The sequence below is a fragment of the Rhizobium cauense genome (assembly GCF_019511525.1).
Classification (GTDB): Bacteria; Pseudomonadota; Alphaproteobacteria; order Rhizobiales; family Rhizobiaceae; genus Rhizobium; species Rhizobium cauense.
In genome coordinates this window covers 56,334-114,004 of the sequence record NZ_JAEUAT010000018.1, presented here as the reverse complement: position 1 = coordinate 114,004, position 57,671 = coordinate 56,334, and the positions used below count along the sequence as shown (strand labels likewise).

General features: G+C 60.2%; 50 protein-coding genes (1 of these 50 only partly in view). 30 read left to right on the top strand and 20 right to left on the bottom strand.

Annotation, left to right across the window (positions count from 1 at the left end):
* Together JNB88_RS26360 and JNB88_RS26355 are read right to left on the bottom strand one after the other, a co-directional pair.
* On the bottom strand, positions 1–994 hold the 5' portion of the coding sequence (locus tag JNB88_RS26360; RefSeq protein ID WP_220358029.1) for an LLM class flavin-dependent oxidoreductase. 365 nt of this gene lie to the left of the window's left edge; only the first 994 of its 1,359 coding nucleotides appear in the window; it begins with the start codon at positions 992–994; its stop codon lies off the left edge, out of view.
* 11 nt (positions 995–1,005) lie between these two features.
* Positions 1,006–2,184 carry an acyl-CoA dehydrogenase family protein gene (locus JNB88_RS26355; RefSeq protein WP_220358028.1) on the bottom strand — a complete coding sequence of 393 codons (1,179 nt, stop codon included), beginning with the start codon at positions 2,182–2,184 and terminating at the stop codon, positions 1,006–1,008.
* Positions 2,185–2,536: 352 nt separating this feature from the next.
* On the opposite strand from JNB88_RS26355, the gene JNB88_RS26350 reads away from it, so the two are divergent.
* A complete protein-coding gene (locus JNB88_RS26350; RefSeq protein ID WP_220358027.1) occupies positions 2,537–4,135 on the top strand; it encodes an ABC transporter substrate-binding protein in 1,599 nt (532 codons plus the stop codon).
* 285 nt (positions 4,136–4,420) lie between these two features.
* Here the strand turns inward: JNB88_RS26350 and JNB88_RS26345 are convergent, their stop codons facing one another.
* The gene (locus JNB88_RS26345; protein WP_220358026.1) at positions 4,421–5,071 is read right to left on the bottom strand and encodes a TetR/AcrR family transcriptional regulator; all 651 of its coding nucleotides are present in this window, start codon (positions 5,069–5,071) and stop codon (positions 4,421–4,423) included.
* Positions 5,072–5,270: 199 nt separating this feature from the next.
* On the opposite strand from JNB88_RS26345, the gene JNB88_RS26340 reads away from it, so the two are divergent.
* The 9 genes from JNB88_RS26340 to JNB88_RS26300 all read left to right on the top strand — a co-directional run bounded on the left by JNB88_RS26340 (position 5,271) and on the right by JNB88_RS26300 (position 14,825).
* Complete coding sequence (locus tag JNB88_RS26340) at positions 5,271–6,461, top strand: HlyD family secretion protein (protein ID WP_220358025.1); 1,191 nt, start codon at positions 5,271–5,273, stop codon at positions 6,459–6,461.
* A gap of 23 nt (positions 6,462–6,484) precedes the next feature.
* A complete protein-coding gene (locus tag JNB88_RS26335) occupies positions 6,485–8,068 on the top strand; it encodes a DHA2 family efflux MFS transporter permease subunit (RefSeq protein WP_220358024.1) in 1,584 nt (527 codons plus the stop codon).
* Positions 8,069–8,365: 297 nt separating this feature from the next.
* Positions 8,366–9,625, top strand: coding sequence for an ABC transporter substrate-binding protein (locus JNB88_RS26330; RefSeq protein ID WP_220358023.1), 1,260 nt, complete (start codon positions 8,366–8,368; stop codon positions 9,623–9,625).
* A gap of 62 nt (positions 9,626–9,687) precedes the next feature.
* On the top strand, positions 9,688–10,557 hold the full coding sequence (locus JNB88_RS26325; protein WP_037133803.1) for a carbohydrate ABC transporter permease: 870 nt from the start codon (positions 9,688–9,690) through the stop codon (positions 10,555–10,557).
* A complete protein-coding gene (locus JNB88_RS26320; protein WP_220358022.1) occupies positions 10,547–11,356 on the top strand; it encodes a carbohydrate ABC transporter permease in 810 nt (269 codons plus the stop codon). The genes JNB88_RS26325 and JNB88_RS26320 overlap by 11 nt, the downstream gene beginning before the upstream one ends.
* Positions 11,357–11,375: 19 nt before the next feature.
* Positions 11,376–12,125, top strand: coding sequence for a glycerophosphodiester phosphodiesterase family protein (locus JNB88_RS26315; protein ID WP_220358021.1), 750 nt, complete (start codon positions 11,376–11,378; stop codon positions 12,123–12,125).
* Entirely contained in the window at positions 12,122–13,177 is a 1,056-nt protein-coding gene (locus JNB88_RS26310; protein WP_220358020.1) for an ABC transporter ATP-binding protein, read from the top strand. Before JNB88_RS26315 ends, JNB88_RS26310 begins: the two co-directional genes overlap by 4 nt.
* Positions 13,152–14,069 (top strand): MurR/RpiR family transcriptional regulator, encoded by a 918-nt coding sequence (locus JNB88_RS26305; RefSeq protein ID WP_338111042.1) that lies wholly within the window; start codon positions 13,152–13,154, stop codon positions 14,067–14,069. Before JNB88_RS26310 ends, JNB88_RS26305 begins: the two co-directional genes overlap by 26 nt.
* Positions 14,070–14,075: 6 nt before the next feature.
* On the top strand, positions 14,076–14,825 hold the full coding sequence (locus JNB88_RS26300) for a glycerophosphodiester phosphodiesterase (RefSeq protein WP_220358019.1): 750 nt from the start codon (positions 14,076–14,078) through the stop codon (positions 14,823–14,825).
* Positions 14,826–15,017: 192 nt separating this feature from the next.
* Here JNB88_RS26300 and JNB88_RS26295 read toward each other — a convergent pair whose 3' ends face one another.
* A complete protein-coding gene (locus JNB88_RS26295) occupies positions 15,018–16,058 on the bottom strand; it encodes a LacI family DNA-binding transcriptional regulator (RefSeq protein WP_220358018.1) in 1,041 nt (346 codons plus the stop codon).
* 182 nt (positions 16,059–16,240) lie between these two features.
* Between JNB88_RS26295 and JNB88_RS26290 the strand changes: the two genes are divergently transcribed.
* From JNB88_RS26290 to JNB88_RS26270, 5 genes are all read left to right on the top strand, one after another.
* Positions 16,241–19,009, top strand: coding sequence for a glycoside hydrolase family 2 protein (locus JNB88_RS26290; RefSeq protein WP_220358017.1), 2,769 nt, complete (start codon positions 16,241–16,243; stop codon positions 19,007–19,009).
* Between the two features lie 77 nt (positions 19,010–19,086).
* Complete coding sequence (locus JNB88_RS26285; protein WP_220358016.1) at positions 19,087–20,169, top strand: ABC transporter ATP-binding protein; 1,083 nt, start codon at positions 19,087–19,089, stop codon at positions 20,167–20,169.
* Positions 20,169–21,053 (top strand): carbohydrate ABC transporter permease, encoded by an 885-nt coding sequence (locus JNB88_RS26280; protein WP_220358056.1) that lies wholly within the window; start codon positions 20,169–20,171, stop codon positions 21,051–21,053. Before JNB88_RS26285 ends, JNB88_RS26280 begins: the two co-directional genes overlap by 1 nt.
* The gene (locus JNB88_RS26275) at positions 21,050–21,898 is read left to right on the top strand and encodes a carbohydrate ABC transporter permease (protein WP_037133266.1); all 849 of its coding nucleotides are present in this window, start codon (positions 21,050–21,052) and stop codon (positions 21,896–21,898) included. The genes JNB88_RS26280 and JNB88_RS26275 overlap by 4 nt, the downstream gene beginning before the upstream one ends.
* Before the next feature lie 63 nt (positions 21,899–21,961).
* Positions 21,962–23,278 carry an extracellular solute-binding protein gene (locus tag JNB88_RS26270; protein WP_220358015.1) on the top strand — a complete coding sequence of 439 codons (1,317 nt, stop codon included), beginning with the start codon at positions 21,962–21,964 and terminating at the stop codon, positions 23,276–23,278.
* 41 nt (positions 23,279–23,319) lie between these two features.
* Here the strand turns inward: JNB88_RS26270 and JNB88_RS26265 are convergent, their stop codons facing one another.
* Positions 23,320–25,287, bottom strand: coding sequence for an adenylate/guanylate cyclase domain-containing protein (locus JNB88_RS26265; protein WP_220358014.1), 1,968 nt, complete (start codon positions 25,285–25,287; stop codon positions 23,320–23,322).
* 2 nt (positions 25,288–25,289) lie between these two features.
* A complete protein-coding gene (locus JNB88_RS26260) occupies positions 25,290–25,961 on the bottom strand; it encodes a VIT1/CCC1 transporter family protein (protein WP_220358013.1) in 672 nt (223 codons plus the stop codon).
* A 105-nt stretch (positions 25,962–26,066) separates the two neighbouring features.
* Between JNB88_RS26260 and JNB88_RS26255 the strand changes: the two genes are divergently transcribed.
* Positions 26,067–26,324 (top strand): hypothetical protein, encoded by a 258-nt coding sequence (locus JNB88_RS26255; protein WP_220358012.1) that lies wholly within the window; start codon positions 26,067–26,069, stop codon positions 26,322–26,324.
* A 30-nt stretch (positions 26,325–26,354) separates the two neighbouring features.
* Here the strand turns inward: JNB88_RS26255 and JNB88_RS26250 are convergent, their stop codons facing one another.
* The 5 genes from JNB88_RS26250 to JNB88_RS26230 form a co-directional block, all read right to left on the bottom strand.
* Positions 26,355–27,509 (bottom strand): AI-2E family transporter, encoded by a 1,155-nt coding sequence (locus JNB88_RS26250; RefSeq protein ID WP_220358011.1) that lies wholly within the window; start codon positions 27,507–27,509, stop codon positions 26,355–26,357.
* 51 nt (positions 27,510–27,560) lie between these two features.
* Positions 27,561–28,397: a polyphosphate kinase 2 gene (gene ppk2, locus JNB88_RS26245; RefSeq protein ID WP_220358010.1), complete on the bottom strand. Its 837-nt coding sequence runs from the start codon at positions 28,395–28,397 to the stop codon at positions 27,561–27,563.
* A gap of 39 nt (positions 28,398–28,436) precedes the next feature.
* Positions 28,437–30,125, bottom strand: a complete 1,689-nt coding sequence (locus tag JNB88_RS26240; protein WP_220358009.1) for a SulP family inorganic anion transporter — start codon at positions 30,123–30,125, stop codon at positions 28,437–28,439.
* A 75-nt stretch (positions 30,126–30,200) separates the two neighbouring features.
* Positions 30,201–31,358, bottom strand: coding sequence for an HlyD family secretion protein (locus tag JNB88_RS26235; RefSeq protein ID WP_220358008.1), 1,158 nt, complete (start codon positions 31,356–31,358; stop codon positions 30,201–30,203).
* A complete protein-coding gene (locus JNB88_RS26230) occupies positions 31,358–31,699 on the bottom strand; it encodes a DUF3302 domain-containing protein (RefSeq protein ID WP_037133283.1) in 342 nt (113 codons plus the stop codon). Before JNB88_RS26230 ends, JNB88_RS26235 begins: the two co-directional genes overlap by 1 nt.
* Before the next feature lie 426 nt (positions 31,700–32,125).
* Here JNB88_RS26230 and JNB88_RS26225 point away from each other — a divergent pair, with 426 nt between their 5' ends.
* From JNB88_RS26225 to JNB88_RS26215, 3 genes are read left to right on the top strand one after another with little or no spacing between them, the layout of a single operon-like run.
* Positions 32,126–32,437 carry a hypothetical protein gene (locus JNB88_RS26225; RefSeq protein ID WP_220358007.1) on the top strand — a complete coding sequence of 104 codons (312 nt, stop codon included), beginning with the start codon at positions 32,126–32,128 and terminating at the stop codon, positions 32,435–32,437.
* A gap of 39 nt (positions 32,438–32,476) precedes the next feature.
* The gene (locus tag JNB88_RS26220) at positions 32,477–33,907 is read left to right on the top strand and encodes a DUF3300 domain-containing protein (RefSeq protein WP_220358006.1); all 1,431 of its coding nucleotides are present in this window, start codon (positions 32,477–32,479) and stop codon (positions 33,905–33,907) included.
* A 34-nt stretch (positions 33,908–33,941) separates the two neighbouring features.
* The gene (locus JNB88_RS26215) at positions 33,942–34,877 is read left to right on the top strand and encodes a DUF2950 domain-containing protein (RefSeq protein WP_220358005.1); all 936 of its coding nucleotides are present in this window, start codon (positions 33,942–33,944) and stop codon (positions 34,875–34,877) included.
* Between the two features lie 83 nt (positions 34,878–34,960).
* On the opposite strand, the gene JNB88_RS26210 is transcribed toward JNB88_RS26215, so the two are convergent.
* Positions 34,961–35,425, bottom strand: coding sequence for a hypothetical protein (locus JNB88_RS26210; RefSeq protein WP_037133819.1), 465 nt, complete (start codon positions 35,423–35,425; stop codon positions 34,961–34,963).
* Positions 35,426–35,526: 101 nt separating this feature from the next.
* Positions 35,527–37,326, bottom strand: a complete 1,800-nt coding sequence (locus JNB88_RS26205; RefSeq protein WP_220358004.1) for a hypothetical protein — start codon at positions 37,324–37,326, stop codon at positions 35,527–35,529.
* A gap of 331 nt (positions 37,327–37,657) precedes the next feature.
* Between JNB88_RS26205 and JNB88_RS26200 the strand changes: the two genes are divergently transcribed.
* From JNB88_RS26200 to JNB88_RS26180, 5 genes are all read left to right on the top strand, one after another.
* Positions 37,658–37,855 (top strand): hypothetical protein, encoded by a 198-nt coding sequence (locus JNB88_RS26200; protein WP_037133288.1) that lies wholly within the window; start codon positions 37,658–37,660, stop codon positions 37,853–37,855.
* A gap of 47 nt (positions 37,856–37,902) precedes the next feature.
* On the top strand, positions 37,903–38,547 hold the full coding sequence (locus JNB88_RS26195) for an alpha/beta hydrolase family protein (RefSeq protein ID WP_220358003.1): 645 nt from the start codon (positions 37,903–37,905) through the stop codon (positions 38,545–38,547).
* A 109-nt stretch (positions 38,548–38,656) separates the two neighbouring features.
* Positions 38,657–39,619 carry an ABC transporter substrate-binding protein gene (locus JNB88_RS26190; protein ID WP_220358002.1) on the top strand — a complete coding sequence of 321 codons (963 nt, stop codon included), beginning with the start codon at positions 38,657–38,659 and terminating at the stop codon, positions 39,617–39,619.
* Positions 39,616–40,311 (top strand): L,D-transpeptidase, encoded by a 696-nt coding sequence (locus tag JNB88_RS26185; protein ID WP_220358001.1) that lies wholly within the window; start codon positions 39,616–39,618, stop codon positions 40,309–40,311. The genes JNB88_RS26190 and JNB88_RS26185 overlap by 4 nt, the downstream gene beginning before the upstream one ends.
* A 108-nt stretch (positions 40,312–40,419) precedes the next feature.
* Positions 40,420–40,692, top strand: coding sequence for a hypothetical protein (locus JNB88_RS26180; protein WP_220358055.1), 273 nt, complete (start codon positions 40,420–40,422; stop codon positions 40,690–40,692).
* Positions 40,693–40,742: 50 nt separating this feature from the next.
* Here JNB88_RS26180 and JNB88_RS26175 read toward each other — a convergent pair whose 3' ends face one another.
* The 4 genes from JNB88_RS26175 to JNB88_RS26160 all read right to left on the bottom strand — a co-directional run bounded on the left by JNB88_RS26175 (position 40,743) and on the right by JNB88_RS26160 (position 46,228).
* Positions 40,743–42,986 carry a glycoside hydrolase family 2 protein gene (locus tag JNB88_RS26175; RefSeq protein WP_220358000.1) on the bottom strand — a complete coding sequence of 748 codons (2,244 nt, stop codon included), beginning with the start codon at positions 42,984–42,986 and terminating at the stop codon, positions 40,743–40,745.
* A gap of 136 nt (positions 42,987–43,122) precedes the next feature.
* Positions 43,123–44,034 carry an SMP-30/gluconolactonase/LRE family protein gene (locus tag JNB88_RS26170; protein WP_220357999.1) on the bottom strand — a complete coding sequence of 304 codons (912 nt, stop codon included), beginning with the start codon at positions 44,032–44,034 and terminating at the stop codon, positions 43,123–43,125.
* Between the two features lie 99 nt (positions 44,035–44,133).
* Positions 44,134–44,955 carry an SDR family oxidoreductase gene (locus JNB88_RS26165; RefSeq protein WP_220357998.1) on the bottom strand — a complete coding sequence of 274 codons (822 nt, stop codon included), beginning with the start codon at positions 44,953–44,955 and terminating at the stop codon, positions 44,134–44,136.
* Positions 44,956–45,040: 85 nt separating this feature from the next.
* Complete coding sequence (locus JNB88_RS26160) at positions 45,041–46,228, bottom strand: phytanoyl-CoA dioxygenase family protein (RefSeq protein ID WP_220357997.1); 1,188 nt, start codon at positions 46,226–46,228, stop codon at positions 45,041–45,043.
* Between the two features lie 92 nt (positions 46,229–46,320).
* Here JNB88_RS26160 and JNB88_RS26155 point away from each other — a divergent pair, with 92 nt between their 5' ends.
* The 6 genes from JNB88_RS26155 to JNB88_RS26130 all read left to right on the top strand — a co-directional run bounded on the left by JNB88_RS26155 (position 46,321) and on the right by JNB88_RS26130 (position 54,439).
* Complete coding sequence (locus tag JNB88_RS26155) at positions 46,321–47,343, top strand: LacI family DNA-binding transcriptional regulator (protein ID WP_220357996.1); 1,023 nt, start codon at positions 46,321–46,323, stop codon at positions 47,341–47,343.
* Between the two features lie 62 nt (positions 47,344–47,405).
* A complete protein-coding gene (locus JNB88_RS26150) occupies positions 47,406–48,623 on the top strand; it encodes an adenylate/guanylate cyclase domain-containing protein (protein WP_220357995.1) in 1,218 nt (405 codons plus the stop codon).
* 128 nt (positions 48,624–48,751) lie between these two features.
* Positions 48,752–49,183, top strand: coding sequence for an OsmC family protein (locus tag JNB88_RS26145; RefSeq protein ID WP_220357994.1), 432 nt, complete (start codon positions 48,752–48,754; stop codon positions 49,181–49,183).
* A gap of 282 nt (positions 49,184–49,465) precedes the next feature.
* Positions 49,466–50,074 carry a TetR/AcrR family transcriptional regulator gene (locus JNB88_RS26140; RefSeq protein ID WP_220358054.1) on the top strand — a complete coding sequence of 203 codons (609 nt, stop codon included), beginning with the start codon at positions 49,466–49,468 and terminating at the stop codon, positions 50,072–50,074.
* A gap of 53 nt (positions 50,075–50,127) precedes the next feature.
* Positions 50,128–51,264, top strand: coding sequence for an efflux RND transporter periplasmic adaptor subunit (locus tag JNB88_RS26135; protein ID WP_220357993.1), 1,137 nt, complete (start codon positions 50,128–50,130; stop codon positions 51,262–51,264).
* Positions 51,265–51,292: 28 nt separating this feature from the next.
* Positions 51,293–54,439, top strand: a complete 3,147-nt coding sequence (locus tag JNB88_RS26130; RefSeq protein WP_220357992.1) for an efflux RND transporter permease subunit — start codon at positions 51,293–51,295, stop codon at positions 54,437–54,439.
* A 49-nt stretch (positions 54,440–54,488) separates the two neighbouring features.
* Here the strand turns inward: JNB88_RS26130 and JNB88_RS26125 are convergent, their stop codons facing one another.
* From JNB88_RS26125 to JNB88_RS26115, 3 genes are all read right to left on the bottom strand, one after another.
* The gene (locus tag JNB88_RS26125) at positions 54,489–55,406 is read right to left on the bottom strand and encodes an ROK family protein (protein ID WP_220357991.1); all 918 of its coding nucleotides are present in this window, start codon (positions 55,404–55,406) and stop codon (positions 54,489–54,491) included.
* A 74-nt stretch (positions 55,407–55,480) separates the two neighbouring features.
* Positions 55,481–56,815, bottom strand: a complete 1,335-nt coding sequence (locus tag JNB88_RS26120) for a sensor histidine kinase (RefSeq protein WP_220358053.1) — start codon at positions 56,813–56,815, stop codon at positions 55,481–55,483.
* Between the two features lie 2 nt (positions 56,816–56,817).
* The gene (locus tag JNB88_RS26115) at positions 56,818–57,471 is read right to left on the bottom strand and encodes a response regulator (RefSeq protein WP_037133318.1); all 654 of its coding nucleotides are present in this window, start codon (positions 57,469–57,471) and stop codon (positions 56,818–56,820) included.
* Between the last annotated feature and the right edge of the window lie 200 nt (positions 57,472–57,671).

Sequence of the window (57,671 nt, the reverse complement as noted above, 5' to 3'; positions counted from 1 at the left end):
TCGCAGGCGGATTTTCGGGCACCGGTCCATCGAGCGGATAATCCCTGAGGTCGACGCCGGATAGCTGGGAGATCAGGTTCAAGCCGACCTCCGGCTGAATGAGTTTCTGAAGGGATTCGAACTTCTCCTGCGCCTCCGATTGCGTGCGACCGACGACCGGGAAAACGCCGGGCAGGATCTTCAGGTCGTCGTGCGAGCGGCCGTATTTGGCAAGCCGTCCCTTGACGTCCGCGTAGAATCTCGTTGCTTCCTCGAGCGTTATCTGCGCGGCAAAGATGGCCTCCGCCGTGCGAGCTGCGAGCTCCTTGCCGGGCTCGGAGGCGCCGGCCTGGACGACAACCGGTCGCCCTTGTGGCGAGCGCGGAATGTTGAGCGGGCCGCGGACCTTGAAATGCTTTCCGCTGTGATCGAGGCGATGCAGCTTGGCCGGGTCGAAATAGCGACCACTTTCGCGATCCCGCAGAAAGGCATCGTCCTCCCAGCTGTCCCATAGGCCGAGCACGACGTCAGCGAATTCCTCCGCCCGTTCATAGCGGTCGGAATGCAGGATCTGAGCCTCGTGGCCGAAGTTGAAGGCGGCGTCGGGATCGGCGGAGGTCACGAGGTTCCAGCCCGCCCGGCCGCCGCTCAGCCGGTCGAGCGAGGCGAATTGCCGGGCGAGATTGTAGGGATCGGAGTAGCTGGTGGAAGCGGTGGCGATCAGGCCGATATTGCGGGTGACGGACGACAGCGCCGAGAGCAGGGTGATCGGTTCGAAGGGATAGATGCCGCTGTGGGCCTTGCGGCTGGCCGCCTCGACATCCTTGATGCGGGCGGCAACGCCATCCGCGAAGAAGATGGTGTCGAACTTCGCCGCCTCGGCGAGCTTGGCCAGTTCCAGATAGTTCTCGAATTCGGTGCCGACAGAGGCTTTCGGATGACGCCATGCGGCAACGTGATGCCCGGTGAAGAGCAGAAATGCGCCGAGCTTGATCTTGTCCTTGCGTCTCGCCATTGCGGTTCCTTTCAGCGATAGATGGCCGGCACGGGAAATTCGCCGGTCAGCAGCCATGTGCCGATGGTGCGCTTCTTGTACTCGGCGGGATTGTGGAGCGTGTGGGTCCTGACATTGCGCCAGAAGCGGTCGAAACCGTTGGCCGTGGTCGCCGAGCGGGCGCCCATGACCTCGAAGACCTCGCTGGAGACGGCAAGTCCGACCTCGCCGGCATAGATGTTGGCCGTCGCGACATCGATCGCGGCTGCGCCACGGCCGGCGGCGGTCAGCGAAGACCCTTCCGCGTAGGCAGCATCGAGGCTGCGCGCCGCCTTGTCGGCCAATTCAGTTGCCGCCAGCGTTCGGATATAGAGGTCACCGTAGTGGCGCTTGATCCAGGGGTCGTCGGTGTGCCGCTCGACGCCAGAATAGACCCATGGCCGCGAACTCGTCGTCGTATAGCCGCGGCCTTCCTCCAATACGCCTTGCGCGCTGCCGACGAAGACGTTGAGGAGCACACTCTGCTGAAAGAGCGATGTGAGCGAGGAATAGGGCGTCAGCGGCACGTCGGGCGAACTGATCAGTTCATCGTCCCGGACTTCAAGGTTGACGAAGCGCACCGTGCCGCTGCCGGTCTGCCTCTGGCCGATGCCGTCCCAGTCGTTCACAATGACGATGCCGTCCCGGTCGGCGGGAACGGCGGCGGTCAGTCGGGCGCCATCGCCATTCTCCCAGGAGATCTGGATGTAGTCGGCGACATGCGTGCCCGAGGAGAATGGGCGGCTGCCATTGATGATCCAGCCCGTCGCCGTCTTTTCACCACTCGATGTTTTCGACAGGGCATTTCCGGAGTTGCTCCAGATCCAGTTGCCCGCTGCCGAGCCGGTCAGCCATTTTTCCTTCTGCGCGGCCGAGCCGCGAAACAGAATAAGGTTGAGCGGCAGGTGATGGTAGCCGAACAAATGAGCGAGTGAACCATCGGTCTTGGCAAATTCGCGGACAATACGCAGGATCGTCAGCCATGAGGCACCCTGGCCACCATATTCCCTGGCGATCTGTGCGGAGGGTAAGCCGCTGGCCTTCAGAAGCCTGATCTGCTCGATGGGGCTGCCGCCCTGCTTGTCTCTGTCGACGGCATCGAGATGGAACGCCCGGCGCAGCTCGGCCGCCTTTGCGAGCAGCGTGTCGTCAGCATCTGTTTCGAACGGCATTTTTGCCTCCCGGGAATGACGGTAAAAGGGGCGTTCACCCCGGTAATTCCCGTCAACGGTTGGCTGGCCGGCCGTTCAAGTCCAGAAATATCTGTTTGATTTCACGGAAAGAAATTCTTTCGGCGGAGCGCTCGATTCCTGCGTTTCGTCGGGGCGCTGATCGACGAAAACATCATCCTGTCAAAGCGCGGAAATTGAGCAGTCGTTCCTCTGTGCCGCGCCGACTTCGAAAAGTCGTCCAGACGCAATTATTCTTTGCCAGACGAGAAGAAACTTTCACTTCGGCTTTCGAGACACAACACTGAAGCTTCCCCTCAGCGGACCACAATCCAACCCGAGAGGAGCTCTTCGCGTGTCCATCAACCGTCGCAGTTTCAACCAGCTGATTTTGCTTGTAAGCGCCAGCACGCTGCTCCCATCGATCTCCTTTGGACAAGGTGCGGCGCCCGCCACAGGCGGCACCTTGAACTGGCTTTACCGGGTGGATCCGGGCAATGCTCTTTTTGCTATCAACACGTCGTCGGGGACCGGCCAGGCGATCGGCCCGAAGATCGTCGAGGGGTTGCTGACCTTCGACCTCGATGTGAGGCCGCAGCCGTTGCTGGCAACGGAATGGTCGGTCTCCGACGACAATCTTCGTTACACGTTCAAGCTTCGCAAGGGCGTGAAGTGGCACGACGGCAAGGACTTCACCTCTGACGACGTCGCCTTCTCGATCTTCAGGCTGAAGGAAGCGCATCCGCGCGGCCGCATCACCTATCAGAACGTGGTGGCGGTCGAGACGCCGGATCCGCTCACGGCGGTCATTGTGTTGTCGAAGCCGGCTCCCTTCCTGCTTGCGGCGCAGTCGAGTTCGGAATCGCCGATCGTGCCGAAGCACATTTTCGAGAAACTGGCGCCGGGCGACGGGCAGACGCTGCAGACCGCAATCGGGACAGGTCCTTTCAAACTGACGGAATGGGTTGCCGGCAGCCATCTGATCTTTGAGCGCAATCCGGACTATTGGGACGCGGGCAAGCCCTATCTCGACCGCATCATCCTGCGCGTCGTCACCGACCCGGCCGCCCGGTCCGCGGCCCTGGAGACAGGGGAGGCCGACATCGGCGACAATCCGGTGCCGCTTGCCGATCTCGACCGGCTGAAGCAGGTGCCCAATCTCATCGTCGACACGACCACCTACGCCTATTCTGGCCCGCAGCAGCAGCTGTTCTTCAACTACGACAATCCGCTGTTTGCCAAGCGCGAGGTCAGGCTCGCCATCGCCCAGGCGATCAACCTACAGGAAATTGTCGATGTCGCGCTCTATGGTTATGCGCAGGTGTCTCCCAGCCCTGTGAGCACGGCCCTGCCGCAGTGGTACGATAAGAGCGTCGTGGCCCATCCCTATGATACGGCCGCAGCCGAAAAGCTGCTTGATGAGGCGGGCTATCCGCGCAAGGCGGATGGCAAGCGCTTCGATCTCCGGCTGACCTACAACTCGTATCTGCCGCAAGGCTATGCCGATGTGCTGAAAAGCCAGCTGGAAAAGATCGGCGTCGGCATTGAGATCAAGAAATACGACCTCCCGACCTTCCTGAAGACCGTCTACACCGACCGCGCCTTCGATCTCGTCGTGGAGTCGCTCTCCAACACCTTCGATCCGTCGCTCGGCATCCAGCGCGCCTATTGGAGCAAGAACTTCAAGATCGGGCTGCCGTTCTCGAATGCCAGCCATTATTCAAACGCCCAGGCGGACGCGCTGCTGGAGGCAGCCGCGACCGAGCCTGACGAAAAGAAGCGCTGGGAGGTCTGGAGCAAGTTCCAGCATCTCATCCACGACGAGGTCGCCTCCGTCGACCTCGTCGCCGCCGGCGCCCAGATCGTCACCAACAGGCGGGTCAAGAACTACGTCACGGGATCGCAGGGACTCAACTGGAGCTTTGGCGATCTGTGGCTCGATCCGAACGCTTGAAAGCAGGGAGCAGGAAGCATGACCGTGTCTTCGATAGAAAAGGCTGCATTGTTCGACTGCGCAGCCGAGAAGAGAGCCGCTGCATAAGCGCGCCTTTCTCCGGCTTGCAAATGAGATCCGAAGTCCCGAGCGCCGCCGATATCGTTCGGCGGCCTTGTCGCTCAAACAGGAGGGCCTCGCACCCATTTTCTTCAGGTCGTGCTGCCTTGCATTAGTCAGCGGCAGGGATGTTGTCTCGTTACTTTGTATTGACGTACGTAACAGGCGTAGGGACTTCTCCGGCTGTCAGTGTTTCTGTGAGCCTTGCAAGAAAAGCCGCGTACAGACCCGCGCGCGTGCAACGATGTCTTCGTCCGACATGCATTCCGATAGACCGAGCATGACGGCTCGTTGCGGTTCCATCGCCATCATTCCTCGAAGCATCCCGACGGCGACTGAGGGATCGTCGAGCTCGATCTCGTCGAGGGCAATCCGCTTCCGGAGCCAGTTTTCAATCGCCTTGCCGGTGGTCTTGATGGCTCTCTCATAGAAGACGGCGGCAATTTCAGGAAACCGGTCCGACTCGCTGAGGACCAGCCGGGTCATGGCAATGGTTTCTGCGGAAAGCGTGAGCCTGCCGTAGGAAATCAGAAGCTTTTCGAGGCTCTCGCGCAATGGCGTAGTTGCCAATCCCTCGGTATCCAACGCAAGGATGTAGCCACTGATCTTCTTCGAGATGACATCCGAGAAAAGGTCGGCCTTCGCCGGAAACAAGCGATACAGCGTCTTTGTAGAAACGCCAGCCATCTGAGCGATCGTGCTGATGCTTGCCGACGCATAACCCGCTTTTACGAATTGATCGTTTGCGGCTTCGAGGATCATGTCCCTGGTTTCTTCGTCCGACCTGATCTGGGGCCTGCCGCGGCACCGCTTCTCGCGTTGAGCTTTCTTTTCCATCACCGCTTCTCCCGCATTTCGAGCCGAGAATTCAAGCGAGCCTTTCGAAGGTGCCCGCCGAACTCACGCCGAAGTGAATTTAGGAAAGTATGTATTTTCCAAATTCTGTTGACAAGGTCCCAAATCGGCGTAGTTTTTGGAAAACAGATCGTTTCCTAATTGTTCGGCCGCAGCCGCGAGCCTGACCGGAGTAACCGAGATGGACGAGAACATAGTCGATATCAACCGCAAGATTGATCGCGCGTCGGCCGCTCCCGACAAACTGATTGAGGTCATGGAAGCCAAGCAACAGCCCACTGGAGATCCGGCCGTTTCGGATCCTTCGGTACGACCTCACGGCAGACGCTCTGGAATGAAGCGAACTCTTCTAGCTGCAGCCGCTCTCGGTGTCATCGCTGGAGCTGCCTACTATGGCCATGGCTACTGGACGGTCGGCCGCTTTCAGGTCTCCACCGACGACGCCTACGTAAAGGCAGACAGCACCACGGTTGCGCCGAAGATATCGGGTTATCTTGCCGACGTACTCGTCAGTGACAACGAGACGGTGAAGGCCGGCCAGCCGCTTGCCCGCATCGATGACCGCGATTTCAAGACCGCGCTTGATCAGGCAAAAGCCGACGTTGCCGCCGCTGAGGCGACCGTTAATGCCAAGCAGGCGTCACTCGATATCCAGCAGTCGACTATCGCGGCCGCCCGCGCAACACTTGACGTCGACAAAGCCAACGAAACGTTCGCTGAACAGAACAGCAAGCGCTACGCCAACCTCGCCAGCAACGGATACGCGCCGGTACAGACGGCTCAGCAAGCCGCTTCAGCCATCGCCGCCGCGCAGGCAACGATCGTGCGCGACACGGCCACGCTGGAGGCTGCAACCAAGCAGGTTGATCTCTTGACGGCCGAACTGGCCCAGGCCAAGGCGTCGCTTACCCGCGATCAGGCTATCCAGCGTCAGGCCGAACTCAATCTGTCCTATACAACGATCTCCGCGCCCGTAAGCGGCACGATCGGCAATCGGACGCTGCGCGTGGGCCAGTACGTCCAGGCCGGAACTCAATTGATGGCAGTGGTACCAACAACAGACGCCTACATCGTCGCGAACTACAAGGAAACGCAACTGACCGACGTCCACGCCGGGCAGCCGGTCGACATCGAGGTCGACATGTTCCCGGGTCGCACCTATCACGGTCACGTCGACAGCCTGTCTCCGGCAAGCGGCCAGGAATTCGCCTTGTTGCCGCCCGATAACGCCACCGGCAATTTCACCAAGGTCGTCCAGCGCATTCCGGTCAAGATCATCCTCGATGGCGACGCTGCCGAAAAGGGTGACCTGCGTCCCGGCATGTCTGTCACGCCAAGCATCGACACCAAGGCCGATGCAGGCAGCCATTGAGCGAAGGGGCAGGAGATCGTGCCATGACCACTATCGCAGCATCACCTATCGCCCTCCCGCAGCCGCGTGCGAGCACCAAGGAATGGATCGCCGTTCTCGCCGGCATGATCGGCGCCTTCATGGCGATCCTCAATATCCAGATCACCAATGCCTCCCTTCTCGACATCGAGGGTGGTATCGGTACAGGTATCGACAACGGCGCCTGGATCTCCACGTCCTATCTCATCGGTGAGATCGTCGTCATTCCGCTGACCGCCTATTTCAGCAACGTCTTTTCATTCCGGCGCTACATCCTTGTCAATTCCATCCTGTTCCCCGCCTTTTCGATGGCTTGTGCCTTTGCGCATGATCTAGGCACGATGATCTTGTTGCGTGGCCTTCAGGGCTTTGCCGGCGGCGTGCTAATCCCCATGGCGTTTACCATGGTGTTGACCAAGCTGCCGAAGAACCAGCAGCCGCTCGGCCTGGCAATCTTCGCGCTTTCCGTTACCTTCGCCCCCGCGATCGGCCCGACGATCGGCGGTTATCTGACCGAGAACTACGGCTGGCAGACGATATTCTTCATCAATACCCTGCCGAGTGCCGCGATGGCGGTTGCGCTGGCGCTGACCCTCGAGAAGCAGCCGATGCAGCTTCACCTTTTGAGGGAAGGTGACTGGGCGGGCATCGCCACCATGGCAATCGGTCTTTCGGCGCTGCAGACGGTTTTGGAGGAAGGCAACAAGGAGGACTGGTTCTCCTCACCCTTCATAATAAAACTCAGCATCGTCGCCTTTGTCTTCCTTGCAGCCTTCATCTGGATCGAACTGACAGTCAAGAAGCCGCTGGTAAAGCTCAGCTTGCTGACGGAGCGAAACTTTGGCATCGGGGTGTTGGTCAATGTTCTGGTCGGCGTGGCTCTCTTCGGCACCGTATACATCCTGCCGCAGTACCTCGGCCAGGTGCAACGCTACAATGCCGAGCAGATTGGTAATGTGCTTGCCTGGACCGGCCTGCCCCAACTCCTGCTCATCCCGTTGGTGCCCGTACTGATGAAGCGCTTCGATGCCCGCTATATCGGCTTCCTTGGTATCTCGATTTTCGCGATCAGCTGTTTCATGAACATCATGCTGTCTGCCGACAATGCCGGTGACCAGTTCTGGATTCCGAATATCGTTCGCGCCATTGGTCAGGCACTGGTGCTGACGCCCATCACCGCGATAACCACCGCCGGCATCGCGCCCGCTGACGCCGCCGCCGCTTCAGGTCTGACCAACATGCTGCGTAACCTTGGTGGCGCTGTCGGAACAGCCTCTCTGGGCACCATCCTGACCAAGCGGGAACAGTTCCATTCGAACATCATCGGCCAGTCTGTAACCCTGACCCGCGACGAGGTTCGCGATCGATTGACACAGCTGTCCGGCTATTTCATGCAGCACGGCGTCACCGACCCCGCCGTCGCCTACCACAAGGCTGTCGTCGCGATTGGCCAGGTGGTTAAGCGGCAAGCGCTGATCCTGGGGTTCAGCGATACCTTCGCGGTGATCGGCATCGTCCTCTCCTTGGCCGCAATAGCGCTCCTCTTTACCCGCGCCCCGAAGGCCGGCGGCGGAGCCGGCGCCCATTGATTGCCCCGAAGGCCGGAGTGGCGGTGCCAAGCGACGCTTGAGGCCCGAGGCGGGTAGTCAGGTCATTGCCGCGTCCAAAGCTTTTCGAGATGTGAACGGCATTTTCGCGTGGCCGGTTTGCGACCGACCCACCGACGGCGTGGGTTAAGGGCTCATGCCGCTTGTGGGCAACGTTGACCATTGCCTGAGTGCCTCGTCTCCATTTCCGTCATCAAACATTCACACAGGCTTCAAGAAACTGTCGCTTGCGATTGCTAATTCGCGCTCATTGCAATTTCGTTTGCACAGGAGATGCAGATGTCGCGGAAATTTCAGATCACCATCGCAGCAAGCCTTCTTACCCTCCTCGCCGGCGTCGGGTCGGCGAATGCGGCGACGACGGTGAAGTTTTGGCACAGCTTCAACAGGACCAACGGCCAGGCGCTGGACAAGGTCATCCAGAATTTCGAAGCCGCCAACCCTGATATCGATGTCGAAGCCGAATTCGTCGGCAGCTACAACGACATCATCGCCAAGCTGCAGGCCGCGATCCCGGCGCGGCGCGCGCCGGATGCGGTGATCTTGGAGGTCACGCGCTATGGCCTCTTTGCCAACAACGACATCCTGACGGATCTGACGCCCTACTTGGATGCGGATCCCCTGAAGGCCGACCTCTACGACTATGCGCGGGAAGTCGGTGTCATCGGCGGCAAGAACTATATCGTGCCGTTCAATTCTTCCACGCCTGTCCTCTACTTCAACAAGGATATATTCGCGCGCGCCGGTCTTTCGGCCGATACGCCACTCAAGACGTTCGACGAGATCCTGGCTGCGGCGAAGACGATCAGCGAAAAGCTCGGCTCGGAAGGGATTTCCGGTATTGCAGCACCCGGCCAGTTTGCCCGCTGGGGTCTGGTAATGGCGAATGACAGCGAACTTGTCGATCCGAAGAGCGGCGAGATCCTGCTCGACAAGCCGAACACCATCGAAGCCTATCAGTGGATGGCGTCGCTCGTGCACGAAAACAAGGTCGCCTCGCCTGATGGTGTGACCGAGGAAGACAACGGCCGCGACGCGTTCCTCGCCAAGAAGGTCGGCATCATGTTCAACTCGACCGGCAACTACGGCGAGTCCCGGAAGGCGCTCGGCGACAATCTCGCCGTGCGTCCTATGCCCTGCAACAAGGCGTGCTCCGTTCCGATCGGCGGCGCCGGCATCGGCATCATGGCGACCTCGCCGAAGGAAGTTCAGGACGCTGCCTACAGGTTCGTCAGCTATGCCGCTTCGCCCGAGGCCAACGCTATCTGGTTCGCTGCTACGGGCTACCTGCCGATCAACAAGAAGAGCGCCGCTCTTCCCGTTGCCCAGGAGGCTCTGGCGACGCAGCCCGGCATCGATGTCGCGATCGACTCCCTGCCGAACGCGCATGGACGTGCCCGCACCACCGTCGTCACATGGATGCGTACCACCGAATACAAGATGTGGCAGGCCATGGCGCTTGGCCAGCGAAGCGTCGACGAGACGATGAAGGACTTCGCCGAGCAGACGCGCGCCGAAGAAAAGCGCGTCGGCAACTGATCATCATGCAAGGGCATCGGCGGACGGGACAGTCTCCCGCTTCGCCGATGTTTGTCACGGCCATGCTTCGTAAACTCACACCCTATCTCTTCGTGGCGCCGCTGATGATCTTCATCGCGGTATTCACCTATATTCCGATCCTTGCGAGCCTCAATCTGAGCGTCCGCTCCTGGAACTTCCTGTCGCCCGACATGCCCTTCGTCGGAATGCGGAACTACGAGCAACTGCTTTCGTCGCGTGAGCTCTGGAACTCACTGTGGGTGACGACGCTCTTTGCCATCCTCTCCGTTCCTCTGCGGCTCGGAATGGCGGTGCTCATCGCAAGCTATCTCGTGCGCGAAAGCGCGCATTCGCGACTGTTGCGCGGCGCTCTTTTCCTGCCATCGGTCACCTCGACGGTGTCGATCGCGGTCGTCTTCTCCTGGGTGTTCTCCACCGACTACGGGATGGTCAACACCATCCTGGTGACGCTGGGGCTGGGCCGGGTGCAATGGCTCCAGGATCCCTATCTGGCGCTTTGGGTGCTGATCTTCGTCAACACCTGGAAACAGCTCGGCTACGACATCGTCATCTATGTTGCCGGTCTGCAGGCCATCCCGCGCGAACTCTACGATGCTGCTGCCGTCGATGGCGGCCGCCGCCTGCACGTCTTCCGCCGGATCACCCTGCCATTGGTCATGCCAACCACATATTTCCTGCTGGTGATTTCGGTCATTGAAGCCTTCCAGGTCTTCACGATCGTCAATGTCATGACGCGCGGCGGTCCCGCCGGCGCAACCGACATGCTGGTCAACCTGCTCTACGAGATCGGCTTCGTGCTCTTCGACATCGGGCGTGGTTCAGCGCTTGCCGTGCTGCTTTTCGTCCTGCTTGTCGCGCTCGCATTCCTCAAATCCCGGATCATCGGCAAGAGGGTTCACTATGAAGCCTGAAAATCCCTTTCTCGCCGGCCTCGCGTTGATCGCCGGGCTATTGTTCCTCTCTCCCGTTCTCTATTCGATCTGGATATCGTTCCAGACATCGGACGCCTATTATGCGGGCGAGATCGGCTTCACGCTCGACAATTACGGGCGTGCCGTCGGGCAGTACAATTTCGCCCGCTACCTGCTCAACAGCCTGATCGTGTCTGGCATGGTCACGCTGCTCGGCATCACCTTCGCGACGATGGCCGCCTATGCCTTCGCCCGTTACGCGTTCAGGGGCGGCAACTTCCTGTTCGGGGCGACAGTCGCGACGCTGATGATTCCCAGCCATATCAGCCTCATTCCGAATTACCTGTCGCTGGCCAAGGTGGGGCTGCTGGATACCTATGCCGGGCTGATCCTGCCGGCCATTTCGAACGGCTTTGCCGCCTTCTTCCTGCGGCAGTACATCCGCGGCATTCCGAAGGCGCTCGACGAGGCCGCCTATATGGATGGAGCGAGCCCGCTCACGGTACTCTGGCGCATCATCGTGCCTCTGTCGCGTCCGGCGATCGCGTCGATGGCTCTCTACATCTTCATGACGGAGTGGAACAGCTACATCTGGCCCCTGGTCGCGGTCGGCAATCAGGATCTCTTCACGCTGCAGGTCGGCCTCGCCCGGCTCTATCGTATCAACCCGGGTGAGGGGCTGGTCGACTGGCCGCTGGTCATGGCGGCGTCGACAATCACCATCCTCCCGGTTCTCCTCGGGTTCCTCCTGGTCGAGCGCCATCTCGTGCGCGGCATCACCATGGGCGCCGTCAAGTAATATCAAGGACATCACAGACATGACACGCATCGCATCACATCGCGGCGGAACGCTGGAATTCGGCGACAGCACTCCGCAGGGATTTGCCGCAACCGCAGGAATGGCCCTGGAAGAGGTGGAGTTCGACGTTCATCCGACGGCGGACGGCGCCATCGTCGTGCATCACGACCCGACGCTGGACGCCACGACGGACAGCAGCGGTGCGATCGCCGAACTGACCCTTGCCGCGATCAAGTCTGCCACGATCCGCTATGGCGCGGGTGCCAATCCGCTGACGCTGGAAGAACTCTGCGCGATCTATGCGCCCAGCCATGTCGGCTTCCGCTGCGAGATCAAGCCCGGTATCGACGGCATGCCCTATGAGGACTTCGTGCCGCGCGTTGTTTCCGTTCTCGCTCAGCACGGAATGCTGGAGCGCACAGCGTTCTCGTCCTTTCTCGTCCGCTCGCTCGACGAGCTGGCCCGTGCGACCGCCCGCCCGCGGCTCTGGCTCGTCAGCCCTCCGGTGTTGCGGCAACTCGGCGCCGAAACCGTCATCGAAGTCGCAAAGGCGCATGGCATCCCAGAGGTCGGCGTGCATATCGATACGGCTGATCTCGCCCTGCAGGATGTATTCGTGTCCGCCGGTATCGACTTCGGCTGCTGGGCCGCCCATCACCGCGAGCAGATCGACAAGGCGCTTTCTCTTCAGGTCAAGGTGTTCACCACCGATCGCCCGACGCTGGCGATCGCCCGGCGCAACGGATTTCACGGAAAGGGCGCGGCATGAGCGGCATCAGTCTTCGTGACGTCCGGAAATCCTATCCCAACGGCCCGCGCATCCTGCATGGCGTTTCGCTCGATATTACGCCAGGCGAGTTCGTGGTCATCGTCGGCCCTTCCGGCTGCGGAAAGTCGACGCTGCTCAGGATGATCGCCGGACTGGATCGCTGCGAGGAGGGGCTGATCGAGATCGGTGGACGACGTGCCAACGATCTTGCGCCGCAGGATCGCGACATCGCGATGATCTTCCAAAACTATGCGCTCTATCCGCATATGACGGTGCGGGAGAACATTGCCTTCGGTCTCGAATTGCGCGGAATGCGCAAGGGCGACCGCAACGCTCGCGCCGAAGATGTGGCGAGAACGCTGCAGCTCGAACCCTATCTCGACCGCAAGCCCGCGGCGCTTTCGGGCGGTCAACGGCAGCGCGTCGCCATGGGGCGCGCGATGGCACGCAATGCCTCCATCTTTCTCATGGACGAGCCGCTTTCCAATCTCGACAATGCGCTGCGCATCACCATGCGCACCGAGATCAAGGAACTGCACCGCACGCTCGGTGCCACGATCATCTACGTCACCCACGATCAGACCGAGGCGCTGTCTCTGGCGGACAGGGTTGCTGTGATGAAGGACGGCCATCTGCTGCAGTTCGACCGGCCTGAGGTCATCTATGACAAGCCGAAGAACCGCTTCGTCGCCAGCTTCCTCGGCATGCCGCCGATAAATTTCGTCGAGTCCGAAGCCTTGCCGGGCTGGAATGGCTCGCCCGGTCTGACAATTGGCCTGCGCCCGGATGTCCTGGCGGTACATGGCGACAATCCGGGCGGCGCTGCTCTGCCGGCGCGGCTGGTGCTCTCCGAGATGACCGGCTCGGAGATGCTGCTGCATTGTGAAAGCCCGGCAGGACGGCTGACTGTCACGGCGCCGCGGCGGGACCTTCCCGTCGACACCGGCAAGCTGTGGATTTCCTATGATCTCGACCGCGCACTGTTTTTCGATAGCCAGAGCGGGGATCGCGTGGAATTGTCCAGAGGTGGACGCAAGATCGCAGGACATTGAGATTGGCGACGACATGAACAGGCCGGATGCATCCCTTGCCTTGAGCGATTTGATCAGCCGTCACTCGACGCGGCTGACCGATGCCGATACCCGTCTTCTCGACGTTCTCATTCAGGATCCGATCCGGGCTGCGCTCGAGAACGGCAAGGATGTCTCGTCCCGCGCCGGCGTTCATCCAGCCTCGGCCGTGAGGCTGGCGCGGCGACTGGGTTTCAAGGGCTATCCGGAGTTTCGCAGCTTCCTGCAGTCGAGCCTGACCGAAGGCGGCAACGATTTCGAAAGTCCGGCGGCCCGTATGGCGGCCCGACTCGTCAGGGCAGAGGACAGCGGCCTGCTGGCCTCGGTGCTGGACAGCGAGATCGCAGCGCTTCAGCAGGCACGCAACAGCGTTTCCGATGCCGATATCAGGGCGTTTTCTCAACGGCTGCGCGACGGCCGCAAAATCTATGTTTTCGGCCGCGGCCATTTCGCGTCACTGAGTTCGCTGATCGCGCTGCGCCTCAATCGCTCGGGTTATGAGGCCATCGATCTCGGTAGCCAGGTGCATCAACTGCCAGAGATCCTGTCGACGGTTTGTGGTGAAGACGTCGTCTGGGTTCTTGCCTTCCGCAGGGCTCCTCCACTGCTGCAGGAAGTCCGCGACGTCGCCATGCGGGCAGGGGCCACGGTGCTGGCGATCACCGATGTCGGAGGGACGCGCATTGATCCCGCGCCGGATCATCAGATCCTGGTGTCGCGCGGCGATCCAGGCGAGTCCCAGTCTCTGGTCGTGCCGATGACGATTGCCAATGCCATCATTCTCGATCTCGCATCCATCGACAACGGGCGCTCGATCGATGCGCTCAAGGCATTCCGCTCGTTCAGGGCCACATCCCGGTTGACGATGGGCTGATTGATCATGAGTTTCTGGACGTCACCGCGGCGCAAGCCGCTCGTCATTGCGCACAGAGGCGGGGCTCTGCTGGCTGCGGAAAACAGCGCCGCCGCTTTTCAAGCTGCCGCCGCCGTCGGTGCCGATGCTGTCGAGACGGACGTGCGGCAGACGGCAGACGGTCATTTGGTCTGCTTTCACGATGATACCCTGGAGCGGCTTTGCGGCGATCCGCGCGCGGTTGCCGAGATCGACCTTGCCACGCTTCGACAAAAAATACCTTCGATCCTCACCCTGCGAGAGGCGTTGTCAGCATCTCGCCCTCTTGGCGTGCTCCTGGACGTGAAGCTTCTGGATGGTGTCACGCTGGAAGCCATCCTGCGCGACTTAGCGGGGGCCGATATCGAGCCGCGGATCGTCCTTGGTTTACGGAGCCTCGACCTCATTCGCGTCGCTCGGCGATTGGACAGCCGAATCCCGATCCTGTCCCTGATCCATACGGCCGATGCGATCGAAGAGGTGGGGGATGCGGGCGCGGACTGGTTCAGGTTGTGGCAGGCAGATCTGACCGAGGCGCGTGTCAGCAGAGTGCGGCGATCGGAAATGCATCTGGCCGTCATGGTCGGTCAGCCGCGTAATATGCCGCTCGAGGAATATCCACAGTATCCCGTCGGCAAGGTCGACGCAGAGGGTCTACTGCAAATTGCCAGTTTTCGGCCGGACGCCGTTATGCTGGACGACCCTCGGCTGATGGCGTACTGGCGTTTAGAGATTTAGTCGAGCTTTAGGGTGGAACAGTTCGTTCCAAGATAGCGGTCGATGTTAGCCCGGCAGTCCTATCAGTCCCCGAAAAGCCAGCCCTTCCCTTCGTGAAGCGGGATCGGACCGAAAAAGGGACATAACATCAAGGCGCGGAAATATCAGGCCTAGCTTTTCGTTGGCCGAAGCGACGGTTTGTATGGCCGGTGGTCAACTGGATGGGCTCGCATCAGGCGAGGGCGCTGCGATCGAGCCGCGTTCAACAAGCGGGCACTCGATCTTGATCTTTCGGGCGCTTCGGTGGGAGGAAATACCCTCGTTCTGGTCGAGCAGCGCACCCACCGCCCATCGCGCCATCTCATCATGCGGCAAAAGCACGGTGGAAAGCGGCGGCACCATGTACGAGGCAAGATCCTCGTCGTCGAAACCCACCACGGAGATATCTTCCGGTACCCGCAGACCCCGGCTCTTGACGGCATCATATGCGCCGACGGCCATGCGGTCGTTGAAACAAAAAATGGCCGAAGGGGCCGGCGTCCTGTCGAGCAGCTTGAGTGTCAGCTCCCGGCCACCATTGACCGTCCAGCCGCCTGTGAGAATCAGGTCCTCGTCAATAGGCACGTCCCAGGTCGTCAGCGCCTGCCGATACCCCTTTTCACGCTCCCTTGCCGCATCGATCCAATCTTCTCCCTTGAGGTGTGCTATCCGTCGGTGGCCTGCTTTGAGCAGGGCTTCGGTAGCGGCATATCCACCTGCGACATCACCGGGAACGACCGACGGGTGCCGGCGATGCTTGTCGTAGCAGTTGACGAGCACGGTTGGGATGTCGTTCAGGCGTTCAGGAGCGAGGACTTGTCGGGTCGTCAATGTGGTGTAGAGAACGCCGATGGCGTTGAGCTCCTGAAGCAGATCAAGTGCTGCGCTTTCGATCTTCGGGTCGGAGCGGGTGCAGAAGGTCGCAATGAGGACATCCTGCAGGGCAGCCTCGTCGCGTGCGCCCTCGATGAAGGGCATGGCAAAGGGCGTCGTGCTGACCTCATCAATCAGCAGACCGATGACGGGGCGCCGATGTTCGGGAACGTTGTGCCTGGGGCCTTTGCGATAGCCAAGCGCTTCCGCCGCTTCCATGACGCGTGCACGGGTCACCTCTGAAACGCGAGGATTGCTGACCCCATTCAATACCAGAGATACCGTTGCCTGTGAGACGCCTGCACGCTGTGCAACGTCAACCATGGTTGCACGCTTGGTCAATGTTTGTCCCACTTCATCGATCGGCCCATCCCCTTCATCAAACTATAGAAAACCCACTTTTGCGACAACCGGCCACGGTGGGTTTTGCGTGTCGTGAAAATTTCCGCTTGCCACCAAGTTATATTGTCGATACCCATAACTAATAATATAACTAATAACATAATTCGCAAGGGAGAGAGTTTATGACCGCCCATGTCACGCCCGCCTTGTCGCCATCCCAGGATGCACGCAAGCGAATGACACTCGACGGCCTCTGGCAGTTCAAGTTCGAGAGCGATGCCGAATGGCGCTCGATTTCCGTGCCGTCGGTATGGCAGTCCGAATTTGCCGATCTGCACGACGCGTTCGGTACGGGGATCTATCGTCGGCGGTTTTCGCTACCGAAGGACTGGGCCGAACGCGATATTTCGCTTCACTTCGGCGCGGTGAACTATTTTGCTGAGGTCTTGGTCAATGGCCAGTCGATCGGGACGCATGAAGGCGGCTACCTTCCGTTTACACTGACTATTCCGCGCGGTGTTCTCAAGGCGGAAAATGAGGTCGAGGTGTCGGTCACGCTACCGAGCGCCGATGCGACCAAGTACCCTCAGTTTCCTTTCGCGGAAATTCCGCACGGCAAGCAGAGCTGGTATGGTCCGCTCGGCGGCATCTGGCAGTCGGTGACCCTGGAAGCCCGCGATATCAGCCACATCAAGCATGCAACTGCGAAAGCAGACCTTGCGTCAGGTGCCGTTCGCTTTGATCTGGAGCTTTCAGCGGAGGCGGCGAACGCAGAAGTACACGTCCTTGTCCACGGACCGGACGGAGCATTGGAAGCTACGGGCAAGGGCGTTGGTCGCACTTTGAGCGTCGTCGTGCCCCAGGTGAAAGCGTGGTCGCCCGAGACGCCGCACCTTTACCGTGCCGACATCAGTCTCTTCGTCGGAGGCGCAGTCGTTGATACCGCGTCGGTCACGTTCGGCTTCCGCACCATCGAGACGCGCGACGGTCAACTTTTCCTGAACGGCGCTCCTCTCTACATGCGTGCCGCGCTCGATCAGGACTACTATCCTGAAGGCATCTGCACGCCGCCTTCGCTCGAGTTCCTCGAGGATCAGGCGCGCAAGGCCAAGGCGCTTGGGCTGAATACGCTGCGTATTCACATCAAGGTTCCCGATCCGCGCTACTACGATGTCGCGGACCGCATCGGTCTGCTGATCTGGACCGAGATTCCGAACGTCCAGACATTCACGGATGCCTCGGCCCGGCGGATGCGCGAGACCATGGAAGGGATTGTCCGGCGCGATGGCCATCACCCGTCGATCATCGCGTGGACGATCATCAACGAGGATTGGGGAACGCGCACTGTCGAGAATGCCGACCATCGTCAGTGGCTGGCCGAAACCTATGACTGGTTGAAGGCGCTCGACCCAGGCCGCCTCGTTACGGACAATTCCGCCTGCTTCCCGAATTTCCATGTGAAGTCGGACCTCAACGACTACCACTATTACCGCTCCGTTCCGGAACGCCGTGAAGAGTGGGACGATATCACCAAGCAATTCGCCGGTGGCGCTGCATGGACCTATTCGGGCCTTGGAGATGCGCAGCGACGGGGCGACGAGCCGCTTATCGTCTCCGAGTTTGGCGTGTGGGGCCTGCCTGATCCGTCGAAGGTCCTACTGGAAGACGGCTCCGAACCCTTCTGGATGGAGACCGGTGCGACATGGGGTGACGGCGTCGCCTATCCGCATGGGGTCCAGAAACGCTTCGGGGCGCTGCATCTGGATACCGTCTTCAAGAATTTCGGGTCCTTCATCGAGGCCGCGCAATGGTACCAGTTCGCAAACCTCAAGTATGAGATCGAGGTGATGCGCGCGCACCCGACAATTGTTGGCTATGTCATCACCGAATTTACCGACGTTCATTGGGAGGCAAACGGCCTTCTCGATATCAACAGAAACCCGCGCGTCTTCCACGACCAGTTCTCAAGCATCAATAGCGATATCGTAATTGTCGCCCGCCCGAGCGCCTGGTCTGCCTATGCCGGCGATGTGCTGGAGGTGGATCTCTCGGTGGCGACCGGTGGCGCGTCCATTCCTGAAGGAGCAACGATCCGCTGGACCTACGGGTACGACGGCGAGCGGGCTCTCCCGGCAACGGCCGCCAATGCGGTCGCAAGCGCCGGCGTCGTGCCGATGCAGATGCCGGATACCGACGGCAACCGCACGCTGCGGATCGAATTCGAAGTCCTGTCCAACGGACAGCGGCTGGCGTCCAACGTTCTCGACATCGCGCTTTATGCAAAGCGCAGCCGGGCCAACTTGCCGAGCATCGCGTCCAGGGATCCGGCGCTTCGGGCCTTTGCCGAGACGCTGGGCTACCCTGTCGTTGAGCCTGACAAAGCGGACGTCAATCTGGCGCATGCCCTCGACGAGAGCGACATTGAAGCGATGCGCCACGGGGCACGCTATTTCGTGATCGCTGACGGCAGCGTTCCCACGCATCGCAATCTGCGCACGGATATCCCCGCCGGTGAGAAGCTCTATCGCGAGATGACCATCGATGAACGGGACATGCCTGTCGGTATCGACCAGCAGCTTCCAGGCATCGGTCTGATCGCACGCGAAGGAACCCTGTGGCGCGGTGACTGGATCGCCAACTTCAGCTGGATCCGGCGGGCAGGTGCGTTCGCATCATTGCCGGGTGGTCCCTTGCTCGACCTGTCGTTCGAGAAGGTGGTTCCGCACCATGTCATGACAGGCTTCCGCACGTTCGAATATGCCGGTCCGGTACATGGCGGGCTCGTCATCGGTTGGGTCCACAAGCCGGCGGTCACGATCGCCGAACGGCGTGTCGGGCGCGGCAACCTTGTTGCAACAACCTTCAGGCTGACCAGCACACCGGCCGGCACCGATCCAGTTGCCGCCGCCTTGTTCGACGCCATGATCGCGACGGTCAATCAGAGCAAATGACGATGTCAGGTCCGGGCGCAGGAAACCGCGCCCGGTCTCGGACGACAAGGCTCTGGAGCCCAAAAGCGGAGGAATACGTGGCGCTCATTGAACTGGTGAACATAAGCAAGCAATACGGTGCCGTGCAGGTCATCGATAATCTGTCCCTGACGATCAACTCCAACGAGTTCATGGTCTTTCTCGGCCCATCCGGGTGCGGGAAATCCACCTTGCTGCGGATGATTGCCGGGTTGGAGGGCATCGACGGTGGCGAGATTCGCATCGACGGCAAGCGTATCGATCATCTGCCGCCGGGCGAACGCGGCATCGCCATGGTGTTCCAGCACTACGCGCTCTATCCGCACATGAGCGTGCGCGACAACATGGCCTTCGGCCTGCGCAACATCGGTGTCGATGAGGCGGAGATCGGTCGCCGGGTAACGGAGGCGGCCCAGGTTCTTGTTCTCGACAAGTTGCTTGATCGCAAGCCGGGCCAGCTGTCCGGCGGCCAGCGTCAGCGCGTGGCCATCGGTCGTGCGATCGTCAAGGAGCCGCAAGCCTTCCTGTTCGACGAGCCACTGTCGAACCTCGATGCAGCACTTCGTGTCCGAACACGCGTCGAGCTGGCGCAGCTTCACAACCGGGTCAAATCGACGATGGTCTTCGTGACGCATGACCAGATCGAGGCGATGACGCTCGCACACCGGATCGTCGTCATGAACAACCGGCGCATCGAACAGGTCGGCACGCCGATGGAGATTTATGCGCGACCTGCGACACGCTTTGTCGCCGAGTTCGTTGGCTCTCCTGCCATGAACTTCCTGCCCGTGAAGCTCGAGGGCAATGTTGCTCGCCTTACCGATGGAGCAACCATCCGGACGGCGGTTCAAGTCAAAGAACTGGCGCCGGCAAGCGACTACACCATGGGTGTCCGCGCAGAAGCCATTTCGATCGGGCAGTCCGGAACAGGCGACACGGATGCCGTTGTGGAGGTCATCGAGCGGCTGGGGGATCGCACGCTCGTCTATGCTCGCATCGCGGATAACTCGCTGCTGGTGGCAGAAGCAAAAGGAGATAGCCCGCTCGCGCCCGGCGCAACCGTGGCCCTGACGTTCGACGGCCGGCGAACCCACCTTTTTGACGCGGCCGGCCGGGGCTATCACACCGCGGAGGCGGCATGATGGGCCAGACCATCCATATGAACGAATCCCGTTTGCGAAACGGCTTGTTCGTTGCGCCGTTCGTGCTTGTTTTTGTTTGCTTGCTGGTCATTCCCCTCTTTTGGGGCTTCTGGCTTGGCCTGACGAAGGCGGACCTGTTCGGCCCCGGCAAGTTTGTCGGGCTTGCAAACTATACGCGCCTGTTCAACGACAAGATTTTCCGCGGCGCGGTTCTGAATACACTCTATTTCGTTGTGCTGACCGTGCCTGTTCTCGCGGTGTTCGGCCTCGCGCTCGCGTTGGCGCTCAATCGCAAGACACGCTTCGCCTCGGTGATGCGCGCGGTCTTCTTCGCTTCGTCGGTGCTATCAGTCACGGTGGTAACCCTGATATGGCGCATCGTCTTTATCCCCGACATTGGCCTGCTTTCCAATATCTTCGGCTGGTTCGGCCTGCCGCAGGTCACCTTCCTCAGCAATGCGCGTCTTGCGCTCCCGGCCGTCGCGATTGCAACAGTCTGGTGGGGCGTCGGCTTGCCGATGATGCTGTTTCTGGCGGCGCTGCAACAGGTGCCAGGTGAAATCTATGAAGCGGCGGCGCTCGACAATGCCGGGCGCTGGAAGACGCTGTTGCGCATTACGCTCCCTTCGATCCGCCGGACATTCTTGCTCGTGCTGATCATTCAAAGCGTGCTTCAGTTCCAGGTGTTCGGCCAGGCTCAGTTGATGACGCAGGGCGGCCCCAACAACGCTTCGAGGCCGATCGTCCTTTACATCTACGACGTTGCCTTCACCCGCTTCGATGTCGGTATGGGTGCTGCGACCTCGCAGGTCCTGTTCGCGATCATCCTGATGGCCGGCATGCTGCAATACTTCCTTTCAAACCGGCGCGGAGAAAATCGATGAGCGGCACAAGCTCCGGCATGGTCGGAAAGTCCCTCGGAGACCGTTTCATCCTTCTCGCCGTCGTGGTCGCCGGCCTGATCATGGTCCTGCCGATCCTTTGGGTCGTCGGACTGTCGTTCAAGCTAAACGCGGAACTGAAGCTGGACACGAATTCGGTCTTTCATTTCCCGTATACGGTCAAAAACTACGTCGACGTTCTCGGCGGATCCAATGTCTTCCGTTGGTTCTTGAACAGTCTCATCGTTTCGTCGGGCATGACGCTCGGCGTGCTCGTCCTGTCGTCGCTTGCCGGCTATGGTTTTGCGCGGCTACGCTTTCCGGGGCGTGACATCCTGTTTGTCATCGTTCTCTTCGGACTTGCCGTTCCGGAGCAGGCGGTCATCGTCGCGCGTCACCAGATCTTCAGCATACTGCGATTGCACAACAGCTATCCCGGCCTGATCCTGCCCGGTTTGGCTGCTCCATTCGGTGTTTTCCTGATGACTCAGTACTTCAGGGAAATCCCCAAGGAACTCGACGAGGCGGCGCGGCTGGACAATGCATCGCACTTCAAGATTTTCTGGAAGGTGCTTCTGCCCCTAACTATTCCGGCCCAGGCGACCCTTGGTGTGTTCACCTTCCTTGGCGCCTGGAACGACTATCTCTGGCCGCTCATTTCGGCGACCAAGAAGGACATGTATACGATCACGACCGGCATCGCTTCCATGCAGATGAACTTCGCCCAGACCGAAGGCTTGGGCTTCCTGATGGCACAGGCTGTGTTTGCAGGTCTGCCAACGCTCGTCGTCTACCTGTTCTTCCAGAAATACATCGTCACCGCGGTTTCGGGTTACGCAGTGCGATGACGATCATGACCTGACAATCCGGTTTCAACACGCGTTTTCGCAAGCAATGAGGAGGAGATTGCAATGAAGACTAGCCTGAGAAACATCCTATTGGCGGCGGCGATGACCATGGCGTCGTGGCCGGCCGTGGCCGCTGATCCGGTCGAAATTACTGTCCAGCGTTTCTTCGGATCGTGCGACGCTGATTGGGGAACCAACACCGATGTCAGCAAGGCCGTTGGCGAGTGCGGGATCATCACGTCGCAGATCAACAAGTTCGTTGCCGACAATCCCGACATCAAGATCAACGTGAACACCGTTGAGTGGCCCGGCTACGACCAGCTGACGGCGCAGCTGGCATCGGGCGAGCCGCCGGATGTCGTCACCATCCATGAATCCGTTCTGTCAGACTACCAGTCGAAGGGCCTTCTTGAGCCTCTGGACCCGGTACTCAAGGCTGCGGGCGTGGATTCTACAGCTTTCACCGCCGCAGGCCGGGAAGGCGTGACGAAGGAAGGCCAGATCTTCGGTCTGCCGATCGATTCCCACACCATGCTGTGGCACATCAACATGAATTACTTCCGCCAGGCGGGCCTGGTGAACGACGACGGCACACCGGTGCTGCCGAAGACGGCTGATGAACTGCTCGCTCAGGCAAAGCAGTTCAAGGAAAAGACTGGCAAGCCCTACCTTGTCCAGAGCATGGCCAACGAGAAGGGTGCATTCTACCGTGCGCTCTACATCTACCTGACCCAGATGAAGTCGGACTTCTTCGCGGATCCGACCCACGTCAAGCTCAACACGCCTGAAGCCAAGAAGATCGTTCAGCTGTTCAAGGACATCTACGATCAGGATCTGACCACGAAGGATCAGGACTACGCTGCATCACTGTCCGGCTTTACCAAGGGTGATGGTGGTGTTCTTCTCAACGGTACTTGGGTTGTGGGCGACTTCGACGCTCTGTCGAAGCAGGCCGATAATCCGCTCAGCAACGGCTACGCCGTCTATCCGTATCCGCCGGTCTTCGGTGGTGAGCCGGCATACTGGTCGGACGGTCACTCCTGGGCAATGACGAAGAAGGATCGCACTCCGGAGCAGGTCGCGGCAATCGGCAAGTTCCTGAAGTTCATGGCCGATCATAACTTCGATTGGGCACGTACCGGTCACCTGCCGGCTCAGCAGGCGGTCATCGACTCCTCGGAGTTCAAGGCGCTGCCGCATCGCACGACGATCCTCAGCATCGCCAACGTTGCAAAGCCCTTGCCGGCACAGGTTCGTCACCAGTTCGCCGTGAACGACATCATCGGTGAAGAGATGGCATCCGCCATCACGGGGCAGAAGGAAATCGACGCAGCCCTGACTGATGCAGAAACCAGAGTCAACGATCTGCTTGCGAACTAACCACGAAGGGGCCGTCCGAAAGTGTCGGACGGCCCCTCAACTCAAGGGTTTGCGCTGCTTGGGCTCCCGCGAAGCTCGTAAAGCGTGGTCTGTCCCGTCCGGCCCCTGACGCTGACGGTCCCGATCGCAATGAACTGGAAGCTCTCCGCAACCGCATCGCGGATGGCGTTGCTGACGAGGATCGAGGTTCCGTAGTCACGGTTCAGGCCCTCAAGCCGCGACGCAATATTCACCGTATCGCCGATCGCCGTATATTGCCTTCGGCTGGCCGCGCCGACACTGCCGACCACCGCAGCGCCGGTATGCAGTCCGAAACGCGTAACGAGGGTCGGAAGATCAGCCGCCAGGTTGGTTTCGTTCATCGCGTCGACAGCCGCTTTCATAGCCAGGGCGCAGCGGCACGCTTTCTCGACATGTAGCTCGTCGTGAATCGGCGCGTTCCACATCGCGAAAATCGAATCTCCGATATATTGCACGATCGTGCCGTCATGGCGCTCGACGATCATGTTCAGGGTTTCGAAATAGGTGGAGAGCAGGGCGACCACGTCCTCGGGATTGTGCCGCTCCGAGATGGTGGTGAATTCCCGGATGTCGGTGAAAAGGACTGTAATGTCCTGCCTTGAAGCAGAGCCTATGACCGATTGGCCCGCGATTACGATCCTGCGCACCAATTCGCGCGGCACGTAAAGCGAGAATGTCCAGATGGCATCGCGGGCCGAGCCCAGTGCCTTCGCCAGCGCGTTGACCTCGGATATCCAGGAGCGCGAGACACGGCTCTGTTTGAATTCGAGATTGCCCAGTTGCCGTGCCTCGTCCGCCAGCGCATAGAGCGACCGGCTGATCAATCGGGAGATGATGATCGCGGCCATCGCGCCGGCCGCCAGGAAGGCAGCCGCGGCAGCAAGATTGCGCCTGAGAGTCCGACTGACAGGTCCAATCAGCTCGTCCAAGGGGGCGGCGATGATGACGGTGTAGTTTTTCAGCAGGCCGGCAATTTCCGCGCGGAAGGTTTGAGCCAGATACTCGCGGCCCTCGACCGCAAATCGCCTGACCTCGCCATCCGGCACGTCACTGCCGCGCGCGAGGCTGGTGACGGCGGACAATGCGGTGTCGCTGGCCGTTGCGTCCGCAGTGGAGAGAACTCTCCCACGGCGCAGTTGGTCGCGCAGCTTCGTCATAACAGCGGGGTCGGAATGTACGATCAGGCGCCCTGCGTCATCGAAGACGTAGCCACGTGCCTCTTCCGAAATCGTGCCGACGTCAACCACTTCACCCAGAGTGACGAGCATCACGTCTGCCCCGATCACCACGCCGTCTTCCCCATCGGCAGGTGTGGCGAAGGTCAGGGTGAGGTAGTTTGTTGCGGCCGAAATATAGGGGCCGACGGATGTCGTTCGGCCTTGCGAGAGCGCGGCGCTGTACCAGGGGCGCGAGCGCGGGTCAAAGACATCGTCATGGTCGGCGCGTCGAGCAATGGTTCGACGGTCCTCATCGAAGAACGTCCACGTGGTCACCGGAATGCCGATGGCTTTTGTGATCGTGCGTATGGCGTACGCGGCATCGTTCGGTGCATTCAGCGTGTCACGCCAGCCCGGATCTTTTCCAAGCCTTATGGCCTGAATGTAGGTGCCATCCGGGTAGCCGGCGTAGACCCCGTCGAGGTGGAAGGACGACTTCAGCAGCCGCAACAGCAGGTTTTGTTTGGCCACGAGGTCCTGGGAAGGCGGCGTAAGCATTTGCGGGACTGCAGAGATCGTCTCGATCGCGGCATAACCACCCGCGAAGACATTGCGGTAGTCCTCTATCGTGCGCAAACCGAGTTGGCGCATTTGCGCTTCACCGGTGCTGAGGGCTGTCGCCTTGCCTTGGGTGTAAGCCATCCAAACGAGCGGCAGTGCGGTACAGGCCAGCAGGCCGACAATGATGACGCTGAGATGCAAGCGCAGGGGAAATGCCCAGCCGGAATGCTTGCCGGCGCCTGTCGTCGATGGTGGTGCAGGACGCTTCATGCCTAGCCCCCAAGTGCGATTGCAATGCCGACCAGCAGGAGGCCGAGGCAGGTCATGGTCATGCCCGCAAGGAGTGGCTTCGCATCGGAGAAGCGCGCCCAGCCGCAGCCTGTCAAAAAGAGCAGCGCGATCAGCAGAAAATTGCTGGTTCTGAGGGCGAGGTCTGCATTGCCGATCAGGAAAAACGGAATGACCGCAGGTAGCGAGGTCGCCGAGACCAGAAGAAAGACAACGATTGCGGCAACCAGGTCGTCCATCGACAGGCGAAGCTTTGCGGGACTTCCGCGTCGCGCGAGGTCGAGCATCGCTCGGTAAAGCGCCTCCTCATCATCAGATGCAGCGACATATGGCTCGCTGTCGAGGGGAAACTCCTTCCTGAGTGCGGAGATAGCCTCCTGTTCGCTTCCTGCGGCCTTGATCTGCCGAAAGACGCGTACGCGGCGACTTTTGTAAAACACTGTTCCCAGGACGAACAGGACGGCATCGATGATGCCCCAGGCGACATTGCATCCGATCGTCGCGATGACCAGTTCCGGGACATCCAGACCCTCCCTGGAAAAGAGGAGCCGTGAGCCGACCGTAAAGGTCAATGCCATGATCAGCCCGAAAAGAACCTCGCCGAGTGCGTCGCCCGGGTCAATTGCATCCGAGATACGAGGCATGTTGAAGTCCATGAATTGTGCGCTCCCTCGGCTGTCAATTTCTCAAACGGAACGATCCAACGCTTCAATGATTTCGTAATGCAAATTCTAGATACCATTGGAGGCCGGAGGCAATCGATGAGTCGAGAGCGCGGGCGGAAGAAGTTGATGCTGAAGATCCCCGAGGTTCGTCACCTGCTCGCCTCGTCCGCAAGCGAGACATTGGGAGATCTCTGTGAGACGTACGACCTGGCAACTTGTGCGCTTGACCGCTTTCGCGTCGAAGGCCGCGCCGATGAGGGACGGATCCTGGAATATGAGCGGCTCTGCCGCGATATCGAGCGGGAGGTGGTGACATACTGCAAGGAAGGATACGGGAGGCAGATGCGCTCCTGATATGTCTCGATCAGCTGTGACGCACCGCGGTCAGTTTGGCTTCTCACCTTCCAAATCCTTGTCTTTGTCGGAGGGCACGGCGGCGGCCATCTGGTCGGTAGCTGCCGAAGGCCAAGCCCAGGCGCGCAGCAGTTCGTAGAAGACGCTGAGCACGATCGGGCCGAGGAAAAGGCCGAGCAAGCCATGCGAGAGCGTTCCGCCAATCACACCGATGAGGATAACGGGCATCGGAGTCGATAGGCCCCGGGACATCAAGATCGGCTTCAACACATTGTCCACGAGCATGACCGGGATCGCCACGACGGTGAAGGCAAATGCGATCGATGTCGGCCAGGAGAACCATGCCCAGCCGATGACTGGGACAAGGACGAGGGCCGGGCCCAGCTGCATCAGGCAAAGAATAAAAACGAGGAAGGTCAACGCTCCGCGCGCGGGCACGCTGAAGAAGGCGAAGCAGAGGCCGCAAAGCAGTGTCTGGAGGAGGGCAACGCCGATGACGCCGCGTGAGACGTTGCGAACGGTAGCCCCGGCCAGTCGTGCGAAGCCGACGCCCCGATCGCCGGCGACCCTGTTTGCCAGCACCTCGATCGTGGCTGCAAGACGCGGCGACATGGTCAGGAAGAAACCAGACAGGATGATGGAGACGACGAAACTCAGGATGCCGCCTCCGATCGATGCAAGCTTGGTGATGACCACTCCCATGACTTCGCGGATCGGTGCCTGGAACTTCATGATCGTCGCAACCAAGTTCCCTGCGACCTGGTCCCAGGCTGCGTAAAGACGCTCGCCGATTACCGGCCAGCTACGGATCGCTTCGGGTGCCGATGGCAGCGTTAGGCTGTCGGCCTTCAGTTTGCCGATAAGGTCTTGGACCGCGTCGGTGAAATTGACGGCGACCAATGCCAGCGGCGCGATGATAAGCACCAGGCAGGCCACGACGATGGCCGTGGCGGATAGCACAGGCCGGTTGCCGAGTAGCTCGGACAGTGCCCTGAACATTGGAAACAGCGCCACCGCCAGGATCGCCGACCAAATAACGATCAATGCAAACGGCGCAACCAACTGCAGGCTCCAATAGGCGAAGAGCCCGATGATGCCAATTTTTACGAGGTCGCTGACTTTCGCCTCTACCGAGATCTGCGCTTGGTTCGGTCCTCGTCCAGGCGCATTAGCCGATTGCTCCATCGCGGCTCCGTTCTATGATTTACCGTCCATTCTGCGATGCCTCGTTGGAGCTCATCGCGTCGTTTCAGGCACGACACGCCTGACGCTCTGATCATCGACATAGTCCGATGGCCGCTTTTGTCGTTTGCCGAGATCCGGCGCTTCGAACTTCACACGCTCGTAGGGGATCGACTGCAGGATGTGCGAGATGCAATTGACCCGGGCGCGTTCCTTGTCGTCGGAGGGAACGATCCACCATGGTGCGTGGTTGCTGTCGGTCATGCGCAGCATTTCATCGTAGGCACGGGTGTAATCCCACCAGCGCTGATAGGATTCCACGTCCATGGGGCTGAGTTTCCACTGCCTGACCGGATCGTCGATGCGGCGCTTGAAACGGCGCTCCTGTTCTTCCTCGCTGACGGTCAGGAAATACTTCAGCAAGATGACGCCGCTTTCGACGATAGCGGCCTCAAAGCGCGGCGCCAGTTCGAGGAAGCGTTGCGCTTTCTTCTCGCTGGCGAAACCCATGACCCGGTCAACCCCGGCGCGGTTGTACCAGCTGCGATCGAAGATCACGACCTCGCCTGCTGCCGGCATATAGGCGATATAGCGCTGCATGTAGATCTGGGACTTCTCGCGATCGGTGGGTGCTGGCAAGGCGATGACGCGGAACACGCGTGGACTGACCTTTTCCGTGATGCGTTTGATCATGCCGCCCTTGCCCGCGGCATCCCGTCCTTCGAAGACAATGACAATGCGCGCGCCCGACTTCTTAACCCATGCCTGCAGATGCGCCAGTTCGATCTGCAGTCGCTTTATCTCCTTGTCGTAGTCCCAAGCTTTTGCCTTCTTGTTCTTGCCTTTGCGTTCTGCTGGTTGGTCATGCTTCGGGTCATATGCTTCGTCCATTGTTCCCTCCATTGTTTGTGCGCCGCGCGGCACGCGCCTTCACGGGCTTACGGGTTGGCCCAGGAGCGCCCGCAGCGCCTCTTCCCTTCCGTTGAAAATATTGTGAGCGCCGATGGCCTTGATGACGCCGGCGCGGTCGAGAATGCCCCTGCTTTCCTCGCTGAGGTCTGCAATCGCGAAAGTAATGTCTCGCTTTGCAAGGAGATCGGCCACTGTGTCGAGCGCGGCTGCGCCGGTGCTGTCGATGTGCGTGACGGCGCTGGCGTCAAGAACGAGGCACCTGGTTCCAGAGGGCAGATCCTTGACGACCTTCGTCAGCCGCATACGCACATAGTCGGCGTTGTAGAACAGGATGTTGCCCTGGATGGCGAAGACCGCCGCACCCTCGACAGGTCGAGCTTCCGGAAAACGAGCGAGATCGAAGAAGCCGTGCCTTCCTTCGATGTGGCCAAGAAGACCATCGCGAGGAAACATTGTTTTACGCAGGAGGTAGACGAACGTCGCGGCAACGGCAACGATGACGCCGTTGAGCACACCGAAGCTGATTGCGCCCCACATGGCGATCAGCGCAAAGACAAATTCCATGCGGCTGATACGCCAGATCTTCTTGAGTTCGTGAACATCGATCAGGCTGATCGCGGCCGTTGCGAGGATGGCAGCAAGAGCGGGGATGGGAAGGATTCGAAGCGCGCTGTGGAGGAAGACAAGCGCTGCAATCAAAGTAGCCGCGGAGACGAGCCCTGCCGCTTGAGATACGCCACCCGTCGACAGGTTTATAGCGGTTCTCGAATCGGACATGCTGACGGGAAACGAGCCGAACAGGCCCGGCGCGATGTTTGCTGCGCCGAGGCCGATTAGTTCCTGGTTTGCGTCGACATCTTCGCCGGTGCGCGATCCAAAGCTTCGCGCGGTCACGATGCCGGCGCCGAAACTCACCAGAAAGATCGCTGCCGAACCAAGCACGATCTTGTCGAGTGGCATCTGATGAAGTGCTGGCAGGGAGAGGCTTGGGAAGCCGCTTGGGATGTCGCCGACGACGGCCATACCGTGTCCCTTGAAGTCGAAGAGTGCCGAAAGAATGACGGAGATCACGACGACAAGAACAGGTCCCGGTACGCGCAGGTTGAAGGCCTTTACGATCCACAGCAGCGCGAACATCGATAAGCCGAAGAGGAGAGACGGCCAGTGGATCGAGGCGCTCTTGCCAAGGATTTCAAGGACGGGTGGAAGCAAACCGTCCGACTCAATCTTCACGCCTGTGAAGCGACCGATCTGCCCGACCAGGATAGAGAGCGACACGCCGGCAAAAAAACCCACAAGGATCGGCCGGGAGAGGAAGCTGGCGAGAACGCCCAGCCGCAGCAGCTTCGCCGCGATGCAGAACACGCCGACGCCGAGGGCGATCGCCGATGCGATAGCAACCCGGTCGATGTTGGCAGTCGTGGGCTCGGCCGCAATGATCGCGGCCATTGCTGCGGCAAGCACCGTCATTGTCGCGGCATCGGGGCCGACGATCAGCAGCCGTGATGGTCCGAAGATCGCATAGGCGATCGGCGCTACGATGCTGGCATAGATACCCGTCTCCGGCGGCAGGCCCGCGATCGCGGGATAGGCAATGGCGCTCGGCAAACCGACAGCGGCGATCGACAGCCCGGCCGGGATATCGCTACGAAGCCAGGCTTTGTTGAAGCCGGCTAGACCCCGCAACATCGGTAGGCTGCCTATCACCCCGGGCTCCTTTTCTTATGCGGTCTCCAGTCCGTCCAGCCGTCAGCGCAGTAACGGTCGGAAAGGTTGATGTTTTCAGTGTTCGAGGAAGACGTAGTTCATCCAGCTGCTCATGCGCAGGAGCACCTTGCGCAGAACTGCGACGTGATGCCAGTGATGCGTATAGACAGCCACTTCGGCAACCACGCCACCCGGCAGCTGATACCCCTCGGTGCTTTCCAGAAGCTCGATATTCGCCAGCGTCTGTCCCGCCGGCAGCCGTTCGGGAGCCTGCGGATCAATCAGTGCGCCCGACGGCTGCAATTGGCCCTGTGCCATGACGTCGATGACTTCCTTGACGCGTGCCTTGAAGATCTTTCCAGGCACGGCCTTGAAGGCGACCTCGGCCTCGTCTCCGACACGCACGCGCTGGAGGGAGTTCTGGATGAAGGCCGCACCCAACATCCGATCCTCGCTGTTGATGAAGACCATCACCGGCCGCAACGGAAGGGGGTTTGCCATCATGCCCGGGCGAAGAAAGACCTGCGTCACATAGCCGTCGCTGGGCGCGCGGACCGTGGTCTGATCGAGGTCGTACTCGGCATTCAGCAGTTCGGCCTGCAGTCTCGCCACGGTGGGGTTGGTGCCATTGATCTCGGATTCATAGGCGAGCTTTGCCTGGGCTGCCTGGGCGCGCGCCGTGTCAACGGCTGCCTCCGCCGTGAGATAGATGCCTCGCCGGTTCTCGACTTCCAGTTCCGAGAAGACGGCTGCTCCACCTTTCGCCTTTGAATTCTCGTTTGATTGCTGGAATTTTTCAAACGCCTGCAGAGAGCGATCCCGCGAAGCTTCAGCGCCAGTGACGGCTGCATTTGCGGCGTCAAGCGCGGCTTTCAACTGGCGGACCGTCTGCTCCGCCTCGGCAAGCGAGGCCCTCTTCTGATCGACTGTATATTGGTAAGGCCGCGGATCGATCTGGAAGAGAACGTCGCCTTTTTTCAGGGGAACGTTCGGCGTTACTGGTACTTGTACGACCTGGCCGCCAACCGTCGGAATCACCGGAGCGGAGGTGAAATAGATCCGCCCATCGCTGGAATAGGGATGGTTGTAGCTCATGAGAAGCAACAGCGTGGCGATCAGGAAGACTCCACCGAGAACGGCGGTTGCGAGCGTCCACTGGTTTACCGGGATTCGGAAGATCTTGAAGACCGCCCAGCAGATCGCGGCATAGGTGAGTATGAGGAGCAGATCCATCAGACGTTCTCCTTCTCCGGCAACTGCGCCTCGAGTTCTGCGATCCGCGCATGCAGACGAGCAATTTCGGCGTTTGCTTCGGCCTCCGCCGACAGTTTGCCGTCAGGCCGAATGCCCCAGCCGCGATCCTCGCGGTAGAGCGTGGCCCAGATGAAGAGGAAGGGCCATATGACATGCAACGTGAATAGGCTGACCCATCCAGCAACGTGGATGGCATCCTGGTGCGGGTGGTTTCTGGACTTGGCGATAAGATGCGGAATGTCGTGGATGGCGATCACCGCATAGAACAGAGTGATCACCACGAAAAACAGCACCCCGAGTGCAAAATAGTCGAGAAACACGGTCCCTCCTTTCGGTTGCCCTGACCGAGCCGTACAGTCGTCCCCGATAAGCAAATACTAGACCCGCCAGGCCTCAAACGCCCGTAGCATCACGTAATATCTATCGATTTGTGTAGGCCGCCTATCTTGCTGGATTTCTTGAGGCGGAGGTTCATTCTTGCAGCAGCGCCGTTGCCGCACTTCCTGCCGCCGCCCACTGGCAACTTGATCTTCTTTGGGATTGGAGAGTGGTTTGGGCAACTTGCGGGTGGCCGAGTCATCTCGCTCTGCCGGTCTGTGTTGCCCAACGGCGAAGGCCAATGACGGGCGGACGCCGGCGCATCTGGAGCCGTCACGCGTAAGTTCGCGTATGTTACATCAGCATCCTAAGTGGCTGTAATACAATGCTTCAATCTGCTTGACGCGAATATGACTGCGGGGGGCGGCATGACGTCGGAAGAAAGCCATTCGGCACAGTTGTCCCTCGAGATTGCCGAGGCGCGGTTTCCCGAGCAGACCGTAAGAGTGCGGCAGCTTTTCCAGAGGAGTGAGACCTTCCGGAGCATGTGTGAGGACCTGGCCGCTGCAGTCGAGACTTTGGCGAACGTGGACAGCCTTTCCGACAATGTCCGGGAGGCGCGGCGACAAGAATATGCAAGCCTGGTTGATGCCCTTGTCGCTGAAATCGGCGAGGCACTCTCACAGTCGAAAGTCGTGGTTCTCAGGCGATGGGATGAGAACAAGCCCAAGCGGCACTGAGCCTTCATTCAAAATTGAGTTCATGGAGGGCAATGGGTGATGAAAGCTAGATCCTTCGGGTTGCTTACAGGGCTTTCCGTCCTGGCAATCATTTCAATGCATCCCGGACCACCGGCGTACTCGCAGACAGCAACGCCCACGCCGAAGCCTGCCCCGACAACGACGGCGGAGCCGGAAACCGACCTGCTTTCCGAGGATGAGCTCGAGGTACTTGTCGCTCGTATCGCGTTGTATCCGGATGAACTGGTGGCCGCGATCTCGGCGGCGTCGCTGTTTCCGCTACAGATCGTGGAAGCGGAGCGCTTCCTGGAAGCGAAGAAAAAGGACGCCGATCTCAAGCCCAAGGACGATTGGGACGGCAGCGTCATTTCGCTTCTGAACTACCCCGACATCGTCAAGATGATGAGCGAGGATCTTGAGTGGACCCAATCTCTCGGTGATGCGCTGACCAATCAACAGAAAGATGTGCTGATCGCCATTCAACAATTGCGCGATGAAGCGGTAGCGAAAAACGTCATCAAGACGGACGATAAGATCACCGTCGTGACGGAGAACGAGAACGTCGTCATACGGCCGACCGATCCGGAGAAGGTCTACATTCCGCAGTATCCGCCCGAGATGCTCTATGAACCGGGCTATTCCGTCGAGCCGATCTCTTACTACCCCAACTATTACGACAACTACTATTACCCAGGCGCCGGCTTCTTTGCGGCCGCGGTTACCGGTGTCGCATGGGCAGCGATCGTCAACTGGGACGATTGGGGCGTGTGGGGCGGCAATTGGGACGGCGACCTGGATGTCGACTGCAACAACTGCTTCAACGACCGGAACTTCAGCGGCAAGGTCAACTGGAACGACATCGACTGGACCAAGGTCGATCGCAGCAAGCTGAATATCGACAGGAATCAACTCGCCAACATCGATCGATCGGCAATCAAATCCAGTCTCCAGTCCGATAACCGCAACCAGTTGAAGAACAAGGTCGGTGACCGGCAGGCAAACCGAGGGCAGGGAACCAGAAACGTCAGTGCCCGGGCTGACGACATCCGCAAGAGCACGGCGGAAGGACTCAAGGCAAATCCGAGATCGAGGGATGCCGTCGCCAACCGGCCGGCGGGGTCACGGGATGTCCGTGCGGGCAATGCGGCCAATCGCGCGGATGCCCGTCCAGGCAATGCAGCGAACCGACGGGATATTGGCGCCAACCGCCCGTCAAAGCCGGCAGCCAAGAAAAAGGCAAGCGCACCGAAGATGGCGGCGCGGGCTGACAATCGTTCACGCCAGCCGAGCGCGCTCGGCAATGTCCAGTCCGGACGGCGTGAGGCGGTGGCGTCCAAGCGAGGTGGACAGAGCATGGGAGGCGGGCAACGCGGCTCACGTCCCTCCGTCCAGCGCTCGCGCCCGCCACAGGGAGGCGGCGGCCGCGGCGGTGGTCGTGGAGGCGGCGGTCGCGGCGGCGGCCGGCGATAGGGTGTTCAGCTATTCACATTTCCGGAGATAAACCATGAGACCACAGTTGAAATTGATCCCGCTGTTGCTCGGAACGGCTCTCTCCCTGGCGTCGGCAACCCCATCGATGTCGCAGCTGCAGACTAATCTTCAGGAGTTCGAGGCTGGTACGCCGCCGTCATTTGACGACCCATCGGCGGCCCTTGAGCGGCTGAAGACTGTGCTGAGCGCCAACGACGTTGACGGTTTGGCTGGCCTTCTCGGCCTTGATGCCGCCAAGCTGCGATCCAGCAACGAGGCAATGACTAGCTACGGCGCGATCCGCGAGGGGGCCGCACGGCAGCTGAAACTGCAGGACCTCGGTGATCGCAAGGTGGTTTTGATTGGTAACGTCCTGTGGCCGCTGCCCTTTCCCTTGTCGAAGGACAAGGACGGCAAGTGGGCATTCGATACGGAAGTTGGCCTGCAGGAGATCGTCAATCGACGCGTTGGCGAGAACGAGCTGTTGACGATTCAGACGATGCACGACTACGTGAACGCTCAGTACGAGTATGCGCAAATCGATGAGGATGAAGATGGCCTCTACGAATTCGCGCAGAAGCTGATCAGTAGCCCGGGGAAACGCGACGGCCTCTATTGGGAGCCAGGTGCTTTTGACGAAGAAAGCCCGGCCGGTCCCTTGATCGAAACAGCCGCCCTCAGCAAGGCGAAGCGCGGCGAAGGCTACTACGGCTATCGCTATCGCATCCTCACGGCCCAGGGCGCCAACGTGATCGGCGGAAAGCAGAGCTACATCGTCAATGGCAACATGACGGGAGGTTTTGCGCTGATCGCCTGGCCTGTCAACTATCGCGTGACCGGGGTGCAGACCTTCATCGTCAACGGTTCCAACATTGTCTATCAGCGCGACCTCGGACCTGAAACCGAGCAGCGTGCGGCAGCAATCAAGGACTTCAACCCCGGCGACAATTGGGAGGTCGTACGCGACTAAGGCCGCAGCCGGCTATGTGAGCGGTGATGGCCCGCGACTCAAGCGACTAACTTCAATCGAACGTGACGCGACGCCCCTTCGCGTCATTCAACCGGTGGCTCCCACGTCAGGAAGAAACCGACATCGCCGGGAACGCCGCCGGGGAAATTGATGATGGTCGCCTTCAGGCCGTAGCCCTGAGGCTTCGCGACCTTCTCGAAGAGTTCGAAGAGTTCCTTCGCCTTGCCCTGCAGGGTATTCTGCCAGCCGGGCAGGTTGTTGTTGATGCCGCGCCCGCTGTCGGAGCAGAGGCTGGATGGAAAGCTGTAAACCATCGCCTCGTACTTTCCGTCCGCGGCGGCCTTCATGACTACGCGTTTGATGATCGCGCGTTCTGTTTCACCGATATGCTTTTGAAAGAAATCCTCGATGAACTCGGAATGCTTTTCGGCCTCGCGGGCCTTTATCTTCTCTTCGCGCTCCATCTCCACGAGGCGAAGTTCAAGTGCGCGTTTGCGCAGCTCTTCAGCGCTTGTCATCGATTGAGGGGTCGTTTCGCTTCCGGTCATCGCCATGTCCTCCAAAGTTTGCCAAGGATAGAATGGGCACGGATCTTAAGGCAGTAAAATACGCGTCGGAGTGGGTAGCATACGGTATGTTACGCCGCCCATCACTGGCTGCCGATGGCGCTCTCAGTGGGGGTGATCGCAATGCCGGACGCCTGCAGGCCGCCGAGGAAGCGGTCCTGGTCTTGCGGGCGGTGGAGGCGCAGCGCCACTTCCTTTCGGATGTTCTGTAGCAGTGCCGGAGCATTGGCCTGGAGCCAGTCCTGCTCGCGACGCGCCTCATCGAGCTTGCCTGACGTGCCGAGAATGGCCAGCAGAACGAGATGATGCATCGGATTGTACTTCAAATCCGCCATGCGAGCCCAAAGCTCGGCCGCCTGGTTGTCGCCCCTCATATAGGCGCAAAGCGCCATGCCGACCTCGTAGTATCCCCTGGGGCCCGGATTTCGACTGATTGCGCTGGCAATCAACTCGCAGCCCGTCTCCCATTTTCCGGACATTGCGAGCCTAAAGCCATACTCGCCGGCCACTTCCGTATCGTTGGGGTTGATGGCATAGGCAGCCGCGCCCGCCCGCAACGCAGCGCTCACGTCGTTGCTGAAGAAACTGGCGAGCATCAGCGCCTGCAGCGCACGAGCGTTCTGCGGATCGATATCCACAGCCCGCCTTGCTGCTTCCGTCGCAAGTGTGAGCGGGTGCGGTAACGATTGCGTCTTGAGTTTGTATTGGAACCGCACCTCATCGAGGTAGGTCAGGGAAAGCAGTGCCCAATAGGTGGAATTGGTCGCAAGCCGTTTTGTTGCCTCCGTCAGACAACCCTTCACCTCGGCGTGCTTCTGCGGATCAAGTTCAGCCCGATAGGCGTAGTACGATAGGGTGCAATTGTAGGCTTCCCAATCGCCGCTCTCCGGTTTTGTGGCCCCTACCGTCGAAGTCTCAAAGACGACGCCGTATGGTTGCGCGACGGCCGTCGCAATGCTTTGAGCGACGCCGGATTCCACTTCGAACAGATTCCGGTTGCTGAGATCGGCATCATAGTTGTTGGCCCAGAGCACCGCGCCATCCGCCTGGCGGATCAGCCGTGCCATCAGCCGCATCCTGTCACCTTCCAGCCGAACGCTTCCCTCCAGCGCGAACCGAGGGCCTTGCGTGCCGGCCTCCCGCTCAGTGCCGGGGGCAATTACGACAATCTCCCTGAACTTTGTGAGCTGCCCGATAACTTCGTCGGTCAGGCCCTGCGCTATGGCTGCTGAGGCGGCCTTGTCAGTTCCATTCTGGAACTGCTCGACGATAATGCTCGGGCGCGCGCTGTCACTCGAAACAGCAGATGCGGGCACGAGCGGAGGGACGGAAAACAGCGACGCATGCAGAATGGCTGCAATAACAACGACTGTTGAGGATGCTGCGAGGGCATACCAAATCCAGGGCCGATGTAGAAATGAGGCCGAGCGCACACGCTTCGGCGTGGGCAAATTGGGCTGAGGCTCCAAGGGCGAGCCAGCCGTCGATACAGCATGAGTAGCAGTGTCGCCCGCGCCGTCCGCGTACTGGAAAGACGGCACATAACCACCTTTCGGTATCGTGACAATGACGTTGTCGGCGGGGCCCGCGACCAGATAGTAGCGTTCGAGCGCCCTGCGAATCCTGCCGGCCTCGATCCGTACGACGGGATCGTTTTGGGCGTCGAAGGACGTGTCCCGCGCGAACACTTCCTGCGCAATCGTAAAGGCTTTCAGGTAGTCCGAGCGGCCCAAAAGGGTCTCTTCGACCACGAACTCTAGAAATCGACGACCACGGTCGGGAGCGTGAAACTCGTTGCTGGAAAGGATACGCGCGAGTTGTTCACGTATTTCCTGGACCGATGGAATGGCACTTCCGTCACTGCTTGCCCTGGAACTTTGCATCGTGCCCTCAGACTGTTCCGGTGTTCAGCTTTCGTCTGCGTTCCAACCTGCATTAAATCTTCTAATTCAGACGGTTGCAATATGATTGTTTGAGCGACCTAAAAGGGCGATCGGCAAGTCGTCGGCAGCCACGACGGGAGCTTCCATACGGAGGATCCACAGCGAGGTGCGTGGCCCGTAAATCCGGCCGAACGGGAGGTGTCGCAAGTGTTCTTATCTATATTTTATGTACTGGTAATGTAATCGGCGGTTGGTGCGAGGAAATGTTGCGGGTGGTGGCTGGAACATTTAGCGCTGTCGCAGGTTGCTTCTGGAAATTAGGAGCGAAGCGATGTTGATACTTGAAGAAATTCTCCTCGTTTCCGCAGATCGGGTCGCATCCTGCCGCGGCCAGCTTGAGTTGGATCTCGGGCAAGTAATCGAACAGCTTGAGCGGTCAGGCTTCTCTCGCAAGGAGGTGCTGGTCGCCATAAGTGAAGTGATCAGCGAAGAATTTTCGGCGCTCCCGGATATGCCGAAGTTCCATTGACCCCGTGCGATATGGTCGGACTTCGCTCATTGCGCTATGACAGCGTAATGAGCGAAAGATTTCTGATCATCGGCCCGGACAATCCCTCAGCCACCATCCTGCTTGCCCACGGTGCCGGCGCGCCGATGGACTCGAAGTCGATGACAGCAACCGCGGAAGCGCTTGCGGCAATCGGGTTCCGGGTTGCGCGGTTTGAATTCGCCTATATGGCAGCGCGCCGGACATCCGATGCACGAAAGCCCCCGCCAATGGCCGAGACTCTGATCCCCGAATATAGGGAGGCGATAAGAGCTCTCGCGAGCGCCGGACCGCTCGTCATCGGCGGCAAATCCATGGGGGGGCGAGTGGCGAGCATGGTCGCCGACGAGTTGTTCGAAAAGCGCGTGATCTGTGGATTATTGTGTCTCGGCTATCCCTTTCATCCGCCCGGCAAGCCGCAACAACTGCGCACCGCGCACCTCAAGAATCTGCTGACCCCGACGCTTATCTGCCAAGGGACGCGTGACGAATTCGGGACGCGCGAAGAGGTTTCGACCTATCCGCTTTCCCCCGCAATATCAGTTCTTTGGCTTGAGGATGGCGATCACGATCTTGCACCGCGCAAGAAAATCTCAGGCTTCTCCGTCGCAGATCACCTCATCACAATGGCAGCCCGCGCCAAGGCTTGGGCAGATGAAAATTGCGCCAAGTAGGCTCAAACGCCAACGTCAACTCGACTTGACGGATGTAGACGCTTTATGCATGTTCGCCTGCAAGGTGTGACGTGCATTCCTACCTTTCTCGCATGTTTTGGGGGCAGGCATGACGAAGTGCGTAGCATGTTCAGGGCTCTTTTCATCTGTTTTTGCCGCAGCGCTTGCAATAAGCAGTGCTGCCTTTTCCGCCGATCTCGTGATCGCGATGCCGAACTGGCCTTCCGGTCAGGCAACGGCGAATATCCTCAAGGTCAGTATCGCCAAGGAGTTCGGACTGAACGCCGATGTGCAGCCGCTTGGGACCCTGCTGGCGTTCAACGGCCTGGAAAAGGGCACCGTGGATATCCATCCGGAAGTCTGGCAACCCAATCTCGAAAGCGTCATCAAGACCTTCGTCACAGAGAAGGGTGCCGTGGTCCTTGCCAAGCATGGGGTGCCGGCATGGCAGGGCATCTGTGCGACGCCGGCTGCTGCCGAAAAGGGCATCAAGTCGATCACCGATCTCAGCGATCCTGAGAAGACGAAGATCCTCGACACGGACGGTGATGGCAAAGGCGAGATGTGGCTCGGCGCACCGGCGTGGTCATCGACCGGGATCGAGCGCGTGCGGGCAAACACCTACGGCTATGCCAACAATCTGACGCTGGTCGAGTCGGAAGAGGAAGTCGCCATGGCAGGGCTGGATATCGCGATCGCGACGAACCAGCCGCTGGTCTTCGCATGCTATGCGCCGCACTTCATCTTTGATCTGCACAAGATCGTTCGACTGACGGAGCCCGCACATGATGCCAGCAAGTGGAAGCTCGTTGCCGCCAATGACCCGCTCTGGCTCACGAAGTCGTCCGCATCGACAGCCTGGGATGCTGCCAATTTCCGGATCGGTTACGCGTCAGCTTTCGCGAAGAAACATCCAGACATCGCAGCGTTCCTGGAGAAGGTCGATCTGACGCCGGAAGAAGCGACTGCGATGAGCTATGCGCTCGAAGTCGAACGTGTGCCGCCGCTCGACTACGCGACAAAATGGGTCGCCGACAATGCGAAGCGCGTAGATGGGTGGGCGAAGCAATGACAGCAAGCTGCAAATCTCCGGTGAAAACGAAAGAGGTCAAGCGACCGCGCAAGCTGGCTTTGGCCCTCCTCGCGGTAGCCTGCTTCGGCCCACTCGCGGCGTGGGCGCAGACGCAGATCTATGATGCCAAGACGCATACCTGGGTCAATTACGACAAGAAGAAGGCACGCCAGTATTACGCGCGCAACAACCAGGCGCCTGAAGCATTCCGGATGCAGACGGTTCCCTTCCGGACGGCCGAGCCGCCGGGGACGATCATCATCGATGGCAACCAGCACTTCCTCTATCTCACCCAGCCCGGCGGTCAGGCGATCCGTTACGGCATTGGCGTCGGGCGCGAAGGCTTCGGATGGGCCGGGATCGTGCGCGTTGGGCGGATGGCGGAATGGCCGACATGGACGCCGCCGGCAGAGATGGTGGCGCGCGACCCGAATGCGGCCAAGTGGGCCGCGGGTATGCCAGGCGGACCGGAAAATCCGCTCGGCGCCAGAGCGCTCTACCTCTACGAAGGCGACGAAGACACGATCTATCGTATCCACGGAACCGCGGAACCATGGACGATCGGTCTCGACGTCTCGTCCGGCTGCATCCGCATGAACAACAACGACATCGTGGACCTCGCCTCGCGGATCAAGATCGGCGCCAAGGTGATCGTGCTGATGCAGGGTGCGGCGCTTTACAAGGGCGTCTGACAGTCGGCGGGCACACGCCGAAGACGGGGCAATTCACGCTAGTCGGGGGACAGGATTTTGGGGCAGAGCATCGTGAGGGGAATCTCAATCGGTCGCGCAGTAGCGGCAATGGCAAGCGCGGCACTTCTTGGCGCCTGCACGCCGACGCCGCCGGCGCCCGACAGCATGGCGAGGACTACGCTGCAGACCGCCCCGGCGGATCTACAGTTGCTCTGCGCCAATTCGGCAGCCGGGGTCGCCGGTCCAAATGCCAAGATCTTGCCAACCGCGTCCCGCCAACTGCCTGATGGCACTTTCGGCGTCGACCTCGATGCCGGCGGCAAGAAATTCTCGTGCATCGTCGACAACAACGGCACTGTCCGTTCGGTGCAGCCGGTATAGTTGGGCCGCAGCACGCCGGCCCCAGAGGGCGGGCGTGCCTGCGCGCTTTCTTAGATCGCTGTCAGCTCCAGCTTGACCTCTGGGAAGCGGCTGCAACTTGCGTGAACGCTAATCGCTCCCGTCAGTCCTGTCGCCTCCAGCCAGAAACCGGCGGTGCCACCTTGTAGCGGGACTGACGCCGGGCCGACGATTTTTGCGGGCCCGTCGATCCGAAGAGTCACATTGTCATTCATGAAGGGAAGCCGCTGGCCCTGCTGGTCAAGCGCGCGGATGATGACGCGGGTGGTGTCGCGTTCACGCGCCTTCAGCGTCGTGCTGTCGGCAACAACCTGCAGCGTCGTCGGCAGCGGGTCGGCCACAAGCGTCAACTGGGCGACGGGTTCGCCGGCAATATAGCCGATGAATTCGCCGTCGATCCATTCGAGGCCCCATGTGCCGAGTTCGTCAGGCGTGAAGTGACGATGGTCGAGAACCACGGGCGGATGCGGCAAGTGCGGGAAATTCTCGCGGTCCGGTCCGATCCGCTTCGTCACCGCGCCGTAGCGCAGCTCGACCTCGTCGCAGTTGGTGAGGATGATCAGCGGCAGAACGCCGCCGATATTGCGCTCACCACGTGCCCAGAAGGTGACCGGCTTCATCACGATCTCGTCGGAAGGGTCGCATTGGCTGGCGTAGACATAGGCCGCAAACTTCGGCTCGCGGAACATGTCCATGACGCCGTGGTAGCAGATCCGGTCGCCGGAGCCGAAGTCCTTGTGGGTGTTGTAGTCGAACATGCACCAGCCGATCGCGCCCGCGATATCAGGATCGCCATAGGCTGCGTTCAGCACTTCGAGATGCCTGCGGACATGTTCGGCTTGCCTGGCTTCCTGGTCGTAGATCTTGGTGGGATACATGTGGCCACCGAACTCGGTGATCATGTAGGGTACCTTGTACGACAGGCCGGTGGATTCCTGCTGCGGCCGAAGCGCCGTGCGCGGGCGGTTGGCGCCGGGCAGCTCCTCGTTGCCGAGGATGAAGTCGTTCATCGTGTAGACGTCTTCGAGCAGTTCGCTGTCCGTTATGTAGCGGACGCCGCCGGTTTGCCGCGTCGCGTCGAGTTCCCGAGCAAGCCGGTTTGTCGCGACATAGAAGTCGTGACTGTCCTGCGACTCGTTGATGCGAACGCCCCAGATGATAATCGAGGGATGGTTCCAGTCGCGTTCGATCATGCGGCGCACGTTGCGGATCGATTCCTGCTGCCATTCCTCGTCACCGATATGCTGCCAGCCCGGAATTTCCTCGAAGACCAGAAGGCCGATACGATCGCACCGATCGAGGAACCACTTCGATTGCGGATAGTGCGAGGTGCGGACGATGTTGCACTTCAGCACGGATTTCATGATGTCGGCATCGCGCTCCTGGGCGGATCTGCCCGCGGCATAGCCGACATAGGGGAAAGCCTGGTGACGGTTGAGACCGCGCAGCTTAAGCCGCCGGCCGTTGAGAAGAAAACCTTCAGTCGTGAACTCGGCGGTGCGGAAGCCGAAGTTCGACGACACCCGGTCGGAACCGCGGCTTGTCTTCAATTCGACAGTGATTTCGTAGAGCGCGGGATCGTCGATATCCCAGAGCGATATGCCGCTCAGGCCATCGAAAGCGAGCGTCAGATTCTCACCAGTCGTTTCTGCGGTCGCAGTGGCGAGCACGCGTCCGTCCCCATCCTTCAGCGATGCCGACACTGAACCCAGGAAGGCGAGCTGTTGCGGATTGGCGAGGTCGACGCGCACGCTTGCCGACTTTTCCTCCGCCAGCACGTTGTGGGTTTCGATCTTCAGGTTGCGAACCGAGATCGGATCCGTGACCTTCAGCCAGACGTCCCGATAGATCCCGGCATAGGTCAGGTAGTCGATACGGCCGCCGAAGGGCGGAATCGCGGGATTTTCGCTGCCGTCGATTTTTACGGTGATGAGATTGTCGCCAGGCACCAGCCTTCCGGTGAGGCGAGCTTCGAACGGCGTATAGCCATCCTTGTGGGCGATGACCTCTTCGCCATTCAGATACACGACGGCGTCGGCCATGGCGGCGTCGAAGATGAGCGAGACCTCACGGCCCTCGAACTCCGGCATCCAGCGGAGGACCTTTTGATAGGTGAATGCCCGCTGGTAGCTTCTCTCGTCGAAGTAGTTGAACGGGAGTTCAACGGCCGTATGCGGCAGGCTGACGGTTGCCGTGCCATCGAAGCCATCCAGAAGACGCTGGCCGAAGCCCTCGTGAAAACTCCAGCTTTCGTTGAAAGAGACGACGGAACGCATCTCAGGCTCCCATGAAAAAGGCGTTGCGAACGGATTGGCGCCGTTGAAAGGCGCGTGAAAGCTTAAGCATTGGTGGTTCTTTCTGGATTGGAGAGCCTGGCTGGCTGACGTCCTGGTCCGATAGCGCGATGCTATCCTATGGATACTGGGCGCCGTTGGTGGTGGTGTAAATCGAGTAAAGCGATTGGGTGGCCGTGATGAAAAGGCGGTTCTTCTTCACACCGCCGAAGGCGATATTCGAGACCGTCTGCGGCACCTTGATCTTGCCGAGGAGCGTGCTGTCGGGCGCGAAGCAGTGAACGCCATCGGCTGCACTGGTCCAGAGGTTGCCGCTGACATCGAAACGGAAGCCATCCGGCACGCCGCTGTCGATCGAGCAGAAATACCGGCTGTTGGCGAGCCTCTTGCCGTCCACGATGTCGAAAACGCGGATGTGGCGCGGGACCTCATGGTTGCGGGATCCGGAATCGGCAATGTAGAGCTGCTTCTCGTCAGGCGAGAAGGCAAGGCCATTGGGCTGGATGAAATCGGTGGCAACAGCCTCGATCTCGCCCGTCGGAGCGTCGATGCGGTAGACGTTGCGGGTTTCCTGTTCGGGCTCGGACTTGTGACCTTCGTAGTCGGACATGATGCCGTAGCTCGGATCGGTGAACCAGATCGAACCGTCCGATTTGACGACGACGTCGTTCGGAGAGTTCAGGCGCTTCCCATTATAGCTGTCGGCCAGGACCGTGATGCGGCCGTCGAATTCGGTGCGGGTCACGCGCCGGCCGCCGTGCTCGCAAGAGATCAGTCGGCCCTGGCGGTCGCGGGTGTTGCCGTTGACGTAGTTGGACGGTGAGCGGAAAACCGAGACGCTTCCATCTGGCACCCAACGCATCATCCGCTCATTGGGGATGTCGCTCCAGATCAGGCAATTCAGGTCCGAGAACCAGACAGGCCCCTCTGCCCAGCGGCAGCCGCTATAGAGTTCTTCCAACCGGGCGCTGCCGGCGATCAAGCCACTGAAACGATCGTCACGGATTTCATAGAGCGTATCGTCCGACACAGGCAGCTCCTCCCAAAGCGATGTGACGCTCTTCGTAAACGTAAACGGTGATGTGTTCCAGAGCCCGGCGCTGGCAAAAGCGTCGGGCTCTGCATTTTTTCAAAGCGCTGTGTCCGGATGCGGCGATCCGTCGTAGGCGCCCCAGATCGACTGGTCGAAGCAGATCATCGACCCGGTCATGAGGCCGGATTCCGCCGAAGAGAGATAGGCGCAGGCGCGCGCCACTTCCTCGGGATCGACGAGGCGGCCGAACGGCTGGCTGGCGGCGGCCTTTTCCAGCCAGTCGGCCGGTGCGCCGTGAAATTCCCGCTGAATGCGATCCTCACCCTCGGATGCCATCCAGCCGATGTTGAGGCCGTTGACGCGGATGCGGTTGCGCAGCAGCGCGTAGGCGGTGTTCTTTGTCAGCGTTTCCAGCGCACCTTTGGATGCGCAATAGGCGGCAATAAAGGGCTGTCCCGCCTTGGCCGACATGGAGCCGATATTGACGATGGTGCCTTCGATCTTCTCGCGACGCATCACCTTCACCGTTTCCTGCATCAGGAAGAACGGCGCGCGGACGTTGATGGCGAACATCGCGTCGAAGAGTTCCGGGCTGGTGTCGAGAATTGTGCCGCGGTCAGTGATGGCTGCGGCGTTCACCAGCGCATCGACGCGGCCGAACGTCTGGTCGCACACGTGAACGACATTTCTGGCATCCTCGACCTGCCCGAGATCGGCCTTGACATAAACGACCCTGGCGCCGGTGGCGGAAGCGATCTCTTCGGCTTTCGCCTTGCCCTTCTGCTCGTTGCGGCCGCAGATCACGAGACCCTTTGCGCCGCGTTCTGCAAAGAGCCGGGCGATAGTTGCGCCGAGCCCTTGCGTGCCGCCTGTTACGATCGCGATTTTGCCGTCGAGGCGGCCGTGGTCTGTGCTCATGCGTTTCCTCCTTTGATGATGGATCATATGCCAAAAGCTCCCGGCGCCATGGGCGTCGGGAGCTGAATTCGTCAATGCCGATGCGTCAGCTCAGGCGTCGCTCGCTCTGTTGCGCCAGTGTCGACGTGAACCGCGCATCGTCCCAATCTTCCTGCAACGCCTCGTGCATCAGCTGCGCCTGCGTCTTCGGGGCAAGGCCGCCAAGTGGCGGGTCGCGGTCGAGGTTGGTCGGGAAGGAATATCCCTCGGCGCAGGCGGCAACCGCGTTGCAGATTTCGGTTTCGGACAGTTTCCCCCTCAGCGACTTCAATGCCGGGAACAGCTTGGCGCTCATGCGTTCGCGATTGACGGTCTCCATGGCGCGACCGAATGCGGACGAGACCTGCAGCAGATTGGCGACGCGCTTGATGTCAGTCGAGCGGTTCGTACCGGCTGCGTGGAAGACGGCCGGGTTGAAGAACACCACGTCGCCTTTTTCGAGCGGCAGCTGGACATGATGTGCTTCGAAATAGTTCTTGAACTCCTGGCGCTTGAGGGCGAGGTAGCCGGGTTCATAGGTCTGGCTGTGCGGCAGGAAGAGGGTAGGTCCGCTTTCGAGCGGCATGTCGCAATGCGCGACGGCGCCCTGCAATGTCAGTACCGGCGAGAGCCTGTGCACATGCGCCGGGAACTGCTCGATCACCTTGGAGGACTGGAAGCCCAGATGATAGTCACGGTGAGCGGACTGCGCCGCGCCGCCCGGATTGACCCGGTTGACCTGGGCGGTCATTTGATAGCTCGGGCCGAGCCAGGCTTCGCTTGCGATCGCAACGATGGGGTTTGCGTAGTATTCGGCAAAGTTCTCGGGATCGGAGAGGCAGTGCTTTTCCAGCGAGTTCCAGATGCGATCATTGGCGCCCGGCTTGGCAAAATGATCGCCGCCGCCGGTTGCAGTACGATGCTGCTCCCCGATGATGTCGTCAAATATTGCGCTGGCGCGGTCGATAACGCCAGTATCCCTGTAGGCGTGCTTGAAGACGACGACGCCGGGCCCTTCGCCGAAGGCCTCGCAGATTTCGGCGAGAACTGCTCTCCGGCCTTCTGAGGTAGCGATCGCCGCAATGACCTTGGCGCTGTCATAGATCAGGATGTTCTTTTCGACTGCATCGGCTGTCGGATAGTCGGCGAGAGCCGTTGCCTTCTCGGCCAGCTTGCGGAAATCACTGAGATCGCAGGCATCCTCGGTCAACCAGACGCGATCGGCGCGCAGTTTCTGCAGGTTATCGGTTTTCATGGTGCTCCTCCCGTTCCGATGAGGGCACTATACGCCGCCGCTTGGTGTGTTATAGATCAGGAATCCATCAAAAAACCATCAAGACGGACTGCGTGGCACATCGGTTTCTCGTCAAGGATATCGCCTTTCAAGCCGGCTTGAGCACGGCGACGGTGGACCGCGTTCTGAATGGTCGAAGCGGCGTTCGGCACCAGACGACGATGCGGGTACAGGCCGCGATCGCGGAGCTCGAGAAGCAGCAGATCGGTGGAGAGGTGAGCGGAAGGAAGCTCGCCATCGACGTCGTCATGGAAACGCCCGAGCGTTTCAGTACGGCTGTTCGCGACGCTTTCGAAGCAGAAGTTGCGACCTTTCTGCCGACGGTATTCCGGTGCCGGTTTCATTTTGCCGAGGTGATGAAGCAGGCGGAATTGGTGCAACTGCTCGACCGGATCCGGCTGCGAGGCACGAACGGCATCGTGTTGAAGGCACCTGACGTGCCGGAGATCAGTGCCGCCGTAGCCCGAGCGACCGAGGCTGGGATTCCGGTCGTTACCTTGGTGACGGACCTGCCGAACTCCTCGCGTAGTGCGTATGCTGGCGCGGACAACCGCGCGGCCGGCGAGACGGCGGCCTATCTCATAGGGGAGCATTTTGGCGGAGCGCCCGGGCGCGTCCTCGTTACGCTCTCCAGCGGTCGCTTCCGTGGTGAGGAGGAGCGGGAGATTGGCTTCCGTCGTGTTCTGCGTGAACGATATCCGCTGATCACCGTGACCGAAATCAGCGAAGGGCATGGCACCGACGTGGCGACGGGAACGCTCGCCGCCCGGGCAATTGCGGCGGATGCCGCGATCGACGCGGTCTATTCCATCGGCGGCGGAAACCGGGCGGTGCTGGCCGCCTTTGAAGCGGCGCAGCGGTCGATCCGCGTCTTCGTTGCGCATGATCTCGATGCGGACAATCGGGTGCTGTTGGCTGCTCGCAAGATCGGATTTGTGCTCCATCATGATCTGCGCATGGACGCACGGTCGGCCTTCCGCGTCGTTATGGGCCATTCGGTCAGAGGTGGAATTGCGCCTCCGGCATTGTCGTCAGTGGAAATTGTTACACCTTACAACATGCCTGCCATGGATTGAGGTTTGCCTTTTCCTTGTCGGCGAAATCGCGATACAGCTTTCGCACGAGCGAGGGAAACAGCATGGATTACAGTGATATAGGAACCGTTGCGGCCTGGCTGACCGAGCAGGGGTTGAAGGGGGCTTCCGAGGCCGAGCTGCTGACCGGTTTCTGTGAGGCCTGCCGCGAGCGCGGCCTTCCTCTGGATCGCGGAATGGCTCTGATGGACACGCTGCATCCCGTCCACGAGGGCCGTGCGTTTCGCTGGGACAGCCAGGAAGAGGTCGAAACCGAGTTCGAGTATGGACCCTCCAGCGAAGGCACCGCACTGGAAAGCTGGCAGCGATCCGCCTTCTACCATCTCTGGGCAGGCGAAGAGAATGAGGTCCGGCGACGCATCGGGTTCGGCGATCCGACCGACTTTGTCATGCTCGAAGCAATGCGCGAGCAGGGCCACACCGATTTTGTCGCGATGGTTCACCGCTTCGCCAAGGCGGGCACGATCGGCGAGATGGATTGTTTCTTCTCCCATTTCGCGACGCGCCATTCAGAAGGATTTTCGGATCACGACCTCGCCATCCTGCGAAAGCTGGTGCCGGTGCTGGCGCTTGCGATCAAGTGCATCGCGCTGGCGCGCATCGCCAGGACGATCGCGGAGGTCTATCTGGGCGACGATGCTGCACAACAGGTACTCAAGGGCAAGATCACACGGGGTAAATCCGAGCGGATATCGGCAACACTCTGGTTCTCCGATCTTGTAAACTACACGAAGATTTCCGACAGCGCGCCGCCGGAAGAAATCCTGCCGATGTTGAATGCCTACAGTGACGTCGTCATTTCGGCCATACACGAGGCGGGGGGTGACGTGTTGAAGCTCATCGGCGACGGGGTGCTTGCGATCTTCAAGGCGGATGAGCCCGCAGAAGCCTGTCGCGCGGCACTGCGAGCCGAGCGATTGCTGAGGCAGAACCTGAAGGCGGTGAACGATGAACGCGCGCTCGAGGAGCGCCCGACAACGGAAGTCTATATCGGTCTGCACATCGGCGATGTCTTCTACGGCAATATCGGCAGTCGCGAGCGGCTGGACTTCACCGTCATCGGGCCGGCCGTGAACGAAGTCAGCCGGATCGCCTCGATGTGCCGGTCGGTCGATTTCAATGTGCTGATGTCGTCGGAGTTTGCGTCAACGATCCCGGACGATGAGCGCGGCGGATTGGCCTGCGTCGGTCGCTATGCGCTTCGCGGCGTCAAGCGCGCGCAAGAACTCTACACGCTCGATACCGCGCGGCGGGAGATCTGAGCTGTGTCCGGGTGCCCCGTCTCGAAGAAATTTCACGGGGTTGTCGCCTTCTGTCGATAGAGGATTATATCGCGTCAAAGAGGCGGATTGTCTCTTTCAGCTTCCTCTAATCTGGATAGGAGAACGGCATGCAGATCAATCGCACAGGTTCAGCGCAGTGGTCGGGTGGATTGAAGGACGGCAAGGGGCAGATTTCAACGCAGAGCGGCGCCCTCAAGCACTATCCCTACGGCTTCTCGAGCCGCTTTGAGGGTATCCCAGGTACAAATCCGGAAGAGCTGATCGGAGCGGCGCATGCTGGCTGCTTCACGATGGCGCTGTCGCTTATCCTGGAAGAAGCGGGCCTCAAGGCGACTGATATGGAAACGACAGCAAAGGTGACGCTTGAGAGCGTGGAAGGCGGCTTCGCGATCACGGCAATCCATCTTTCGCTGACAGGTTCGGTGCCGAACACAGATGAAAGAACATTCATCGAACTCGCCAATAAGGCCAAGGCCGGATGCCCGGTCTCGAAGGCGCTTTCGGCTGTGCCGATTTCCTTGGATGTCAAGCTCGCCTGAGCATGAGTAAGACCGAGTGCCGCGCGTTGACGCCGGCACTTGTTGTCCTCCCGGCCTAGCAAGTTCCCCGGTGTCTCGGCACCCACGCCCCGCAGCTTCGTCGTGCGGGCGATCTGATTCGCCGTTCCTCCTAATCATCACGTTTTACTATCCCTGATTCGCCTCAGCAGGTGAGTCTCGGGACCACGTGGGCGCATACGAAAATCTTGACAGATTACGATTGATATCTTACGACTGACGAAATTCAAAAATCGTCAGTCGTAATCGGAGTATCCGAAATTGATCAGCGACGCCGCGGAAAACACGATCGAGGCAGCCCGTCAGGAGAATGTGACGCGCATTCTTGACGCTGCCGAGCGGCTATTCCGCCACTATGGATATGCAAAGACGACTGTCGCCGACATTGCCCGCGATCTTGGTATGTCGCCGGCCAATGTGTACCGGTTCTTTGCCTCGAAAGTGGAAATCCACCAGGCGATCTGTGGCCGCATGCTCGCGGCCGGTTACCAGATGGCCTACGACACCTGCCATTTGCCGATCAGTGCTTCCGATCGGTTGCGACGTTTCGTGCACGGCCAGTACCAGATGACGGTCGAGACCATGCTCGACCAGGAAAAGGTCCATGAGATGGTCGTCGTCGCGATCGAGCGCGATTGGCACGTCATCGAGAAGCACATCGACAGCATTCATGCCTTGATCGCCGATGTGATCCGCGAAGGGATCGCTGCCGGCGAGTTTGTCGAGCAGGACGCGGATGTCGCGTCCCGCTGTTTCGGGGCCGCGACCATCAATCTCTGTCATCCCCAGATGGTGGCGCAATGTCTTTCCAAGACCAACCGCGCCACCGTCGATGAGCTGATCGAATTCTCGATCAGAGCACTGAAAAAATAACACGCGGCAAAGGCCGTAGATCAACCGATAAAGCCATTTTAGGAGTGCGAAAGATGATTTCGCTGAAGACAGTCCAGTTGCCGTCCTTTGTCAGTCTCGCGCTCCTCGGCGCCGTCTCGCTCGCCGTATCCGGCTGCAGCGAGGAGAAGAAAGCCGAGACGAAAGAGATCCTGCGGCCGGTCAAGGTCGTGGAAGTTGCCGCGGCCGGGGACACGCGTGCGCTCGACTATTCCGGCGCGGTGAAGGCACGTGTCGAGATGAATCTCGGCTTCCGCGTTGCGGGCAAAATCACCGACCGCCGCGTCAATATCGGTGATCGCGTCAAGCCGGGGGATCTGCTCGCCGAGATCGATCCGACCGATTACGAGTTGGCGGTCAAGACAGCCGAGGCCAACCTTGCCGCTGCCGAAAAGGGTGTGGCAACCGCTGACCTTGCCAACAAGCGCGCCCAGCAGCTCTACGACAAGAGCGTCACGGCAAAGTCGCAGATGGAGCAGGCAGCACTCAGCTACGATCAAGCGGTTTCGACGCGGGATGCCGCGGCCTCGTCGCTCGATCAGGCCAAGAACCAGGTCGTCTATACTGAGCTGAAGGCAGACCGCAGCGGTATCGTCACGTCGATCAGCGCTGATACCGGCGCCGTTGTCGCGGCAGGTACGCCTGTCGTCGCCGTTGCGCTCGACGGCGAGAAGGAAGTGCAGATCGCCGTTCCGGAAAACGACATTGGGCAGTTCAAGCCAGGCAAGACCGTCAAGGCAAGCTTCTGGTCGGATAGCAAGCTCGTGCTTGACGGCAAGGTACGCGAGGTTTCCGGCAGTGCCGATGCGCAGTCACGGACCTTCTCCGTTCGCGTCAGCCTTCCGACCGATGATCGCGTGCTGCTTGGCATGACCGCGACGGTCGAGGCTGCCATTGGCAATGCCGAGACGAATGTTGCCATTCCGCTGAGTGCGCTGGCCGAGAAAGATGGCAAGAAGATTGTCTGGGTCGTTGATCGCACCGCATCGACTGTTCATGCCCGTGAGGTCAGTGTCGCGGACTTCACCGGGGCTGGCGTCCATGTCGCAAACGGCTTGAAGGGTGGCGATCTCGTTGTTGCCGCCGGGACGCAGTTCATGACCGAGAACCTCAAGGTCAAGCTGCCGGAGCAACAATCGGCGCAGATCGAAACCGGCGACATCGTGCGCTGAGCGAGCGGTCAGGAGAGGGAATAGGACCATGGACAACTCGACCGCCGAAAAGCGCCCCTTCAACCTGTCGCGCTGGGCCATCGGCCATCCAAGCATTGCGCGCTTCCTGTTTGGCCTGATCCTGATTACCGGCGTGCTCGGGCTGATGCGCATGGGTCAGAAGGAAGATCCGGATTTCACCTTCCGCGTCATGGTCGTGCAGGCCGTTTGGCCGGGTGCCTCGATCCAGGAAATGGAGGATCAGGTCGTCAACAAGATCGAGCGCAAGCTGCAGGAAACCCCGCACATCGATTGGGTCAAATCCTATACGCGAGCGGGGAGCGCCATCATCACCCTGCAGGTGAAGGGCGATACCAACTCGGCCGAGGTGGCAGACGCCTTCTATCAGGTGCGCAAGAAGGTGGGTGACATCTCCAACGAGCTGCCTGAGGGGCTGCTCGGACCCTATTTCAACGACGAGTTCGGCGACACCTACATCACGCTGCATTCAATCAGCGGCGATGGCTACAGCTATCCCGAGCTGAAGAAGTTCGCCATCCAGGCGCGCGACATGCTTTTGACGACGCCCGGTGTCGAAAAGGCGGTCATCATCGGCGACCAGCCCGAGAAGATCTACATCGACGTGTCCTCGAAAGCCCTTGCGGAGCGCGGCCTGACGGTGCTTGACCTGCAGAATGCGATCAAGGGGCAGAACAATGTCGATGCGGCCGGATCGGTCGATACCGGCACGCGTTCGGTGCGCATTTCCGTTGAAGGCGATGTGACAAAGGCGGAAGATATCCGCGAACTGCGGCTGAAGGCCGGCAATCAGGTCACGCGTCTCGGGGATATCGCCACGGTCTATTCGGGCCTCGAAGATCCCTATCAGCGCAAATTTCGCTTCAACGGCCATGAGAGCGTCCAGGTCGGCGTCGTCATGGCCAAGGGTTTCAAGGTGACTGACGTCGGCAAGGACGTTGAAGCTACCTACCATCGCTTCGAGGAATCGCTGCCGTACGGTGCCTCCGTTGACCAGATTTCCAACCAGCCCGACGTCGTTACCGATGCGATCAGCGAATTCATGCACGCGCTCGGCGAAGCGCTGGTGATCGTGCTCATCGTGTCGTTCCTGTCCATCGGCTGGCGTTCGGGGCTCGTCATCGCGATTGCCATCCCGCTCGTGCTGGCGGCTACTTTCGCCATCATGTACGAACTTGGGATCGACCTGCAGCGCATTTCGCTCGGTGCCCTGATCATTGCGCTCGGCCTGCTTGTCGACGATGCCATGATCGTCGTCGAATTGATGGAGCGGAAGCTCGAGGAAGGCCTCGTGAAGATCGAGGCGGCGAGCTTCGCCTATTCCTCGACCGCCTTCCCGATGCTGACCGGCACGCTGATCACCACCGCGGGCTTCATCCCGGTGGGGTTTGCTGAATCCACTGCCGGCGAATACGTCAGAACGCTGTTCTACGTCGTCGGCATCGCACTCGTGGTTTCATGGTTTGTGGCCGTCTATTTTACGCCCTGGCTCGGCTACATGATCCTGAAGCAGCGCCACCATGCGGGCGAGCATCACGACGTTTTCGACACGCGCTTCTACCGGCGCCTGCGGTCGACTGTCGGTTGGGCCGTGCGTCACCGCATCATCGTTGTTGCGATGACACTCGTTACCTTTGCAACCAGCCTGTGGGCCTTCCAGTTCATTCCGCAGAACTTCTTCCCGCAGTCCTCGCGCCCGGAAATCCTCGTCGATCTCTGGCTGCCCGAAGGCACCAGCATCAAGGAAGTAGAGACGCAGGCAAAGGCGCTCGAAGCCAAGATCATGGATGACACGGACAAGAAGTTCGTCGCCACGTATATCGGTGAAGGTGCGCCTCGCTTCTTCCTGCCGCTCGACCAGCAGCTTCGCAACCCGAACTTTGCACAGCTTCTCGTCATGGCAAACGACGAGCCTGCCCGTGAGCGCCTGATCGTGAAGCTGCGGACGATCCTTGCAGAAGACTTCCCCGATATCAGGGGCAAGGTGGATCGCCTGTTCCTCGGCCCGCCGACGGGCTGGCCGGTGCAGATGCGTATCATGGGGCCGGATCGCCAGGAAGTTCGCAAGATCGCCGACGAGGTAAAGGCGAAGTTCCAGGCCAACCCGCAGCTCGGCGCGATCCACGACGACTGGCTGGAGCCTGTGCCGGCGATGAAGCTGGTGATCGATCAGGACCGCGCCCGTGCGCTCGGCGTTACCTCGCAGCGTATCCGCCAGATGTTGCAGACGGCAATGTCGGGCGCCCCGCTCGACGATTTCCGCGACGGCGAGGAGACGGTTTCGATTGTTGCCCGCGAGCCGGAGGCCAACCGCTCCCTGCTGTCGGCCGTCAATTCGGTCTATGTACCGACGGACTTCGGTGGCTTCGTTCCGGTCTCGCAAGTTGCCAAGGTCGTGCCTGTTCTCGAGCAGGGTATCGAATGGCGCCGCGACCGCCTGCCGACGATCACCGTTCGCGCGACGCTGCCGGATGATGTGCAATCCAATGACGTCGTCATGAAGATGTATGCGGACATGAAGCCGCTGCGCGACAGCCTGCCGGCCGGCTACAACATCGAGATCCAGGGCGGTGCGGAAGATTCCGCCGAGAGCCAGGCCTCGATTGCGGCCAAGGCTCCGGTCATGCTCCTCGTCATCGTCCTCTTGCTGATGGCGCAGCTGCAGCACTTCGGCAAGGCGATGCTGGTGCTGGCGACCGGTCCGCTCGGGATCATCGGTGCGGCCGCGGCTCTGCTGATATCAGGTGCACCGTTCGGCTTCGTTGCCATCCTCGGCGTTATCGCATTGCTCGGTATCATCATCCGCAACTCGATCATCCTCGTCGACCAGATCGACCAGGACATCAAGGCGGGGATGCATCGGCAGGAGGCGATTGTCGGTGCCGCGGTCAGGCGTTTCCGCCCGATCATGCTGACGGCGCTGACAGCCGTTCTGGCGCTGATCCCGATCTCACGTGGCGTCTTCTGGGGGCCGCTGGCCTATGCCATGATGGGCGGCATTCTGGTCGCGACGGTGTTGACGATCCTGGTGCTGCCCGCTGCCTACGCGCTGTTCTTCGGCAAGGAGCCGAAGACGTCGAGAACGGAGGAGGGCGCTGCCAATGGCAATGCGCCCGAGGCCGAAAGCACTCACCCGCCGGCCATGGCGGCTGAATAAAGAGAGTGATGGCGCGGTGAGAACCGCGCCATTTTCTTTTGGCTGAAGCTCAGGCCTGGGCGGCTTCCGCTTTCAAGCCAAGCAATGCAGCGCCGATCAAGCCGGGCTCGACGCGGCATTCGCTACGAACCACGAGCGGGCGATCGAACTTGCGCAGGATGCGCTGCCGGACGGCCTTGTCCAACTCTGCAAGCAGCGGTTCGACATTGGAAAGTCCGCCGCCGACCGGGACGATGGTTGCGCCCGTGATGTTGATCGTCAGCGCGAGCGGCGAGGCGACGAGATCGACGAAGACATCGATCGTGCGCGTCGCCTTGGTTTCGCCCTTCAGCCAATCATCTATGATCTCCTGGCTGGAGAGGTCCGCGTCGTGAAGCGTTTTGTGTAGCCGCTCAAGACCACGAGCGCCGCCGACTGTGTCGACGCACCCCTTTTGGCCACAGCCGCAAGGATAGGCCGGAATGGCAACGGGCGGATTGCCTGCATGCGATGCGAGCGCCGGGCCGTGGCCCCATTCCCCTGCAAAGCCGCCAGCGGCATTGATCAGGCGGCCATCAGCAACGACACCGCCACCGACGCCCGTCCCTAGGATGGCGCCCAGAACGATGCGGTGACCGCGCCCGGCGCCGAGATCGGCTTCCGCCATGGCAAAGCAGTCCGCGTCGTTTGCGATCAGCACTGGCAGGCCGAGTTCGGCTTCGAGGTCGGCGGCAAGGTTGCGCCCGTGGATGCAAGGAATGTTGGCGCAGGTCAGCCGTTGCGTGTCCGGGTCGACGACGCCGGCGATCGAGAAGGCAAGGCGCGTCGGATGCTCGCCCGTCTCTGCAATGATGGCCTTCAACGTGTCGACGAAGGCAGGAAAATCATCCTTGGGGGTCGGCCGACGGCCGAGTGGCGTGATGTCGGCTTCCGTGTGCGCGACGCCGCCCTTGATGGCGGAGCCGCCGATGTCGAAAGAAATAATCATTCGGTTTCTGCTGGTTTTGGATGGCCTCTGCGTCTGCTCGCACCCTTCCGCCGCTTTTGCAAGCCAAAACCCGATCAGGCAGGGAGCGTCATTTTCGCTTCGAAGCCGGCCTGCTCGCCCGTCGCGGGCGACAACAGTTCCAGCGTCCCGCCCATCTGTGTGACGACGCGATCGGCGATTGCCAGTCCGAGGCCGGAACCGGACGCTGTCGTCTTGCCGCGGCCGAAGCGCTTCTTCAGGCCTGCCATGTCGGCTTCGCGAACCGGCGGCCCGCCGTTGACAATGCGGACGATGCCGTTGTCATCGAGGCTGACCGTGACCGGCAGAGCCGGATCGCCGTGGATCAGCGCGTTCTCAATCAGGTTGCGTGCAGCGATGCCGAAGGCGTCCACGTCGGCGTTGCGGACGAGCCTGGCGTCCGGCGCGGCGGAGTATCGAAGCCTGCCGTTCGTGCGGCTGTCACGCTGGAAGTCGGTGACCACCATCTCAAGGACGGGACGCAGGTCAACCGGACTTGCGCTTCCGCCGATGCCGGCCTCCGCCCGGGACAGTTGCAGGAGCTTCTCTGCCAGGCGGCCGAGATTGACCAGTGAGGCTTCGACCTGCTGGACGCGATCCTGTGTCGCGCCCGGAGGCAGTTCCTCGGCAAGGCGCTGGGTCTGCGCGAGCGCCCCGGCGATCGGGGTGCGCAGTTCGTGCGCACTGTTGGCGGTGAATTCGCGCTCGGCTTCCAGGGCGTCACGCAGGCGTCCGAGGAGCAGGTTGACAGATCGCGCAATTGGCCTGAGTTCGACCGGCAAAGTTTGGGTGTCGATCTTCGCCATGTTGCCGCCGTCCTTCGTGCCGATATCCCGCCGAAGCGCATCAATTGGTCGCAAAGCGCGTCCGACGATGAACCAGATCGCGAAAATGCTGGCGGGAATGAGTGCGACCAGAGGGATGAGCAGGGTGACAGCGCTTTCGCGTACGGCTTCGCGCCGGTTCTTGAACCGGTCGGCCACTTGCAAGAATAGAGAACCGTCTGCCGCCATGTCGGTGAAGATCCGAGCAGTCGGCGTGTCGTGGAAGCCCGTCGTAAGTGGCGCGTCGAAGGGTTCAGCGGGGGCATCATTGGAATGCAGCACCACCTTGCCGCTGGCATCGCGCACCTGATAGGTCAGATACTCACGTCTGGCCGCAGCATCGAATTTTGCCATGCTGTACGGATCGATTTTCGTACTCTGGTTCAGATCGTCGAGGATCAGAGCCAGCAAGCGCTCGGTTGTCTCTTGCTGAGCGCCGTCGAAAATCTCATCAAATTCGTGCTGCATCACGCGGATGCTAAGGCCAATCGCAGCCAGCCAGAAGACAACCATGACGGTTGTCAGGGCAAGAATAAGCGGGCCGGTGATGCTGCGTTCGCGCTTCATCTTCATCCGAGTGTGTACCCGATGCCGCGTGCCGTGCGGATCCTGTCCTTGCCAATCTTCTTGCGCAAGCGGCTCACGTAAACCTCGACCGTGTTGCTCTCGATCTCAGAGCCGAACGCATAGAGCGCTTCCTCGATCCTGTCCTTCGGAACGATCGCGCCCGGGCGGGCCGTCAACAAATCGAGCACTGCCCACTCACGGCTTGTCAGGATGACAGCCTCGCCGGCGACGGAGAGCTGATGCAGGGGGCGGTTGATCTCGATATCGGCAATGCGGAGCACGGGATGAGGATTGGCGTCATAGCGGCGTGCGACCGCCATGATGCGTGCCTCCAATTCGTCGAGATTGAAGGGTTTGACCAGATAGTCGTCGGCGCCGGCGTTCAGTCCGTCGATGCGATCGGAGATCTGATCGCGTGCCGTCAGGATGATCACGGGCGTTTTCAGTCCCTTATCGCGAAGGCGACGAAGAAACGCTACGCCGCTGCCGTCCGGCAGCTGAAGGTCGAGGAGGATCAACCCGTAATCGACAGGCCCAATGGCGGCGTCGGCATTGGCAAGATCCTGGACCCAGTCCACAGCATGGCTGGCGGCAGCGACGTGATCGCGCACTGCCCCGCCTATCGCCCTGTCGTCTTCAACCAGCAGAATTCGCACAGTTTTTCCTCGCTGCCAGTTAGCTTACAGTTCAACCCGTGGTCAAGCACGGCTTGATCGACAAGGATGGCAACCCGATGGCATTGCCTTCATATGCTTGGCGCGCTGGAAATGCCTGCGCAATTTCTCAATGCACTCGACATTTGCCCGAATTCTGGTTTGATCTGCCGCAATATGCACGTGAACGCTTCGCACCGGCT

What these genes read in the sequence shown, in the direction of transcription:
- JNB88_RS26355 (WP_220358028.1), bottom strand. Translation starts at nt 2,184, where the DNA reads ATGCCGTTCGAAACAGATGCTGACGACACGCTGCTCGCAAAGGCGGCC.
- JNB88_RS26345 (WP_220358026.1), bottom strand. Translation starts at nt 5,071, where the DNA reads ATGGAAAAGAAAGCTCAACGCGAGAAGCGGTGCCGCGGCAGGCCCCAG.
- JNB88_RS26340 (WP_220358025.1), top strand. Translation starts at nt 5,271, where the DNA reads ATGGACGAGAACATAGTCGATATCAACCGCAAGATTGATCGCGCGTCG.
- JNB88_RS26335 (WP_220358024.1), top strand. Translation starts at nt 6,485, where the DNA reads ATGACCACTATCGCAGCATCACCTATCGCCCTCCCGCAGCCGCGTGCG.
- JNB88_RS26330 (WP_220358023.1), top strand. Translation starts at nt 8,366, where the DNA reads ATGTCGCGGAAATTTCAGATCACCATCGCAGCAAGCCTTCTTACCCTC.
- JNB88_RS26325 (WP_037133803.1), top strand. Translation starts at nt 9,688, where the DNA reads ATGCTTCGTAAACTCACACCCTATCTCTTCGTGGCGCCGCTGATGATC.
- JNB88_RS26320 (WP_220358022.1), top strand. Translation starts at nt 10,547, where the DNA reads ATGAAGCCTGAAAATCCCTTTCTCGCCGGCCTCGCGTTGATCGCCGGG.
- JNB88_RS26315 (WP_220358021.1), top strand. Translation starts at nt 11,376, where the DNA reads ATGACACGCATCGCATCACATCGCGGCGGAACGCTGGAATTCGGCGAC.
- JNB88_RS26310 (WP_220358020.1), top strand. Translation starts at nt 12,122, where the DNA reads ATGAGCGGCATCAGTCTTCGTGACGTCCGGAAATCCTATCCCAACGGC.
- JNB88_RS26300 (WP_220358019.1), top strand. Translation starts at nt 14,076, where the DNA reads ATGAGTTTCTGGACGTCACCGCGGCGCAAGCCGCTCGTCATTGCGCAC.
- JNB88_RS26290 (WP_220358017.1), top strand. Translation starts at nt 16,241, where the DNA reads ATGACCGCCCATGTCACGCCCGCCTTGTCGCCATCCCAGGATGCACGC.
- JNB88_RS26280 (WP_220358056.1), top strand. Translation starts at nt 20,169, where the DNA reads ATGGGCCAGACCATCCATATGAACGAATCCCGTTTGCGAAACGGCTTG.
- JNB88_RS26275 (WP_037133266.1), top strand. Translation starts at nt 21,050, where the DNA reads ATGAGCGGCACAAGCTCCGGCATGGTCGGAAAGTCCCTCGGAGACCGT.
- JNB88_RS26270 (WP_220358015.1), top strand. Translation starts at nt 21,962, where the DNA reads ATGAAGACTAGCCTGAGAAACATCCTATTGGCGGCGGCGATGACCATG.
- JNB88_RS26265 (WP_220358014.1), bottom strand. Translation starts at nt 25,287, where the DNA reads ATGAAGCGTCCTGCACCACCATCGACGACAGGCGCCGGCAAGCATTCC.
- JNB88_RS26260 (WP_220358013.1), bottom strand. Translation starts at nt 25,961, where the DNA reads ATGGACTTCAACATGCCTCGTATCTCGGATGCAATTGACCCGGGCGAC.
- JNB88_RS26255 (WP_220358012.1), top strand. Translation starts at nt 26,067, where the DNA reads ATGAGTCGAGAGCGCGGGCGGAAGAAGTTGATGCTGAAGATCCCCGAG.
- JNB88_RS26250 (WP_220358011.1), bottom strand. Translation starts at nt 27,509, where the DNA reads ATGGAGCAATCGGCTAATGCGCCTGGACGAGGACCGAACCAAGCGCAG.
- ppk2 (WP_220358010.1), bottom strand. Translation starts at nt 28,397, where the DNA reads ATGGACGAAGCATATGACCCGAAGCATGACCAACCAGCAGAACGCAAA.
- JNB88_RS26235 (WP_220358008.1), bottom strand. Translation starts at nt 31,358, where the DNA reads ATGGATCTGCTCCTCATACTCACCTATGCCGCGATCTGCTGGGCGGTC.
- JNB88_RS26225 (WP_220358007.1), top strand. Translation starts at nt 32,126, where the DNA reads ATGACGTCGGAAGAAAGCCATTCGGCACAGTTGTCCCTCGAGATTGCC.
- JNB88_RS26220 (WP_220358006.1), top strand. Translation starts at nt 32,477, where the DNA reads ATGAAAGCTAGATCCTTCGGGTTGCTTACAGGGCTTTCCGTCCTGGCA.
- JNB88_RS26215 (WP_220358005.1), top strand. Translation starts at nt 33,942, where the DNA reads ATGAGACCACAGTTGAAATTGATCCCGCTGTTGCTCGGAACGGCTCTC.
- JNB88_RS26210 (WP_037133819.1), bottom strand. Translation starts at nt 35,425, where the DNA reads ATGACCGGAAGCGAAACGACCCCTCAATCGATGACAAGCGCTGAAGAG.
- JNB88_RS26205 (WP_220358004.1), bottom strand. Translation starts at nt 37,326, where the DNA reads ATGCAAAGTTCCAGGGCAAGCAGTGACGGAAGTGCCATTCCATCGGTC.
- JNB88_RS26200 (WP_037133288.1), top strand. Translation starts at nt 37,658, where the DNA reads ATGTTGATACTTGAAGAAATTCTCCTCGTTTCCGCAGATCGGGTCGCA.
- JNB88_RS26195 (WP_220358003.1), top strand. Translation starts at nt 37,903, where the DNA reads ATGAGCGAAAGATTTCTGATCATCGGCCCGGACAATCCCTCAGCCACC.
- JNB88_RS26190 (WP_220358002.1), top strand. Translation starts at nt 38,657, where the DNA reads ATGACGAAGTGCGTAGCATGTTCAGGGCTCTTTTCATCTGTTTTTGCC.
- JNB88_RS26185 (WP_220358001.1), top strand. Translation starts at nt 39,616, where the DNA reads ATGACAGCAAGCTGCAAATCTCCGGTGAAAACGAAAGAGGTCAAGCGA.
- JNB88_RS26180 (WP_220358055.1), top strand. Translation starts at nt 40,420, where the DNA reads ATGGCAAGCGCGGCACTTCTTGGCGCCTGCACGCCGACGCCGCCGGCG.
- JNB88_RS26175 (WP_220358000.1), bottom strand. Translation starts at nt 42,986, where the DNA reads ATGCGTTCCGTCGTCTCTTTCAACGAAAGCTGGAGTTTTCACGAGGGC.
- JNB88_RS26165 (WP_220357998.1), bottom strand. Translation starts at nt 44,955, where the DNA reads ATGAGCACAGACCACGGCCGCCTCGACGGCAAAATCGCGATCGTAACA.
- JNB88_RS26160 (WP_220357997.1), bottom strand. Translation starts at nt 46,228, where the DNA reads ATGAAAACCGATAACCTGCAGAAACTGCGCGCCGATCGCGTCTGGTTG.
- JNB88_RS26150 (WP_220357995.1), top strand. Translation starts at nt 47,406, where the DNA reads ATGGATTACAGTGATATAGGAACCGTTGCGGCCTGGCTGACCGAGCAG.
- JNB88_RS26145 (WP_220357994.1), top strand. Translation starts at nt 48,752, where the DNA reads ATGCAGATCAATCGCACAGGTTCAGCGCAGTGGTCGGGTGGATTGAAG.
- JNB88_RS26135 (WP_220357993.1), top strand. Translation starts at nt 50,128, where the DNA reads ATGATTTCGCTGAAGACAGTCCAGTTGCCGTCCTTTGTCAGTCTCGCG.
- JNB88_RS26130 (WP_220357992.1), top strand. Translation starts at nt 51,293, where the DNA reads ATGGACAACTCGACCGCCGAAAAGCGCCCCTTCAACCTGTCGCGCTGG.
- JNB88_RS26125 (WP_220357991.1), bottom strand. Translation starts at nt 55,406, where the DNA reads ATGATTATTTCTTTCGACATCGGCGGCTCCGCCATCAAGGGCGGCGTC.
- JNB88_RS26120 (WP_220358053.1), bottom strand. Translation starts at nt 56,815, where the DNA reads ATGAAGCGCGAACGCAGCATCACCGGCCCGCTTATTCTTGCCCTGACA.